This window comes from Terriglobales bacterium (genome assembly GCA_035561515.1).
Taxonomy (GTDB): domain Bacteria; phylum Acidobacteriota; class Terriglobia; order Terriglobales; family Acidobacteriaceae; genus DATMXP01.
In genome coordinates this window covers 1-57,671 of the sequence record DATMXP010000040.1, presented here as the reverse complement: position 1 = coordinate 57,671, position 57,671 = coordinate 1, and the positions used below count along the sequence as shown (strand labels likewise).

The 57,671-nt window shown below is 57.1% G+C and carries 54 protein-coding genes and 1 riboswitch (1 of these 55 running past the window's edge); of the genes, 36 read left to right on the top strand and 18 right to left on the bottom strand.

Annotated features, from left to right (window positions below; all coding sequences use genetic code 11):
• Positions 1 to 790, bottom strand: the 5' portion of a protein-coding gene (locus VN577_17805; protein ID HWR16686.1) for an alpha/beta hydrolase. The gene continues 212 nt to the left of window position 1, outside the view; the window shows 790 of its 1,002 coding nt (coding positions 1-790); its start codon is at positions 788 to 790; its stop codon lies off the left edge, out of view.
• Between the two features lie 252 nt (positions 791 to 1,042).
• Here VN577_17805 and VN577_17800 point away from each other — a divergent pair, with 252 nt between their 5' ends.
• The 12 genes from VN577_17800 to VN577_17745 all read left to right on the top strand — a co-directional run bounded on the left by VN577_17800 (position 1,043) and on the right by VN577_17745 (position 16,220).
• The gene (locus VN577_17800) at positions 1,043 to 2,194 is read left to right on the top strand and encodes a hypothetical protein (GenBank protein HWR16685.1); all 1,152 of its coding nucleotides are present in this window, start codon (positions 1,043 to 1,045) and stop codon (positions 2,192 to 2,194) included.
• Positions 2,195 to 2,199: 5 nt separating this feature from the next.
• The gene (locus tag VN577_17795) at positions 2,200 to 3,891 is read left to right on the top strand and encodes a DNA polymerase Y family protein (protein HWR16684.1); all 1,692 of its coding nucleotides are present in this window, start codon (positions 2,200 to 2,202) and stop codon (positions 3,889 to 3,891) included.
• On the top strand, positions 3,891 to 7,058 hold the full coding sequence (locus tag VN577_17790) for an error-prone DNA polymerase (GenBank protein HWR16683.1): 3,168 nt from the start codon (positions 3,891 to 3,893) through the stop codon (positions 7,056 to 7,058). Before VN577_17795 ends, VN577_17790 begins: the two co-directional genes overlap by 1 nt.
• Positions 7,059 to 7,258: 200 nt before the next feature.
• Positions 7,259 to 7,495, top strand: a complete 237-nt coding sequence (locus VN577_17785; GenBank protein HWR16682.1) for a DUF2934 domain-containing protein — start codon at positions 7,259 to 7,261, stop codon at positions 7,493 to 7,495.
• Positions 7,496 to 7,525: 30 nt separating this feature from the next.
• Positions 7,526 to 7,915, top strand: coding sequence for a response regulator (locus VN577_17780; GenBank protein HWR16681.1), 390 nt, complete (start codon positions 7,526 to 7,528; stop codon positions 7,913 to 7,915).
• 102 nt (positions 7,916 to 8,017) lie between these two features.
• On the top strand, positions 8,018 to 8,872 hold the full coding sequence (gene bla / locus VN577_17775; GenBank protein HWR16680.1) for a subclass B3 metallo-beta-lactamase: 855 nt from the start codon (positions 8,018 to 8,020) through the stop codon (positions 8,870 to 8,872).
• Between the two features lie 35 nt (positions 8,873 to 8,907).
• Positions 8,908 to 10,365 carry a circadian clock protein KaiC gene (gene kaiC, locus VN577_17770; GenBank protein ID HWR16679.1) on the top strand — a complete coding sequence of 486 codons (1,458 nt, stop codon included), beginning with the start codon at positions 8,908 to 8,910 and terminating at the stop codon, positions 10,363 to 10,365.
• A 2-nt stretch (positions 10,366 to 10,367) separates the two neighbouring features.
• On the top strand, positions 10,368 to 10,727 hold the full coding sequence (locus VN577_17765) for a circadian clock KaiB family protein (GenBank protein HWR16678.1): 360 nt from the start codon (positions 10,368 to 10,370) through the stop codon (positions 10,725 to 10,727).
• Between the two features lie 15 nt (positions 10,728 to 10,742).
• Complete coding sequence (locus tag VN577_17760; GenBank protein ID HWR16677.1) at positions 10,743 to 11,138, top strand: circadian clock KaiB family protein; 396 nt, start codon at positions 10,743 to 10,745, stop codon at positions 11,136 to 11,138.
• Complete coding sequence (locus VN577_17755; protein HWR16676.1) at positions 11,110 to 12,741, top strand: ATP-binding protein; 1,632 nt, start codon at positions 11,110 to 11,112, stop codon at positions 12,739 to 12,741. The genes VN577_17760 and VN577_17755 overlap by 29 nt, the downstream gene beginning before the upstream one ends.
• A gap of 132 nt (positions 12,742 to 12,873) precedes the next feature.
• Entirely contained in the window at positions 12,874 to 14,898 is a 2,025-nt protein-coding gene (locus VN577_17750; protein HWR16675.1) for an oligopeptide transporter, OPT family, read from the top strand.
• The gene (locus VN577_17745; GenBank protein ID HWR16674.1) at positions 14,874 to 16,220 is read left to right on the top strand and encodes a hypothetical protein; all 1,347 of its coding nucleotides are present in this window, start codon (positions 14,874 to 14,876) and stop codon (positions 16,218 to 16,220) included. The genes VN577_17750 and VN577_17745 overlap by 25 nt, the downstream gene beginning before the upstream one ends.
• Before the next feature lie 61 nt (positions 16,221 to 16,281).
• Here the strand turns inward: VN577_17745 and VN577_17740 are convergent, their stop codons facing one another.
• Positions 16,282 to 17,166 carry a DUF1684 domain-containing protein gene (locus tag VN577_17740; GenBank protein ID HWR16673.1) on the bottom strand — a complete coding sequence of 295 codons (885 nt, stop codon included), beginning with the start codon at positions 17,164 to 17,166 and terminating at the stop codon, positions 16,282 to 16,284.
• A gap of 115 nt (positions 17,167 to 17,281) precedes the next feature.
• On the opposite strand from VN577_17740, the gene VN577_17735 reads away from it, so the two are divergent.
• Both VN577_17735 and VN577_17730 read left to right on the top strand, forming a co-directional pair.
• On the top strand, positions 17,282 to 17,692 hold the full coding sequence (locus VN577_17735; GenBank protein ID HWR16672.1) for an SgcJ/EcaC family oxidoreductase: 411 nt from the start codon (positions 17,282 to 17,284) through the stop codon (positions 17,690 to 17,692).
• 86 nt (positions 17,693 to 17,778) lie between these two features.
• The gene (locus VN577_17730) at positions 17,779 to 18,201 is read left to right on the top strand and encodes an OsmC family protein (GenBank protein HWR16671.1); all 423 of its coding nucleotides are present in this window, start codon (positions 17,779 to 17,781) and stop codon (positions 18,199 to 18,201) included.
• 57 nt (positions 18,202 to 18,258) lie between these two features.
• Here VN577_17730 and VN577_17725 read toward each other — a convergent pair whose 3' ends face one another.
• Positions 18,259 to 18,435, bottom strand: a complete 177-nt coding sequence (locus VN577_17725; protein ID HWR16670.1) for a hypothetical protein — start codon at positions 18,433 to 18,435, stop codon at positions 18,259 to 18,261.
• A gap of 399 nt (positions 18,436 to 18,834) precedes the next feature.
• On the opposite strand from VN577_17725, the gene VN577_17720 reads away from it, so the two are divergent.
• Entirely contained in the window at positions 18,835 to 19,929 is a 1,095-nt protein-coding gene (locus VN577_17720; protein ID HWR16669.1) for a glycosyltransferase, read from the top strand.
• Positions 19,926 to 20,690, top strand: coding sequence for a sugar phosphate nucleotidyltransferase (locus VN577_17715; protein ID HWR16668.1), 765 nt, complete (start codon positions 19,926 to 19,928; stop codon positions 20,688 to 20,690). Before VN577_17720 ends, VN577_17715 begins: the two co-directional genes overlap by 4 nt.
• Here the strand turns inward: VN577_17715 and VN577_17710 are convergent, their stop codons facing one another.
• On the bottom strand, positions 20,691 to 20,975 hold the full coding sequence (locus tag VN577_17710; protein HWR16667.1) for a hypothetical protein: 285 nt from the start codon (positions 20,973 to 20,975) through the stop codon (positions 20,691 to 20,693).
• 421 nt (positions 20,976 to 21,396) lie between these two features.
• On the opposite strand from VN577_17710, the gene VN577_17705 reads away from it, so the two are divergent.
• A complete protein-coding gene (locus VN577_17705) occupies positions 21,397 to 23,229 on the top strand; it encodes an endo-1,3-alpha-glucanase family glycosylhydrolase (GenBank protein HWR16666.1) in 1,833 nt (610 codons plus the stop codon).
• Positions 23,230 to 23,278: 49 nt separating this feature from the next.
• Here VN577_17705 and VN577_17700 read toward each other — a convergent pair whose 3' ends face one another.
• Positions 23,279 to 24,844: a bifunctional UDP-sugar hydrolase/5'-nucleotidase gene (locus VN577_17700; GenBank protein HWR16665.1), complete on the bottom strand. Its 1,566-nt coding sequence runs from the start codon at positions 24,842 to 24,844 to the stop codon at positions 23,279 to 23,281.
• A 113-nt stretch (positions 24,845 to 24,957) separates the two neighbouring features.
• On the opposite strand from VN577_17700, the gene VN577_17695 reads away from it, so the two are divergent.
• A complete protein-coding gene (locus VN577_17695) occupies positions 24,958 to 25,296 on the top strand; it encodes a c-type cytochrome (protein HWR16664.1) in 339 nt (112 codons plus the stop codon).
• Positions 25,297 to 25,369: 73 nt separating this feature from the next.
• On the opposite strand, the gene VN577_17690 is transcribed toward VN577_17695, so the two are convergent.
• From VN577_17690 to VN577_17675, 4 genes are all read right to left on the bottom strand, one after another.
• On the bottom strand, positions 25,370 to 26,101 hold the full coding sequence (locus tag VN577_17690) for a hypothetical protein (GenBank protein ID HWR16663.1): 732 nt from the start codon (positions 26,099 to 26,101) through the stop codon (positions 25,370 to 25,372).
• A 180-nt stretch (positions 26,102 to 26,281) separates the two neighbouring features.
• On the bottom strand, positions 26,282 to 28,078 hold the full coding sequence (locus tag VN577_17685; GenBank protein ID HWR16662.1) for an ABC-F family ATP-binding cassette domain-containing protein: 1,797 nt from the start codon (positions 28,076 to 28,078) through the stop codon (positions 26,282 to 26,284).
• A 17-nt stretch (positions 28,079 to 28,095) separates the two neighbouring features.
• Complete coding sequence (locus VN577_17680) at positions 28,096 to 29,229, bottom strand: NAD(P)/FAD-dependent oxidoreductase (GenBank protein ID HWR16661.1); 1,134 nt, start codon at positions 29,227 to 29,229, stop codon at positions 28,096 to 28,098.
• A 103-nt stretch (positions 29,230 to 29,332) separates the two neighbouring features.
• Positions 29,333 to 29,944 (bottom strand): superoxide dismutase, encoded by a 612-nt coding sequence (locus tag VN577_17675; protein ID HWR16660.1) that lies wholly within the window; start codon positions 29,942 to 29,944, stop codon positions 29,333 to 29,335.
• Between the two features lie 462 nt (positions 29,945 to 30,406).
• On the opposite strand from VN577_17675, the gene VN577_17670 reads away from it, so the two are divergent.
• Positions 30,407 to 33,652, top strand: coding sequence for a TonB-dependent receptor (locus tag VN577_17670; protein ID HWR16659.1), 3,246 nt, complete (start codon positions 30,407 to 30,409; stop codon positions 33,650 to 33,652).
• A 124-nt stretch (positions 33,653 to 33,776) separates the two neighbouring features.
• A complete protein-coding gene (locus tag VN577_17665) occupies positions 33,777 to 34,139 on the top strand; it encodes a DUF4118 domain-containing protein (protein ID HWR16658.1) in 363 nt (120 codons plus the stop codon).
• Here VN577_17665 and VN577_17660 read toward each other — a convergent pair.
• Entirely contained in the window at positions 34,136 to 35,479 is a 1,344-nt protein-coding gene (locus VN577_17660) for an NAD(P)/FAD-dependent oxidoreductase (GenBank protein ID HWR16657.1), read from the bottom strand. The genes VN577_17665 and VN577_17660 overlap by 4 nt on opposite strands.
• Before the next feature lie 129 nt (positions 35,480 to 35,608).
• Here VN577_17660 and VN577_17655 point away from each other — a divergent pair, with 129 nt between their 5' ends.
• Together VN577_17655 and VN577_17650 are read left to right on the top strand one after the other, a co-directional pair.
• Entirely contained in the window at positions 35,609 to 36,493 is an 885-nt protein-coding gene (locus tag VN577_17655; GenBank protein HWR16656.1) for a universal stress protein, read from the top strand.
• Between the two features lie 46 nt (positions 36,494 to 36,539).
• Positions 36,540 to 38,021: a rhomboid family intramembrane serine protease gene (locus tag VN577_17650; GenBank protein ID HWR16655.1), complete on the top strand. Its 1,482-nt coding sequence runs from the start codon at positions 36,540 to 36,542 to the stop codon at positions 38,019 to 38,021.
• A 7-nt stretch (positions 38,022 to 38,028) separates the two neighbouring features.
• Here VN577_17650 and VN577_17645 read toward each other — a convergent pair whose 3' ends face one another.
• Positions 38,029 to 39,141 (bottom strand): PilZ domain-containing protein, encoded by a 1,113-nt coding sequence (locus tag VN577_17645; protein HWR16654.1) that lies wholly within the window; start codon positions 39,139 to 39,141, stop codon positions 38,029 to 38,031.
• Positions 39,142 to 39,285: 144 nt separating this feature from the next.
• A riboswitch (molybdenum cofactor riboswitch) is annotated at positions 39,286 to 39,418 on the top strand.
• 64 nt (positions 39,419 to 39,482) lie between these two features.
• Here VN577_17645 and moaA point away from each other — a divergent pair.
• Positions 39,483 to 40,508 (top strand): GTP 3',8-cyclase MoaA, encoded by a 1,026-nt coding sequence (gene moaA / locus VN577_17640; protein HWR16653.1) that lies wholly within the window; start codon positions 39,483 to 39,485, stop codon positions 40,506 to 40,508.
• A gap of 65 nt (positions 40,509 to 40,573) precedes the next feature.
• Here moaA and VN577_17635 read toward each other — a convergent pair whose 3' ends face one another.
• Positions 40,574 to 41,452 (bottom strand): alpha/beta hydrolase, encoded by an 879-nt coding sequence (locus tag VN577_17635; GenBank protein ID HWR16652.1) that lies wholly within the window; start codon positions 41,450 to 41,452, stop codon positions 40,574 to 40,576.
• A gap of 114 nt (positions 41,453 to 41,566) precedes the next feature.
• Between VN577_17635 and VN577_17630 the strand changes: the two genes are divergently transcribed.
• From VN577_17630 to VN577_17590, 9 genes are all read left to right on the top strand, one after another.
• Positions 41,567 to 42,193, top strand: coding sequence for an ABATE domain-containing protein (locus VN577_17630; GenBank protein ID HWR16651.1), 627 nt, complete (start codon positions 41,567 to 41,569; stop codon positions 42,191 to 42,193).
• A gap of 259 nt (positions 42,194 to 42,452) precedes the next feature.
• On the top strand, positions 42,453 to 43,562 hold the full coding sequence (gene nadA / locus VN577_17625) for a quinolinate synthase NadA (protein ID HWR16650.1): 1,110 nt from the start codon (positions 42,453 to 42,455) through the stop codon (positions 43,560 to 43,562).
• 3 nt (positions 43,563 to 43,565) lie between these two features.
• Entirely contained in the window at positions 43,566 to 44,012 is a 447-nt protein-coding gene (locus tag VN577_17620; GenBank protein HWR16649.1) for a DUF2203 domain-containing protein, read from the top strand.
• A gap of 151 nt (positions 44,013 to 44,163) precedes the next feature.
• Positions 44,164 to 45,348, top strand: a complete 1,185-nt coding sequence (locus tag VN577_17615; GenBank protein ID HWR16648.1) for a Re/Si-specific NAD(P)(+) transhydrogenase subunit alpha — start codon at positions 44,164 to 44,166, stop codon at positions 45,346 to 45,348.
• Between the two features lie 17 nt (positions 45,349 to 45,365).
• Positions 45,366 to 45,656, top strand: coding sequence for an NAD(P) transhydrogenase subunit alpha (locus VN577_17610; protein ID HWR16647.1), 291 nt, complete (start codon positions 45,366 to 45,368; stop codon positions 45,654 to 45,656).
• Between the two features lie 3 nt (positions 45,657 to 45,659).
• Positions 45,660 to 47,045, top strand: coding sequence for an NAD(P)(+) transhydrogenase (Re/Si-specific) subunit beta (locus VN577_17605; GenBank protein HWR16646.1), 1,386 nt, complete (start codon positions 45,660 to 45,662; stop codon positions 47,043 to 47,045).
• A gap of 256 nt (positions 47,046 to 47,301) precedes the next feature.
• Positions 47,302 to 48,693: a sigma 54-interacting transcriptional regulator gene (locus tag VN577_17600; protein HWR16645.1), complete on the top strand. Its 1,392-nt coding sequence runs from the start codon at positions 47,302 to 47,304 to the stop codon at positions 48,691 to 48,693.
• Entirely contained in the window at positions 48,648 to 49,151 is a 504-nt protein-coding gene (locus VN577_17595) for a L,D-transpeptidase family protein (GenBank protein HWR16644.1), read from the top strand. The genes VN577_17600 and VN577_17595 overlap by 46 nt, the downstream gene beginning before the upstream one ends.
• 62 nt (positions 49,152 to 49,213) lie before the next feature.
• A complete protein-coding gene (locus tag VN577_17590; GenBank protein HWR16643.1) occupies positions 49,214 to 50,101 on the top strand; it encodes a hypothetical protein in 888 nt (295 codons plus the stop codon).
• Positions 50,102 to 50,144: 43 nt separating this feature from the next.
• On the opposite strand, the gene VN577_17585 is transcribed toward VN577_17590, so the two are convergent.
• Positions 50,145 to 51,995, bottom strand: a complete 1,851-nt coding sequence (locus VN577_17585) for a hypothetical protein (protein ID HWR16642.1) — start codon at positions 51,993 to 51,995, stop codon at positions 50,145 to 50,147.
• Between the two features lie 297 nt (positions 51,996 to 52,292).
• On the opposite strand from VN577_17585, the gene VN577_17580 reads away from it, so the two are divergent.
• Together VN577_17580 and VN577_17575 are read left to right on the top strand one after the other, a co-directional pair.
• Positions 52,293 to 52,601: a hypothetical protein gene (locus VN577_17580; protein HWR16641.1), complete on the top strand. Its 309-nt coding sequence runs from the start codon at positions 52,293 to 52,295 to the stop codon at positions 52,599 to 52,601.
• Positions 52,602 to 52,703: 102 nt separating this feature from the next.
• Positions 52,704 to 53,282 (top strand): peptidylprolyl isomerase, encoded by a 579-nt coding sequence (locus tag VN577_17575; GenBank protein ID HWR16640.1) that lies wholly within the window; start codon positions 52,704 to 52,706, stop codon positions 53,280 to 53,282.
• Here VN577_17575 and VN577_17570 read toward each other — a convergent pair whose 3' ends face one another.
• From VN577_17570 to VN577_17560, 3 genes are all read right to left on the bottom strand, one after another.
• Positions 53,283 to 53,735, bottom strand: a complete 453-nt coding sequence (locus VN577_17570; protein HWR16639.1) for a GtrA family protein — start codon at positions 53,733 to 53,735, stop codon at positions 53,283 to 53,285.
• Between the two features lie 2 nt (positions 53,736 to 53,737).
• Positions 53,738 to 54,508, bottom strand: a complete 771-nt coding sequence (locus tag VN577_17565) for a CDP-alcohol phosphatidyltransferase family protein (protein ID HWR16638.1) — start codon at positions 54,506 to 54,508, stop codon at positions 53,738 to 53,740.
• Positions 54,509 to 54,657: 149 nt separating this feature from the next.
• Positions 54,658 to 55,170 carry a hypothetical protein gene (locus VN577_17560; protein HWR16637.1) on the bottom strand — a complete coding sequence of 171 codons (513 nt, stop codon included), beginning with the start codon at positions 55,168 to 55,170 and terminating at the stop codon, positions 54,658 to 54,660.
• A gap of 130 nt (positions 55,171 to 55,300) precedes the next feature.
• On the opposite strand from VN577_17560, the gene VN577_17555 reads away from it, so the two are divergent.
• Positions 55,301 to 56,674 (top strand): tryptophanase, encoded by a 1,374-nt coding sequence (locus VN577_17555; GenBank protein HWR16636.1) that lies wholly within the window; start codon positions 55,301 to 55,303, stop codon positions 56,672 to 56,674.
• A 24-nt stretch (positions 56,675 to 56,698) separates the two neighbouring features.
• On the opposite strand, the gene VN577_17550 is transcribed toward VN577_17555, so the two are convergent.
• Positions 56,699 to 56,935: a hypothetical protein gene (locus VN577_17550; protein ID HWR16635.1), complete on the bottom strand. Its 237-nt coding sequence runs from the start codon at positions 56,933 to 56,935 to the stop codon at positions 56,699 to 56,701.
• A gap of 133 nt (positions 56,936 to 57,068) precedes the next feature.
• Here VN577_17550 and VN577_17545 point away from each other — a divergent pair, with 133 nt between their 5' ends.
• Positions 57,069 to 57,374 (top strand): cytochrome c, encoded by a 306-nt coding sequence (locus tag VN577_17545; protein HWR16634.1) that lies wholly within the window; start codon positions 57,069 to 57,071, stop codon positions 57,372 to 57,374.
• A gap of 56 nt (positions 57,375 to 57,430) precedes the next feature.
• Here VN577_17545 and VN577_17540 read toward each other — a convergent pair.
• The coding region (locus VN577_17540) for a hypothetical protein (GenBank protein HWR16633.1) at positions 57,431 to 57,671 on the bottom strand (241 nt) is incomplete at its 5' end.

Here is a 57,671-nt window from a genome sequence, read left to right as displayed (position 1 = left end):
CGTGGACGGTCAGCACCGGTTGCTGCAGTTTCGCGACCGCATCGCGCGAGATCGACAGCTTTCTGATCGACCCGAAAAGGGAACCGAAGTGAGGTTCGAGCGACGTTGGCCACTCGTTCTCGAAGTCGCACTGGGACTTCAATTGCGATGCCTTCGCCTGATCGCCCACCAGTCGCACACGCAACACCGCGAATTCTTTCTCGCAAAAGTCTTTTGGATGTTGCTTGTCCCAGCCGGTCTTCTTCAGTTCCTGCAATTGATTCCAGGCCTTGCCGTCGACGACGTCATTATCTTTGCGGTTATCGTCTTCGGGAGGAAATTCCGTGTCCCACTTCATAGCAACTGGGCCCAGTTGCACGACCCGATTGACGCGCTCGGGGTGCTCCAGCGTGTACACCATCACCATCATGCCGACATACGAGTAGCCGATGAGGCTGACCTTGTCCGACTGGAAGTGCTGTCGGACGGTTTCCAGATCTTTCACGTCCTGTTGCAACGTGATGGTCGAAAGATCTTTTACGTGCGAGGAGCGTCCGCGGTCGCGCACGTCATAGAAGACGATGGTGCGTTTCTCGCCGAGAGACTTGAAGTCGTCGTACAGAAACTGATGCAGCGGCACGATGACCTCGGGTTTGCCGGAGCCGAGCTTTTGAAAATAAAGTCTGGCGCCATCGGGCGTAGTGATGAAGCCTTCCTGCGACGCGATCTTCTTGTTGGCGGCGTTGGCCGTCAGGGCCAAGGTAAGCAGCACAAAGGTGGTCAGCAGGGCGAAAGGGCGAAGGTGAGGCATACGAGTGTCCTCCGGTAAGGCGTTCAGCATCAGACGGAGGAAATCGCAAAAAGATAGCGAAAAATCAGGTATTTTCCCCATCTTGACAACCCGCCCGGGCAGGCGCAGAATCCCATTTGAAAGGCGAACAAAAAGCGAAAATAGCCCGACCCTCTGACCAGTTCCGCCCGACGGTATGCCTGCCACGCAAGGTAGTCCTTTGGCGGCAGAGGGAACTGTTTTCCTTTCCGCGCCCCTGCCCCGAGGATAACCATGAGTTCCGTTGCTACCGCTTTCGCCACTCCTTTTTCACCTGCCGTAACCCCGGGCGCCCGACTGCGGGCAGACGGCATTGTCATCCCCGGCGTGAAGCCGGCGTCGGCGCTTGAGGTGCGTCCTGCACCGGACATGGTGCCATTCGGTATTGCTTCGCTCGATGCGCTCACCGGAGGCGTGCCACGCGGCGGGCTCACGGAAATTGTCGGAGCCGCATCGTCGGGTCGGACCAGCATCACCATGTCGCTGATGGCGGAGATCACGCGCCGGCAGGAAGTCTGTGCGCTCATCGATGTGACCGACAGTTTTGATCCCGCTTCCGCTGAAGCCGCCGGTGTGGATCTGCGCCGATTGCTCTGGGTAAGGTGCGGGAAAGAGGAACACGCGGCGGCAGAAACGAAGCAGAAGTTCGCTGCGCCGTTGCCGGTCGCAAACCGCACGCCACAGGATGAAAACGCCCGAAGCGTACACCAGGCGATTACCGGCGGTTGCTTTGAAGCAGCGCGTGGGCGCAAGGAGGCGGTCACCATGAGGCAGGTTGCGCCTCCGGCGAAGAATATCTCGTGGTCCATTCATGAGAACTACGATTCGCGTCTGCGTCACGCGATGCTGAATGGCAACGGCGAACCGCGTGCCGCCTGGAACATGAGGCGTGCAGTGGCCAGGCCGAAGTTTTCGCCCGAAAAAAATCTGAAGGCCGCCCTCCAGAATGTTGCAGATGCGCGTCGCGCGCGCTGGAATCGCCTTGACCAGGCGCTGAAAGCAACGGACCTGCTGCTGCAAAGCGGCGGATTTGGGCTCATCGTCATTGACCTGGGCGACATCACGGCAGACCAGTCGCGACGTATCCCGCTGACCTCGTGGTTCCGGTTTCGACGCGTGGTGGAGAACACGCCGACCATCCTGCTGGTGATTGCCCGCGACTCGTGCGCGAAGACCTGCGCGTCGCTGGTGATGCAGTTGAGTGCGGAAGCGCGGCAAAGCGGACACCCGAAAGTCGAGTCCGTTCAGAAATCGCTGCCGCATATTTCTCTTCTCGACGGGCTTAACGTCGGCGTGGATCTGGCCCGCACGCGCCTGGAGCGAAAGCCGGTACGTTCCGCGACAGCGCACCTTCAGACGCAGACCTCGTGGAAGAAGATGGGATAGCCGAGATGTTTCTTTGCGCACACATCCCGGATTTTCCCGCCGAAGCGCTGGTGCGACTGGAACCTGACCTGCGTTATGAAGCGGTTGCCGTCGTGCAGGGTGCACCGCCGATGGTTACTGTGGTTGCAATCAATGACCGCGCGCGTGCTGCCGGCGTGGAGTCCGGTATGACGCAGATGCAGGCCGAAGAGCGCCTGCGGCTTGGTTGTGAGCACAAGCGCTGGCATATACGTCAACGCTCGCTGGACCGTGAAACTGCCGCGCAGGCAGCATTGCTGGATTGCGCGTCGTCGTTTTCGCCGCGCGTGGAAGCTACCGCGCCGGATACGGTGATCGCCGACATCTCCGGCCTCGAACAACTCTTCGGCACCGCGGCGAAGATCGCACGTGATCTTGCAAGACGGTGCTCGGATGCCGGACTCGAAGTCCATGTCGCCGCTGCAACGAATGCTGACGCCGCGCTTCATGCGGCACGCGGATACTCCGGCATCACCGTCATCCCTGAAGGCGAAGAGGCGGAACGGCTTGGTCCGTTACCGCTCGAAGTTCTGCTCGCGCCGGAGTATGGGAGAGCAATACCGAAGAACAAGCAGGCAAAACAGTCGCGCGACAACGCTCTCGCCATGCTCGACACACTCGATCGCTGGGGTGTCCGGACACTGCGTGGATTAGCCGTGCTGCCGGAGGTTGCCGTCGTGGAGCGCCTAGGACAGGCCGGATTGCAATGGCAGCGCTTCGCCTGCGGCGCAACTACCCGCGAAATCGTGCTGGCGGAAGCGCCATTGCAGTTCGAGGAAGTTTTTGAACTCGAATATGCGGTCGACCTGCTGGAACCGCTGGCGTTCATCCTGTCGCGAATGATCGAGCAACTCTGTGCGCGGTTGCAGTCGCGCGCGCTCGCGACGCACGAACTGCAACTGCGATTGCAACTCGATCCCGACGTAACGGTTGACCGTGAGGGAATACCCACGACGGAGAAGAGATGCGAGCCCTTCATGGAGCGCACCATAAAGCTTCCGGTGCCCATGCTCGACGCGAAGACGTTTCTGAAATTGCTGCAGCTCGATTTGAAGGCGAATCCTCCGGGAGCGCCGGTCCTCAAGTTGTGGTTGCGAGCGGAGCCAGTGCGTCCGAAATTCGATCAACGCGGCTTGTTTCTGCCGCTTACGCCGGAACCGCAGAAGCTTGAGATCACGCTGGCGCGTCTTGCGGGAGTTACAGGCGGGCAGGGAAATGTCGGATCCGCCGAAGTCCTGGATACACACCGTCCAGATGCGTTTCGCATGAACCGCTTTGCGCCTCCCACGCCGAGCTACGAGCAATCGAATGCCGCGGCGGAAACCAGCAGGCCAGTTTCGTCGTTGCGACGGTTTCGTCCGCCGCAACCCATCAGTGTGCAGTTGATGGAACAAAAGCCCATTGTCATAAGCCCGCCACGCGCCATTGCCGGACCGCAATCGTTGTCGAAAGCGGCGTATGGAGAAGTCGTCTGGTGTGCCGGGCCATGGCGCACCTCGGGCGAGTGGTGGAATAAGGAACCATGGGAGCGCGAAGAGTGGGATGTCGCCATCAAAAGTCAGTCCGCGGACGGTAGCAGCCGGTTGGCATCATCGATGACTGCTTCTTACGCCCTGCTCTACCGCGTTTACCGTGACTTGCTCTCCGGCACATGGTTCGTGGAGGGAGAGTACGACTGATGTACGTGGAACTCCATGCGCGCTCCGCGTTCACCTTCCTCGAAGGGGGCTCCATTCCCGAGGAACTGGTGGATATCGCCGCCAAACTCGGCATGGGTTCCATGGCTATGCTCGACCGCGACGGTGTTTACGGAGCAGCCCGCTTCCATCTCTCGGCCAAGAAGGTCGGCATGAAAGCGCATATCGGGGCCGAGATCACCGTGCGCGCGCCGCAACTCGTACACATTCCGCTGATTGTCCGCGAGCGCATTGGTTACCAGAATCTCTGCCGGCTTATCACGAAGATGAAGGCTCGCGGCCCGAAGAATTGCGATCCTGCTGTTACGGCCGCCACGCTCGAAGATCTTCGACATTATTCCGGAGGGCTCATTTGTCTCACAGGAGATGAGCGTGGTCCTTTGGCAATCGCGCTCCGCCAGGATGGATATGTCGCCGCAAAAACCATCGTCGAAGCCCTGGTCGAAATCTTCGGACACGAGAATGTTTACGTTGAACTTCAGCGACACTTCGATCGTGAGGAAGAAGCGCGTAACCAGGCAGCCATCGCTATCGCGCGAGAACTGAATCTTCCGCTGCTGGCGACCAACGGAGTCGCTTATGCAGTGCCGGAACGCCGCCAGGTGCTGGACGTCCTCACCTGTATCCGCCATCACACCACGCTCGACGAAGCCGGACGCCTGCTCTGCCATAACTCCGAGCGTCACCTGAAATCGGCGCGGGAGATGGCACAACTCTTTGCCGATCTGCCCGAAGCGATCGAGAACACCATCGCGCTTTCCTCTCGCGTTGAGTTCACGCTGAACGATCTCGGTTACGAGTTTCCAAAGTACCCGGTTCCTGAAGGGCACACCATGAATTCGTTCCTGCGCGAACTCGCGGATAAAGGAATCCAGGAACGATATGGGCATGCTTCGCTCGACCTGCGCAAACGCGCACGCCGTCAGGCTGATCGCGAACTGGCGCTGATCGAAAAGCTCAATCTCGCCGGATATTTCATCATCGTTTGGGACATCATTCGCTTCTGCCGCGAGCAGGAAGTTCTCGTGCAGGGGCGCGGTTCCGCTGCGAACAGTGTTGTCTGCTATGCACTGGGGATCACTGCTGTCGATCCAGTGAAGATGGATCTTCTGTTCGAGCGTTTCCTCTCCGAAGAACGTGGCGAGTGGCCCGACATCGATCTCGATCTTCCCAGCGGAGACCAGCGCGAGCGCGTCATCCAGTATGTCTACCAGCGTTACGGAAAGCTCGGGGCAGCGATGACGGCCAATGTCATCACCTATCGCGGACGTCTTGCCGCACGCGAGATCGGCAAGACGATGGGCTTCGACAGCGAGACGCTTGCACGCCTTGCCGCGGTTGTCGGCACGTGGGAATACAAGGGCCCGCGCGACACGCTTGAACAGCAGTTTCGTGATGCCGGCTTCGACCTTCGGCATCCGCGCCTACGCAAGTTTTTCGAACTCGCCGTTGCCGTGCAGGATCTGCCGCGCCACCTTGGTCAGCATTCCGGAGGCATGGTCATCTGCCAGGGACAACTCGATTCCGTCGTCCCGCTTGAGCCGGCAAGCATGCCCGGCCGAGTCGTCGTGCAATGGGACAAGGAAGATTGCGCGGATATGGGCATCATCAAAGTGGACCTGCTCGGCCTGGGCATGATGGCTGTGCTGGAAGACTGTCTCGATCTTATCCCGCAGCACTATGGCGAAACCGTGGATCTAGCGCAGCTTCCCGCGAATGATCCCGAAGTGTTTGCTGTCTTACAGAAGGCAGACACGGTTGGCATGTTCCAGGTGGAAAGCCGCGCGCAGATGTCATGTCTGCCGCGTCTGCATCCGGTTAACTTCTACGATATCGTCGTGCAGGTTGCGCTCATCCGCCCAGGCCCGATCGTCGGCCAGATGGTGAACCCATATATCAAGCGACGGCAGGGCAGGGAACCGGTGCAGTATGCGCATCCATCGCTCGAGCCCATTCTTGAGCGCACACTCGGGGTTCCGCTGTTTCAGGAACAGTTGATTCGCATTGCCATGGTGGCGGCCGGGTTCACTGGGGGGCAAGCGGAAGAGTTGCGCCGCGCCTTCGGGTTCAAACGGTCCGAGGCCCGCATGCGCGACATTGAAGTCGAACTTCGCGCGGGCATGGCACGCAATGGCATCAGTGGTGTCACACAGGACGAGATCATCCAGTCCATTACCTCGTTCGCGCTCTACGGTTTTCCCGAGTCTCACGCCGCCAGCTTCGCCCTGATCGCTTACGCAAGTGCTTACTTGAAGTGCCACTATCTCGCGGCGTTTACGGCAGCCATGCTCAATAATCAGCCGATGGGGTTTTACCACCCATCCACGCTCGTGAAAGACGCGCAGCGCCACGGACTGAAGCTCAAGCCCATCGACATTACGAAGTCTGAATACGAATGCACGATTGAGCACTATGACGAATCCGTCGTCCGCATCGGTCTCAACTATGTCCGTGGGCTTCGCGCTGAGACGGCCAAAGCCATCGTCGCCGAGCGTGCCCGCGGCCCGTTCGGGTCCATTGCCGACCTCACCCGTCGTGTGCCATCGCTTCGTAAAGATGAACTGGTGAAACTGGCCGACGTCGGTGCGTTGAACTCCATTGGAACCAGTGGCGATCGCAATCTCAAACTCCACCGTCGCGATGCGCTTTGGCAGGTTGAACGTGCTGTGCGCAACCCTGGCCCGCTGTTGGAAGGCATTCAGGAATTCGACCAGGCTTCTCCGCTGGAGCAGATGACCCACGAGGAGCGCCTGGTCGCAGACTTCCGTGGTACCGGATTGACCGTGGGACTGCACCCGATGGCGTATCAGCGGAACGAAATGAAGCGGCTCGGAGTGATTCCGGCAGTCGAGTTGCCGAAGATAGGCGACGGAATTCGAGTCAAAACCGCAGGCTGTGTCATCGCCCGCCAGCGCCCCGGCACGGCTCATGGATTCGTGTTCCTCAGCCTTGAAGATGAAACGGGGATATCGAATGCGATCGTCACGCCGAACCTGTTTGAGAAGAACCGGGTACTGCTGGTGAGCGAGCGTTTTTTGATGATAGAAGGGATGTTGCAGAACGTGGACAACGTGGTTTCCGTGAAGGCCGACCGTATCTCACCGCTGCAAGTGACGAGTGCGAAAACGTCTTCGCACGACTTTCACTAACACGTACCACGACGCTTACCTTAGTTCGCCTGAGAGGGAAAATTCATCATAGGATTTTCTTCTCAGTAGTATCTGCATTTTTTTGGCCGATACACCCAAAATCCACATTTAAAAGCGGTATATTTGAAACAACAGTGACTCGCGTGGAGCTTTGCTCCCGCGTCGAGTTCTTGATTCATATCTTCCAGGAGTAATTCGTAATGGCAACAGCAAAGCGTGCACGTACAACATCCTCGACCACTCGGAGCAAGAAGGTTTCGGCGTCCATTGCCGCTCCCGAAGGGCCTGTGCTCACAAAGGGCAATGGCAACGTCGAAGAAGAGATCCGTGTTCGTGCCTATCAACTCTTCGAGCAGCGTGGACGTACTCACGGATTCGATATGGAAGACTGGTTGCGCGCAGAAACGGAACTTTCTTCTCTACGCCGTTCAGCTTAAACGACGTTTGCTACTGAGACCTGGTCTTACGTGAAGTCCGAGACGACCACCAGCCAGAAAAGTCGTGTGCTCCTGATCGACGACGACCCGCTCCAGTTACGGGTTCGTGAGGCCGTGCTGCGCGACGCCGGCATCGAGATCGACGTCGCTACCACCGCCGAAAGTGCGCTTGCCTTCCTGCGGACTGAGGCTGGTTCGCGGATCGGTACCATCGTCACCGATCACATCATGCCAGGAGCGAGTGGCGCCGTTTTCGTCCGCGCGCTTCGCGAACTTAAGCCGGACGTGCCGGTCATCGTTATCAGCGGAATGGCGGAAGCCGAGGACGAGTATGAAGGACTCGGCGTGCGGTTCCGTACGAAGCCCTGTCCACCTCCGGAGTTGATTGAACTGGTCCGCCAGTCTCTTCGGGTTTCCTGAGTTCGTCCCGAAGATTATTCGACGCAGCCGATTTTTCTCTTTGCACCCGGACGACGATCCCTTAGACTGCGTTGGCTCATCGGCATATCTCCCCACCTAAGCATGAATGTTAAGTATGTTTTCGCCGTCGTCTGCCTATTCGTTTCCATGGCCGGAGCACAAACTCGGCCGGAGTGGCGTGAATGGAATCAACCGGTCGAACCGTTTCGGATTATCGGCAACATCTATTACGTCGGAGCGAGCGACATCACTTCGTTCCTGATCGCCAGCCCGAAGGGACACATCCTCCTCGATGGCGGCTTTGCTGAGACGGCGCCGCAGATTCGCGACAACATCCGCAAGCTCGGATTCAAAGTCGAAGATGTGAAGTATCTCCTGCTGACGCAGTCGCATTTCGACCACGCAGCCGGGCTTGCGGCATTGAAACGCTGGTCGGGAGCCAAGTTTGTCGCCAGCCGCGAAGACGGGGGCCAGGTCGCGCGTGGCGGCAAAGGCGATTTTCAGTGGGGCGATGAAGTTTCCTTCGAGCCGGTCACGACAGATCAGTTCATTCAGGATGGAGACACGCTGGAACTTGGCGGCAACCGCATGGTCGCCCGCATCACCCCCGGTCATACGAAGGGCTGCACGACCTGGACCACCGTCGCTGAAGAAAAGGGCAAGCGTTACAACGTCGTATTCCTTTGCAGCACTACCGCTCCCGGTTACAACCTTGTAGGCAACCGAGAGTACCCGACTATCATCGAAGATTTCCGTAAAACCTTTCAGTTGCTGCACAGTATGTCTTGCGATGTCATGCTCGGTGCGCACGGGTCCTTCTTTCAGCTGAATAAGAAACGCGAGCTACTGGCCAAATCGAAGACAAATCCTTTTGTCGATCGGCAGGAACTGAGCGCTTTCGTTCAAAAGTCAAAAGTTGAATTTGAAGCTGAAGTAAAGCGACAGCAACAGAAGTAAAGCAGCGATCGTGAGCCAAGTTGTTCGCTTAGCTTATGGCGAAGAAATCTCGTACAGCGAAATCGAAATTTTCTCTCCAGAAGATTCCGACCGGAATTCCCGGCCTGGACAACATCACGTATGGCGGGTTCCCGAAAGGGCGCACCACCCTGATCGCTGGTGGTGCCGGATCAGGAAAGACCCTGCTGGGCATGGAGTTCCTTGTCCAGGGGATCCTTCAATACGGCGAACCCGCCGTCGCCATGACGTTCGAGGAGACGGCGGAGGAACTCAGTTCCAATGTTGCGTCGCTAGGTTACGAGCTAGACGAGATGATTCGCCGGAATATGCTTTTGATCGACTACGTTCATGTCGAGCGTCGTCAGATTGAGGAAACCGGCGAGTACGATCTCGAAGGACTGTTCATCCGTTTGGACCACGCGATCAAGTCGGTCAAAGCGAAGCGGATCCTGCTCGACACAATTGAGGTTCTGTTCGCCGGGCTACGGAACGAAGGCATCGTCCGCTCCGAACTACGCCGACTGTTTCGCTGGCTTAAAGAGCGTGGCGTAACTGCCGTGATCACTGCCGAGGCTGGCGACGGGTCCACCCTGACACGTCACGGACTTGAGGAGTACGTCGCAGATTGCGTCGTCTTCCTCGATCACCGGGTCAGCGAACAAATCTCCACCCGCCGCATTCGTGTCGTGAAGTATCGCGGATCCACACACGGCACAAATGAGTACCCATTCCTGCTGAACCAGAATGGCGTGTCCGTGCTGCCGATCACGGCGTTGGAACTCAACCACGAAGCCTCCACCGACCGCGTCAGTGCCGGCGTGCCCGGACTCGATGCCATGATGGGCGGCCTGGGTTTCTTCCGCGGCAGCAGCATTCTTGTGACGGGAACCGCTGGTACAGGTAAATCGAGTATCGCAGCGAGTTTCGTGAGTGCGGCTTGCCAACGCGGCGAACGGGCCCTCTACTTCGCCTTCGAAGAATCGCCCAGCCAGATACTCCGCAACATGAGTTCCTTGAGCCTGACGCTTGATCGCTGGATCAAGAAAGGCCTTCTCAAGATCATTTCGGTTCGGCCGACGAGCATGGGCCTGGAGAATCATCTTGCGGCGATGTGCCAGGAAATCGACCGGTTCCAGCCAACTGTGGTTGCGGTCGATCCAATCACAAATCTCATTTCGGTGGGAAGTACGTCTTCGGTGAAGTCGATGCTGACTCGCCTCATCGACCTGCTGAAGAGCCGCCAGGTCACTGCTCTGTTCACGAATCTGTCGACCGGCGAGTTGGAGCAGACCAGCACGGAAATTTCGTCGCTCATGGACACCTGGATCATGGTGAAGGAGATCCAATTCGACGGCTCACGCAAACGTGTGATCTACGTTTTGAAATCGCGCGGGATGGAACATTCATCCGATATGCGTGAGTTCACCATCAGCAGCAAGGGTGTCCAGGTCCAAGGCGTCGAGGACAAACCTTTCCGCACAAGGCAGAGTTAAAGATGGTCAGCAAGAACACTACGGCAAAGAAGAAGCAAACCGGGAAGTCGAGCGAATCATCTCTCAGGGTGCCATCGAAGTGGCGACTCCGGTTGTATGTCGCCGGCAATACTCCGAATTCGATTGCTGCCTTCGCGAACCTGAAGGAAATTTGCGAAGTCCATCTTGGGGGCCGTTATCAGATCGAAATTGTTGACTTGCTTGAGAACCCAATGCTCGCGAAGGGAGACCAGATCGTCGCGATTCCAACTCTCGTCAGGAGACTACCTTTTCCTGTAAAGAAAATTATTGGAGATCTTTCGAATCGCGAACGGGTACTGGTTGGCCTCGATCTGAAGCCGGCTGCACCAACTCGGGCGTGATGTCCGAAGACTGACATGAAACGCCCTGCGGGATCCAAGAACAAAGTGATTGTCCGCGGAGCGAATCCGGATAACGTTCTCGAGAACCTCCGCGGAAAACCCGCCCCCCGATATCAATTCAGGCTGTACGTCGCAGGATCAAACCTTAATTCCATGCGTGCCATCAAATCTATTCGCGAGCTGTGTAGGTCACTTTCTCCAGCGGTTTGCGACTTGGAGATCATTGACCTGTATCAACAGCCATCGCTGGCGAAGCGCGACCATGTGGTCGCCGCTCCCGCGTTAATCAAAATTCTTCCGCTGCCGAACAGGACCTTCATTGGCGATATGTCCGATGCTGGCAAAGTTCTGGCTGGGCTTGGAATTTCGGTGAGTAGTTTGAATGCGAGAAGCAAATCCTCGGGCCAGTAAGAAGGTCCTGGAGGAAATTCAACAACTGAAGTTGAGGCTATCCGCTGCCGAAGAGGCCTTGGCAGCCGTGCGCGACGGCCACGTGGATGCGATCGTTGTCCCCGGCCCGCATGGCGCTCAGGTCTTCACGCTCGCCGGATCCGATGCTGCATATCGCGTGTTCGTCGAACGCATGAAGGAAGGGGCGGTCACCATTGGTGCCGATGGAACAGTCTTCTACTGCAATCACGCCTTTGCGGATATCGTCGACTATCCACTCGACCACGTCATCGGACGCTCTATTTACGACTTCGTTCCGAAACCCGAACGCGCCAGGTTCGACTCCGTTTATCAACATCCGCTCGACGGTCCCCCGAAGATTGAACTTCAGCTATTGAAGTCCAATGGAGACCGAGTTCCTGTTTTTGTCTCGGCCAACATATTCCAGGAAAGCTCTACCTCGGTGTGCATGGTTATCACCGATTTAACCGAGCAGAAGATGCAGGATGAGATTGTCTCCGCTGGAAGGCTCGCTCACCTCATTGTGCAACAGGCCGCCGAAGCGATTGCCGTTTGCGATAACACCGGTCGCGTGGTGCTCGCCAGTCAGGCGTTCCATAATCTCTGCGGAAAGAACACACTACTGCTCCCATTCGAAATGGTGCTGCCTCTGCAGTTCTCCGACGGAGATCAGCTCAGCGCGGAATCCTTTTCGCTCCGGTCGGTGCTCGAAGGAAAAGCCTACCGGGGCGCCGAGGTGGTCTTTCGCCAGGAGGACGGAGAACCAACACACCTGCTGATGAGTGCAGCCCGCTTAAAACTGCCGAGCGATGCGACCTCCGGGGCGGTAATCACACTCTTCGACATCGAAGAGCGCAAGAGGACGGAGGAGTATCTCCGGCGCTCCGAGCGTTTAGCTGCTACCGGGCGCCTGGCAGCGACCATCGCGCATGAAATCAATAATCCACTGGCGGCGGTCACGAACCTGCTTTATCTGTTGTCCTCGGATCCGAAACTCGATGGGTCTCTCAAGGAATATGCGCAGGTCGCCCAGGCTGAAATCTCCCGCGTTGCGCACATTACCAAGCAGACGCTGGCATTTCACCGCGATACCAACATGCCGGTGCGCGTAAACCTCAACGACATCATGGAGTCCGTCCTCTATCTGTTCTCGCAGCAACTCAGGGTAAAGAGCATCCGCGTGCACAAAGAAATGGACTTTAATGGGGACGTAATCGGCTTTCCAAACGAATTGCGACAGGTCATCTCAAATATTTTCGAGAACGCTATCGAGGCAGCACCGGAAGCCGGAAAGGTGCGCCTCCGCGTTTACACCAGCCGAGAATATATGAACTCGCACAAACCCGGTGTTCGCATTGTCGTCGCCGATGACGGCCCGGGTATCCGCCACGAGAACGCGCAGAAAATCTTCGAGCCATTCTTTACCACGAAGGGCGAGAAGGGAACCGGCCTGGGGCTGTGGGTGTGCCAGGGAATCATCCACAAGCACGGCGGCTACATCCGCATGAAGAGCAGCACGCATCCACGTCACAGCGGAACGGTCTTCTCGATCTTCCTTCCCACTCGTGGAAGCGGTGTGGGCATGCTCAGCAGCACGGCTTAATCCAACCCTTCGCAGGAATTCCGCTGAACTCACTCGGTTTATGTGTCACGCGCAGCAGGTAACTTCGTCACACGAAGCTGGGACGACCCGCGGTTAGAATGCCGCCGCAGCCTTTCCCATGCGGAGGTTCCTTTGGCTACCGAAGTCGAAACAAAATCCCTGCCCTCTAATGCCTACAAGCCGCTAGCGCAGACAGAAAAGTACGAACCACTGGTTCCCGCTGGCGCCCAGATCCCGGAACTGACCGTCCGTTCCATCGCGTGGGGTACGTTTCTTTGCGTGATCTTTGCGGTAGCCTCGGCCTATTCGGGGCTGAAGGTCGGGCAGGTGATGGAATCCGCGATCCCGATCTCAATCCTGGCGATTGGCTTGGCTCGTGTATACCGCCGCCGCTCAAGCGTGCTGGAGAACGTCATCATGACCAGCATCGGCGGCAGTGCCGGCGCCGTGGTTGCCGGGGCGATTTTCACGCTGCCAGCGCTCTACATTCTTAAGCTCGATCCTCATCCGGTTCAGACGATTTTCATTTGCCTCGCTGGAGGATGCCTCGGCGTTCTCTTCCTGATTCCGCTTCGCCGTTATTTTGTTCGCGACATGCATGGCATGCTTCCGTATCCCGAAGCGACGGCGATCACAGAGGTACTTGTCACCGGCGAGAAGGGCGGCTCGCAGGCCAAGTTGCTGTTGCAGGCCACGGCGATCTCCGGCGTTTATGACTTCTTTGTCACCACCTTCCAGGTTTGGAAGGAATTTGTTGATTTCCAGTTTGTTCCCGCGATGCGCCATCTGACCGAGCGTACGCGGATGGTTTTCAGCTTCGACGCGATTGGCTTCATCCTGGGGCTGGGCTACGTCATGGGGCTGCGCAGTTCCATGATTCTCTGCTCCGGCGGTGTGCTTTCCAATTTCGTGCTGGTACCGCTGATCTGGTTTATTGGCAGCCACGTTGGAACAGCCATTTATCCGGCGGCAATGCCAATCTCCGACATGACCGCCGCACAGATCTACCGCAACTACGTTCGCTTTATCGGCGTCGGCGCGATCGCCACGGCAGGAATCTTCGGCATCATCAAGTCGCTTCGGATCGTGGCTGGTTCGTTCGGGATTGCACTTCGGGTGTTCCGCTCCGGTGAAAAGGTTGATTCGGAACGCACTGACCGCGATCTGCCAATTATCGGTGTCTTCGCCGGAGTGATAGTTGGAGCGATTGGTGTGGCGGCTTTTCTCGGACACCTGCCCGTTTCGTGGGGCATCGTCGGGCTTGGGCTGCTATTGACTCTGCTCTTCTCTTTCTTCTTCACTTCCGTTGCCGCCAACGCCATCGCCACCACGGCACGCAATCCGGTATCCGGTATGACGATGCTCACGATCATCATTTCATCCGTCGTACTTCTCCGGTTCGGACTCTCCGGGACGACGGGCATGTTCTTCGTGATGGCCATCGCGGGCATGGTGTGTACCGCGCTTTCAATTTCGGGCCAAACGATCACCGATTTCAAAACGGGATACTGGCTCGGCTCGACGCCAGCAGCTCAGCAGAAAGTAAAGATCATTGGGGTAGCCGCTGCAGCCATTGCCGCTGGCTTGACCATCGTTATGCTCGACCGAACGTTCCAGTTCGGGGAAGCTCTTCCCGGCGACATCCGGCCGGTGTTGCCTTCGCCGCAGGCCTCGATCATGAAAGCCCTTGTGGAAGGCTTCATGAGCCAACAGCCGGTTGCGTACTTGCTGTTTGGAGTGGGAGCCTTCGTTACCCTGATCATGGAGATGCTCGGCCAACCGTCGCTCATCTTCGCGCTGGGGATGTATCTGCCGCTGGAACTGAATACACCAGCGCTTGTCGGCGGATTCCTTTCGCATTTCCTCAACAAGCGCGCTGAACAAAAGGGCGGAGAATCCGGACGCACGATCCGTGAGCGCGGCGTGATTATTGCTTCAGGCCTGATGGCAGGAGGCGCTCTCGGCGGTGTGCTCGGTGCGGCCTTGCGATTGTTCCCGTTCTATCGAGAGGACCTCGTCCATACACCGTTCTACGCAAACGAAACGATTTCGCAGTCGGTATCGGCGATTGCGTTCATTGCTCTATGCTGTTACGTGTGGTTCTGGTCGTTGCGTAAGCCAAAGGAGATCCGATGGACCAAGCAGGACGTTTCGTAGCAGACGCAGTTCTTGGTATCGATACGCTTTGGGGCGGCGACGTAATGTGCCCTTCCGGCACAGGACGCTTCATCGCCGACTCATGGTTTGCCGATGAACCTTTGCCGAACGCTTACACCACGCCTTCCGCGGCGAAGGTTCGCGAAACCGGCGGCGTAACCGCGAAGAATCTGGATGCCGCCATCATTGACGCTTACCTGCGCGACGTGGACATCCCCACTGCGATCGCGGGCGTGAAGGGTGAAGCGGAAAAAATTGGAGGACTGCGCGGAAAGTATCTCGCTGGACTTGCCGAATCCTTGAGTGCAATGTGGGATCTCGCACAGGAAATCCTCAGAAGAGGCGCTGCGGTTCCGTACGAGCGTTGCGTTATCGCTTCCACCGGAAGACCACCCGAGCCTTCACAGCCGCAATCGAAACGCGAGCGCGTGGCGGAACTGCTCGCACGCGCCGGACATAAGACTTCGGCACCTGACGAACTTCTGCAGGCGGTAGATGCATGGCGTCGCGAGCGCAATTCGCCAATGGCCAGTGTCCGTCCGCTTGGAGCGGCAGTCATTGCCCTCTTCGACCAGCTCACGGTTAAGAACCTGCTGCCGTTTATGCCGAAGGAACTGCACGCGGTTCCGCGCGCAAATATCGAATTTCTTCCAATTAAGGACGCCTGGTTCTCCGGCTCCATGAACTACGTTGGCCGAGCGCGAAACGCCGATCGTACGCCGAAGTACGAAGCGACATACGAGGTCAACGCATCCTTGACGATCTCGTATCCGGAATTCGAGCAGCTCGTCAGTCACGAAGTGGTTCCCGGGCACGTGACCACGTTTGCCTATCTACAGAACCTCTACGTGCGCGGAAAGGCCGGATTCGAAGCGAGTGTGCTTACGATGAACACTCGTTGCGCGACGCTGTCGGAAGGCATTGCGAATAACGCGATCCTGATCGCGCACGGCATCACCGAGATCGACCAACTCCCCGACGAAGACCTTCAAGTTGGCGTGCTTCTTGCGCTGCTTCAAGACGACGCAAAGAACCAATCTTCTTATCTGACCTGGGGAGAGGGCCGGAAACGTGAAGAGGTCGCGAAGGTCCTCCGCCGCGAATTCCTAGTAAGTGATGAGCGTGCTGACAAGCTCTCGGGAGCGTGGGGACAGCATCCGCTGCTTGGGCGCATGTACTTGCCGGCATATCGCGCCGGCACAGTGAAGGTTGCCGAGCTACGCCGGAAGTACAAACCCGAAGTTGTGCTGCCGGCAATCTACGGCTGCTTTGGCATGGTGGACATAGTCACGGTAGACGACGTTCTTGCCGCACATCGCTGAGTCGTTCGTTCAGCAAAAAGGCGTGCCTGAGAGCACGCCTTCTTCGTTCCTAATTTTGGGATCAATGATGTCCTGAATACTTCTCGCCGGCTTCGACCGCGACGTTCATGCGGTTCTCTTTTGGCGGTAGAGGGCAGGTCGCGTACGGTGTCCAGGCGCACGGTGGATTTTGTGCACGATTGAAATCCAGTTCAACTTTGCCGTTCTTCGGCAATTCGGAATACAGGAATCGACCCGCGCCGTAGGTGGCTTTTCCGCTCGTCTGGTCTTTGATAATAAAAAACAGTTCTTTCGCTCCTTCGTCGAGCGCCTGAAGATGCTGTCTTTGTCCGAGCAGCGTGAACTCGACGTAGCCCGGACTGTCCATTTCCGCGTCCTGCCCGATGACGGTGGGTACCATCACCTTCTTTGGCTTGTCATACGGGACGAACTTTGCTTCCACAACGTACTTCTGGCTCACCGGATAGAACTGCGCGCCTTTGAAATCCGCCAGCAGCTTGCTCTTGGAATCCTTCACGCGGATGCCGTAACGCTGGCCCCGCTGGATCAGGTAGAACCGCACGCTACCGGCAGTCTCGATGATTGTCGGCTTGCCACTCACGTCGGGCTTCATTTCGATGGTGGTGACCGGTTTGCCGTCGCTGGTGAACTTCGCTCCGGGAAGTGCTGTAAACGTTGCTTTACCGGCACGAAAGTCGATCTTCGCGGCCTGTGCCGGGACTTTGCCGGCGGGCAGCGGTACGTCGGTTTTCGGGTCGCCGCCGACGCGGTTCGTGCCTTCTCGGAGCCACGACAATCCAACCACCACAAGCCAGTTCTTCTTCAGGTGCTCGGAGTAGTCTCTGGTCCATTCGGCGTAGTCCTTCTTGTAGGCGGCAGAGTTTACTTCGGTGGCAAAGGCCGGAACGGACACGAGAAGTAATAGAAGTGCAGGTATTAAGCGCATGCGGGCTCCTGAACAGCAGCTCAGGTTAAATGGACATTCACGGGAAAGTCCATTGCTGATCAGACGCACCGATCTGGAACGGGGATACAATGTTTCCGGCTTCAAGGAGGCTCTTATGCTTTCGGTAACCGATGAAGTCGAATCTCTCATCACGCAACTGGGCGATCATTGGGCTGAAAACTGGAACGCCGGCAATCTTGAAAAGGTAGTCGACCACTACGCGGACGACGCGGTTTATCAGCCGCCGCACCATGCGACGCTGCACGGGCGTTACGAAATCCACGAGTATCTGAAGGGACCGATGAAGAAGCGGAGCATCCGCGATCTTCAATATCTAGTCACGTTCGTGAAGCACTCGGGCGATCTCGCATATGACGTTGGTGTTTACAGCATGACTATTCCGACGGTGGATGGGCACGACCGACGCGATCGCGGCAAGTACCTGACGGTGTGGCGTCGGCAACCGGATGGCGAGTGGAAGATCGTAGCGGATTGCTGGTCAAGCGATTTGCCACCGATGATCTAGGTTGCTGCGTTTGTCAGCGATGCGTGGACGGCGTAGATTAGGAATTCCGGCCGTGTGCCGGTGAACGACTGACTACCGAGGAAGCTATGCAACGTAAAGGAAGTGCCGTCTGGACAGGCGGTTTGCGGGACGGGAAGGGAACTGTTTCGACCGCAAGCGGCGTGCTTAAAGATACGCAGTATTCTTTTGCCACACGATTTGAAAATGGTATCGGGACAAATCCCGAGGAACTGATCGGCGCGGCGCATGCGGGATGCTTCTCCATGGCATTCTCGGCGCAGCTCGAGAAGGCGGGATTGAAGGCCGAGCGGATCGCGACGGAAGCAGCCGTGTCGCTCGAGAAGCAGGACGCGGGGTTCGCGATTACAGCCGTTCATCTTACGATGACGGCGAAGATCCCCGGTGCGTCGCAAGAGCAGTTCCAGAAAGCGGCCGACGAAGCCAAGGCAGGATGCCCGGTCTCGAGGGTGCTTAACGCCAAGATCACGCTGGATGCCAAACTGCAGTAATCAGGATTCCTGGTTGTAAAGGTCGGTCGCAATGGGCCGACCTTTTGTTTTTTGCCGTTACCCATTTGTGCGGGGAATGCTCGCGCTTTTGAGTTCCAGGAACCGTTTACGGAGAACTTCGATGTGGTCCTGAATTGCGGCCGTAGAGTCGTGTTGACCGCGAAGGTCCTGCAAGTGTTCGAGCTGAAGGATGCGCGTATAGAGCTCGGAAAGTTCGAAAGTACGCTCGTCCATTTAGGGGGAACCTCGCTTCTATGGCTGTCTATAGTCGGCTAACGCCGCAGTTTGCGGCTGTGACGAAGGTCACACCTTATAAGTTTGATGGCCTTTGGTAACCCCCCAGGTATTCCATATCTGAAAACAAAGAAGTTAAGGACGCACGCATCTCCACATTTGAAAACATACCAACAGTCTCAATCTTTATATTTGCCGTTAGATCAGCAACTTACGTGAAAAAGAAAGGGTTGACCCCCCCTACCTGGAGTATTCCGAAACAGAACTGAGACTCGGGAATGTCTCGGTCCTGTATCGGAAGGAACATTCCGAACCAGCAACTCTGGATTCCTTACACGGCAACGGGGTTTCGGCATTTGCCATCAGAAAGGTAAGTAGGATTCAGGTGCGGGGACTCTGTTGAAGATCACAATATTTGGACTGACGATTTCTTCGTCATGGGGAAATGGTCATGCGACGCCGTACAGGGCGATCGTGCGGGCGCTGAAGCGGCTCGGGCACGAGGTGGTGTTCTACGAGAAAGACGTGCCGTATTACGCAAAGCGCAGAGATTTTGCATCGGCCGAGTTCTGTGAGCTAGTGCTGTATTCCGGCTGGGCGTCGGTCCGGACGCGAGCGCTGGCGGATGTACGCGAGTCTGATGTGGTGGTGAATGCGAGCTATTGTCCGGACGGGAAGCAGATTTGCGATGAGGTACTGGAGACGGATGGTCCGCTGAAGGTCTTTTATGACCTGGATACGCCAGTTACGGTGGCAGCACTCGCGGCGGGAATGTGCGACTACCTCAGGTCCGATCAAATCCCGGAGATTGATCTTTATCTTTCCTTCACAGGTGGAATGACGTTGCATGAGTTGCGTACGAAGTGGCATGCGAAGAAGGCGCTGCCGCTGTATGGGTGCGTCGATCCGGAGGTTCACCGGCGGGTGGAGGTTCCGGAACAGTATCGATGCCTGATGAGCTACATGGGAACGTACGCGGCGGACCGACAGGCGAAACTAGATACCCTGTTCCTCGAGCCGGTACGGAGGCGTCCGGAGGACGTGTTTGTACTGGCGGGGTCAATGTATCCGGCGCACTGGCAGTGGCCGTCGAACCTGCGCAGATTTGAGCATGTGGGGCCGGGCGATCATCCGGCGCTGTATTCAAGTTCGCGGTTCACACTGAACCTCACGCGGGACAGCATGGCAGTAAGCGGATATTGCCCGTCGGGGCGGTTCTTCGAGGCGGCCGCGTGTGGAACTCCGATTATTTCGGATTGGTTCGAGGGCTTGGATACCTTCTTTACTCCGGGGGAGGAGATTTTCATCGCCAAGAATTCCGACGACGTGATGAGTGCGCTGGCGCTTTCAGACGATGAGGTGGCGCTGGTGGCGGCGCGAGCACGCGAGAGGACCTTGGCGGAACATACGGGTGAACGTCGAGCGCGCGAGTTGCTTTCTTATCTGGAAGCGGCGTTTGCAGGGAAAAGGGTTTCGGCGGAGGTGGGAAGGTGATCGGGATTATTCCAGCCGCGGGTGCGGGACAGAGGATTCAGCCGCTCGGCTGTTCGAAGGAACTGTTGCCGGTAGGCGCCAGGGTAGTGGACGGAGTGGAGCGACCGAAAGCGGTGACGGAATACTTGGTCGAAAGGATGATTGCGGCGGGTGCGACCGAGATATGCATGGTGATCTCGGGCGAGAAGACCGACATCATGAAGTATTTCGCCGAGCGCGAGTATGCGGCGGAGATCTTCTACGTGGTGCAGCAGAGGCCGCAGGGTCTATGCGACGCGCTGTTCCGCGCTGAACAGTTTGCCCGGAGCCACGACCACGTGCTACTGGGACTGCCAGACACCATATGGTTTCCAGAGAATGCGTATCGGGCGGCACTGGACCGAGATCGCATGGCGGATGTGAACCTGATCTGCTTTCCGGTGCTGGATCCTTCACAGTTCGATGCCGTGGTGAGCGATGAGCATGGGTACGTGGAGGAAGTGCAGGTAAAAGTGCCGGTGCCACAGTCGCACTGGATTTGGGGCGCAGTGACCACGACCGGGCAGGCGTTTCATGCGCTGAAGTTACTGTGGGAGTCGCGGCACAGAGAAGACGAGTACCTCGGGCACTTGCTGAATGCATTCATTGATGCGGGGAACGTGGTGCGAGCGATGCACATTGGGGAAACCTACATGGATGTGGGCACACTGCAGGGATATCACCATGCGCAGGATTTCCTGAGAGGAATCAGGAAATCGATAGAACCGAAAAGAGTTGCGTGATTATGTGCTTCCGCCGGCCTGCATCTGGGCAGTCTGGGCACGAAGGTGCTCGCGGATGTCGCGATTGATACGGGCGGCGTCACGGGAAGCCTTGTCGATAAGTTCCAGCCACTTCTTGCCATTGTCATCCATCTCCGCCTGAGCAAGAAGGTATGTGGCTTGCATGATGGTCTCGATGGAATTGCTGAGGTCATGGGCCAGGGTTCTGAGCTGAGCGTTTATTTCTGCGGGCGACTTTTCAGCGGGACTCTTTTCGGTAGCCATGACGTGTTTGGATGAAGGCATCGGAGGCTTCCCCCCTAGTGTAATCCGAGTCTATGAAACCTGAAACCGTGCTAGATACACCAAGTCCCGGATGTACTTGGGTTGGACGCACGAGCCGGCAAAAACGTTGTTCAGCAACTTAGACTCGACGGAACCAAGGTGCTTGGCCTTCCGGCGCTAATCTCGCTCGGTTCTCCAATTAATCCAGAATATCTCCTTTGTTATTAGAAGGTTGCCGCAGCTCGACTACACAGCTCATCCCGAAAAATCTGAAATAGCCTAAGGCGAATCTGCTAACCCAGCTACGGACTTTAATCAGTACTAAGTAATACCTGGACAGACCAGAATCAGAGCACGTTTTGTGTTCGTGAGTGTGGTCTGTCCGGCGACGGCGAATCCGCACCGCGAGCGTAACCCAGAAACACGGGAACGGGAGATACGCGTGCGAAAGACCGGAGTCTTCACCGTAGTAGCTTTTGTCCTTTTTAGTTCAGCTTTCGGATTTGCCCAAAGAGCGGTGATCCCAACCACGACGATGGCCATGGAGACTGGCAACAACACAAGTACGGCAGACTCATTCCAGGGGCAGTCAAACGGAAATGCGACGGCAGGCAACGTCAGCAAGGTAGATATCCGCACTCTTCTTTATCCGGGAAGCACTACAGCCATCTACGCCCACTTTATGCCGTGGTTTGGGAAAGCGAATCATGCAGACGTAGGTTATTCGACGGCTAACCCCAACCAGGCAGCCAAGACTGTAGATGACATGATGAGCCGGGGCATTCAGGGCGTGATTGTCGACTGGTACGGGCGCAACCGTACCCATGAAGACCAGAGCACGATCGCGATCTTCCAGGAGGCCCAGAAGCGCGGGTTCAAGTTCGCGATCATGGAAGACGCGGGAGCTTTGAAAGCCGACAACAAAACGGGCGAACTGATCGCGGACCTCATTTACGCGAACCAGAAGTTCCAGCAATCGTCGAATTACATGCGCATCAACGGTAGGCCGGTCGTGTTCTTCTTTGGCGTGGAGGCCCTCCCGATCGACTGGGATGCCGTTCGCAATCAGGTGCCCGGCAACCCGCTGTTCGTCTTCCAGAATTCCGTGATGTTCGCAAAATCTTATGCGGACGGCGCGTTCAGTTGGGTGGGGTCCTTCGGGAACGCAAACGACTGGGGACAGGCGTACCTTTCGAATTTCTATAAGACAGCGAAGAACTCCCCGAAGCGAGCCGTCGGGTCGGTGAAGAAAGGTTTCGACGACCGGCTTGCCGGTTGGGGCCAGAACCGAGTCATCAATCAGCGGTGCGGTACTACCTGGCTGGAGACATTCGCTGAAGTGAACCGAAACTTTCACGCGGGACAACAACTGGAAACGTTGCAGATCGTGACCTGGAACGACTACGAAGAAGGAACCGCGATTGAGATGGGAATCGACAATTGTGTTTCGGTGAGCGGGTCGGCATCCGGCGATACGCTTTCGTGGAACATCAGCGGCGACCAGAAGACGATCCATCACTTTACGGTCTTCATTTCACAAGACGGGAAGAACCTGATGTCGCTGGGTGCTTTTTCCAGCGACACACGCTCGGTGGACATGCGGAAATTCGACATGGCGAGTGGCGCGTACACGGTGTACGTGAAAGCGGTAGGGAAGCCATCGATGCTGAACAAGATGTCGGGGCCGATTGGATACACGTCGAAGGCGGCGACGGCAGTTTTACCACCCGCTGAGCCTGGCGTGCCTTCGGGTGCGGCCGACCTGGCAATGTCGCTGACGCAGACGTCAATGGAAGTGTCGCGAGGAAGCAGTGCGAGTACGACGGTGGTGATGAAACCCTCAGGAGATTTCAGATCGAAGGTCAAGCTGAATTGCGGCAATTTGCCTGCGGGCGTGAACTGCTCGTTCGAGGCAAGTGAGATCGTACCGGGAAAGAGCACCATCTCGACGAAGCTGACGATAAAGGCCAATGGGGATCACCTCGCGACGGCGGGCAAAAGCATCGGTACGTTCGCCATCTGGATGCCGGGCCTTGCCGTCTGCATGGTGATGGCGTCCGATAGACGACGCGGAAAGAGGTTGCTGGTTGCGCTTGGGCTCGCGACCATCCTTCTTTTTGCTATGGGAATGACCGGTTGTGGCGGTGCGGCGAAGTTTGCTTCCGATGAGGCCCTTGCGAGCGCTCCCAGCCAGCCCGGAACATACACGGTCAATGTGGTAGCGCAATCAGGTTCGTGGCAGAAATCAACCTCGGCAACAATAACGATCCGCTAAAGCTAGCGGCGGAACTCTGGGCCCGGCATGAAGCCGGGCCTTTATCTTTCTACGGAGTAACCGGGGGTTCGGTGGGGATTGCGACAAGTCTTCCTGACTGGGGTTGCAAGTGCACACCGGGATGGCGGACGTAGTCGATTACCGCGTCGACGAGGTTCTGGCCGGTGTCGTTGAGATCGGCGCCGTCGAGGAAGGTGGAGTAGCGGTCACCGCCGGCGGAGATGAAGCTGTTGGTGGCGACGAGGTAGGTTTTGGAGTCGTCGAGAGGCGTGTCGCCGACTGTAACGGTAACAACGCGCTGAGATTCGGAGCGCTTGGGGTCGTAGGTAACGCGCAAGTTGGCAACCTGCATCATGCCGACTTTCAGAGTGAGCGATTGCTCGAGAATCTGCCGGATCTGCTTGCCAGTGAGCTTGATGGTAGTGACGGTGTTGATGAAAGGCAGTACGGAGATGAGATCGTAACGAGTTACGGTGCCGGCCTTCAGGTCGGCGCGAATGCCGCCTGCATTCTCGAACGCGATGTCGGCGCCGGTCTTCCAGAGCATGGCGTCAGCGATGAGGTTCCCGAGATTCGATTCGCCGTTGTAGTTGCGGATCAATGCGGCGGGAAGGGTGCCGATGACTTCACGACCGATCTGGTCGGCTTCCTTCACCCAACGAGTCACAACCTTGTCGACCTGCTCAGGAACGGGGAAAACGCCGGGCAGGATGCGGACGAGGCTCCCCTGATGAGTGGAGATCCTGTTCGCGGAATCGAGGCTGAGTTGGAGGACGCCGATGGTGGTTCCACGTCCGTACGTCTGCACGATGATGGTGCCGTTTTTCGGGCTTACCCAGGGGACTTCGATGCCACGATGAGCGTGTCCCCCGATGATTACGTCGATGCCAGGCACCGCAGCGGCGAGGGCCTTATCGGCTTCGAAGCCTTTCTGCACTTCAGGATGAGCTTCAGCGTCAGACTGCATGGATCCGTTCTCGCCTTCGTGCGCCAGAACGATGACGAGGTCGGCCTGCTTGCGAAGCTTCGGAACAAGTTCGCGGAGAATTGGAACTGGATCGCGAGCTTCGAGCGTCTTCCAGATTGCCGGTCCGGTGGAAGGAATGGCATCGAGTCCGAACACGCCGGTTACCGCGATCCGAATGCCGTTGCGTTGGATGATGGCGTAAGGCTTGGCAAAATGTTTGCCGCTGTCGCGATAAAAGAGGTTGGCGGAGAGTACGGGGAACGATTCCTGCTGCGCGTATGCGACCGCGCGGTCAACGCCGTAGTCGAACTCGTGGTTGCCAAAAGTGCCGGCGTCGTAGCCGAGCGTCTTCCAGATGTCGATGAGAGCTTGTCCTCGGCTAATGGAAGAGATCGCCTGTCCGGTGTAGACGTCACCGGCGTCGAAAAAGAAAGCGTTGGGCAAGGTCCTGCGGAGCATGGCCGCCCAGGCTGCGAAGTCGCGGACGCCACCGATCATCGGTTGATCGACCAACCAGGTGGCGCGGGTCGGTTCGATGGCGGCGTGGAAATCGTTGCTATAGAGAAGGGTGACTTTACGCTGGTCCGCCGCAAGTGCAGAAAGCGAGATAAGGAGTAATAAAACAATGCGGCGGGTTTTGCGGAGCATGCGGGAAAACGTATAGAAGCGCGGCAGGGCATGTCAATGACGGGGGCCGCATTGTGACGTATGACCGTGACAACTCGTGAACCGGACCGGAAACTCGTCTTCGAGGCTAAGAGTTGAAAAAGAAAGTCATCCTGTTGGTTTGCGCAGGCGTAGCGGTGTTGGCGGTATTGGTGGGACAGCAGTTTTCGCCAGAACGTCGTGGCGAACGCGTGTTTGTTGAGCGCGGCTGTACGGGGTGCCACTTCAGCGGCGCAGGACCGACGCTGACCCACGTGGTGTCGAAGCACGATCCGAAGATGCTGGAGCGGTTCATCCTGGATCCGCCGGCGTTTTACCGCGAGCGCGACATGAGACCGTTGAACGCGGGATACATGCTCATGCCAAAGGTGAAGGTCTCGGAGCAGGATGTGCGGCTGATCCTCGCTTACCTGCGGGACATTCATGGAGAATAAGAAAGGCGGCCCAGATTCGAGCCGCCTTCCTCAATGACGCACTGTTTCTGCGCCTTCTAACGTCGTTCCATGCTTAGTAACGGCTACCCCGATATTGGTAGTACGCCTGTTCGTAGCCTTGGACGTAAGCCTGCCGATAAGCGTTCTGGAAGTCCTGCTTGTTCATTCCGCTCTGGCTCATCCCGTGATCGGCTTCCTTATAACCCTTCCACTCGGTCGGCCGATAGCGCTGGCCATTCTGAGCGTCGAGTCGGCCGGTGTACTGGCCGTCCTGGAAACCCATCTGGGAGCCGTAGTTGTTGTAGCCGTAACGTCCGTTGCCGTAAGAGCCGTTGCCCCAGGGACCGTTTGCGTAAGGACCGTTGCTGTTCCCGTAGTCGCCACGACGATGACGTCCCCAACGACCGTTATCGTTGTCGCGGTCATGATCGCGATCACGGTCACGATCTCCCCAGCGACCATTGTTGTCGCGAGTGCCCCAGCGGCCGTTGCCGTTGCCGCCGCGATTGTTCGTGTATGAGCCTCGGTACCCGTCGTTGTAACCATCGCGATAGGCCTGGGCGTCGTAGTCGTGCTTCCAGTTCAGGGAGCGACGCTGCGGTCCGTTCTGGCGATCGGAGATGCCGTCGTTGTAGCCCTGCTGGTAAGCCTGCCGCTCAGAATCGCGGCTGTAGTTGCCGGAGTTGTCGTTTTGGTAAACGCCGCGATCGTTCTGCGGATACCACTGGGCCGAGGCGGCGGGGACTGCCACTAATCCCGCAAGCCCGAAAGCCGCTGCCATCACTAACTTGTTCGTTGCCTTCATCCTTGGACTCCCCCGCTTCACCACCCTTTGATATCCGGTTCAGGTGAGCGTCATCTTCTCTAACTTTTACGAAGTGGCTAGTAATTGGAACACGCTGGCGGATGACTAGTTGCGTCGCGTCTAAGGCTGTAAAAATGCGGGTTCGGGCAACTTTTCGGGCGGGTAAGAATTGCCCGAAAGCTAACCTTTTTTCTCTTCCAGTTCGGTCCAACGGGCGATGAGGTTGTCGACGGCGAGTTGGGCCTCGTCGAGTTCCGCTTGCGCGGTGATCAGGCGAGCAGCATCGGTCTGAATGGCGGGATCCTCGAAAGCAGCGCGCTTTTGAGCGAGGAGAGCTTCGGCTTCCGCGATGCGCTGCTCGATGGTGGAGTACTCGCGAGCTTCGAGATACGAGAGTTTCTTCTTCGCGGGACCAGCAGTTTCGGGTGTCGGCTCCTTCGCTTTGCGTGGAGTCTTTGCTTCGCGGGACTCGCGGATCCATTGTTCCCACTGCTGGTAGTCGGCGAAGTGTCCAGTACCACCTTGACCGTCAAGGCCGATCACGGTGGTGGACACGCGGTCGAGCAGATATCGGTCGTGCGTAACAAGGACGAGAGCGCCGCGAAATTCGAGCAGGCTTTCTTCCAGAATTTCAAGGGTAGGAATGTCGAGATCGTTCGTGGGCTCGTCGAGAAGGAGCACGTCAGCGCGCTGAAGCATCAGCTTGGCGATCAAGACACGGGCGCGTTCGCCGCCGGAGAGACGTCCGACCGGCTGGTTCAACTGCTCGCTCGTGAAAAGGAATCGCGACGCCCAGGACGCGACGTGAATGACACGGTCCTGGTAAACGACAGAGTCGCTATCCGGGGCGAGGGACCGGCGGAGAGTAAGGTCGGGATCAAGTTGGCGTGTCTGGTCGAAATAGACGATCTGCAACGCTGGCGCTTTTTTGATGGTGCCGGAACTTGGGGAGAGCTCCCCGTTGAGCAAGCGGAGGAGAGTTGTTTTACCGCTGCCGTTCGGACCCACAAGGCCGACGCGAGTTCCCGCGGTGATGACGAAATCCAGGTTGCGGAAGAGAGGGCGATCGCCAATTTCGTAGGACACGCCTTCAAGTTCGATCAGCCGTTTGGTCTTACGCTCGGTGGCGCTGAAGTCGATGTCGGCGGTGGCAGTGCGAGTGCGCGCATTGAGATCGGCAAGTTCGGTGATGAGTTCGTTTGCCTTATCAATGCGCGCTTTCGACTTGGTAGTGCGTGCCTTCGGCCCGCGACGCAGCCACTCAATCTCACGGTGAACGCGATTTTCGAGCGCTTCCTGATGGCGTGCCTGTGCGTGCAGGAATTCTTCCTTGCGGGTAAGGAACTCGCTGTAGTTGCCGGCGACACGAAGGAGACCGTCGGGATAGGCCCGATTAAGTTCCGCCATCTGTGTGGCGACGTTCTCGAGGAAGTAGCGGTCGTGGCTGACAATCACAGAGGCGAACTGAGCCTGCTGCAAGAGTTCTTCAAGCCACTCGATCCCGGCGAGGTCGAGATGGTTCGTGGGCTCGTCGAGAAGGAGAATGTCGGGCGACTGGACGAGCGCTTCGGCGATCGCGAGACGCTTACGCCATCCGCCGGAGAGGGAGCTGGCATCGACATCGAAGTTGTCGAAGTCGGCGCGGCCAAGCGTTTCGGCAGTGCGGCTCTCCCATTCAGATTCGGGAACGCTGGCCTCCTGCAAGGCGCGGCGCATCACGGAACGTGGGGTGAGTCCGGAGGCGAAATCGGATTCCTGAGCGAGATAGCTCATTCGCGTACGCTTGCGGACGGCGACGTCGCCGGAATCGGGCGAGACGGATCCGGCAAGAATCTTCATCAACGTGGATTTTCCGGAGCCGTTGGGGCCGATGAGACCAATGCGGTCACCTTCGGAGACGGTGAAGGAGACGTCGCGGAAGAGCGTGGTGGCGCCAAAGGCTTTGGAGATTCCCTGAGCGTTGATGATGGGCGGCATCAGTTCGAGGATATCAATTAGATCGCCTGTCCGGCGCTAAAGCCGGAAGCCCAGGCCCACTGGAAGTTGAATCCACCGAGGTGCCCGGTGACGTCGACGACCTCGCCGATGAAGTAAAGGCCGGGTACTTTGCGCGATTCCATGGTCCTGGCGGAGAGTTCGTCGGTGTTCACGCCACCAGCCGTGACTTCGGCCTTGGCGTACCCTTCGGTGCCCTCGGGGACAATGGTCCAGTGGTGAAGATGGCGCTCGAAGTCGTCGAGCGCGGGATTGGTGAATTTGGCGGGTGGGTGGTTGTCCACGAATCGATCGGCGAAGCGATGCGGAAGGTCGGAGCGGAGGACTGACTTGAGTGAAGTCAGATCACGCTTTGCGGACTTGAGCCCGTCGGAGATACGACGGCTTGGCAGAAGGTCGATCGTAATCGGCTGCGATTCCTTCCAATATGAGGAGACCTGGAGCATAGCGGGGCCGCTCAGTCCGCGGTGGGTGATGAGGAGCTTTTCGCGAAACTGCTGGTGGTCAGCGGAGGCGATGACTTCGGTGGCGACTCCGGCGAGGTCGCACCAGAGCTTGCGATCGGTGGCATTGAGGACAAACGGCACAAGCGCGGGGCGAGTGGGGACGATCTTAAGATCGAACTGCCGAGCGACATCGTAGCCGAACGAGGTGGCACCGATTTTCGGGATGGAAAGCCCACCGGTTGCGATGACGAGTGCGGGCGCGCGGAATTCCCGGGAGTCGGTACGGATGACGTAGAGGCTGGGCCGCGTTATTTCGACGATCTTCTGCTTCGGGATGATCTGCACGTGAGCACGGCGACACTCTTCCTCCAGCATGGTGAGGATGTCGTGCGCGGACTGGTCGCAAAACAGTTGTCCGAGCGTCTTCTCGTGAAAGGGAACCCGATGACGCTTGACGAGATCGATGAAATCCGACGGTGTGTAGCGCGCGAGGGCTGACTTCGCGAAATGCGGGTTGTTGGACAGGAAGTTTTCTGGGCGACAGTGGATGTTAGTGAAGTTGCAGCGCCCGCCGCCGGAGATGAGGATCTTCTTGCCGATGCGGTCAGCGTGGTCGAGGACGGCGACGCGACGTCCTCGCTGGCCGGCTTCGATGGCGCACATGAGTCCGGCGGCGCCTGCGCCGATGATGATGGCGTCGAAGAGTTGAGGATCGTTTGCGATGAATTGATTTTATTCGAAGCAATAAAGAAGGCGGGCGCACGGCCCGCCTCGCGAGGTCCCGATCGGATTACCGGGAAGCTTGCTCCAGTCGCTTGTTGATCTCGTCCCAATTGACGACGTTCCACCACGCCTTGAGGTACTCGGCGCGACGGTTCTGATACTTGAGATAGTAGGCGTGCTCCCAGACATCGTTGCCCATGATGGGGAAGTTGCCGTCGGAGAGGGGATTGTCCTGGTTTGCGGTGCTGGTGATTTCGAACTTGCCCGCGCTGGTGCGAACCAGCCATGCCCATCCGCTGCCGAAGCGCTTCACGCCGGCGTCATTGAATTTTTCCTGGAAGGCTGCGAGCCCACCGAGGCCTTTGATCACGTCGGCAATTTTGCCGGTAGGTTCACCGCCGCCATTGGGCTTCATGATGGCCCAGAACATGGTGTGGTTGTAGTGGCCACCGCCGTTGTTGCGAACCGCAGTGCGGACGGCTTCCGGAACCGAATTTAGGTTCTTCAGGATGTCGTCTACGGATTTCTTCTGCCAGTCGGCATGATCTTTCAACGCGTTGTTCAGGTTATCTACGTACGCCTGGTGATGCTTGTCGTGATGCAGATGCATGGTCTGCTCGTCGATGTAGGGTTCCAGAGCGTTGTAGGCATAAGGCAGAGGTGGTACTTCAAAAGCCATTCGTTTTCTTTCCTCCGAGTAAGGCTTGTGTCCTTAACCGCTTGTCAACTAGTGAAAGAGATGCGTTGGCGTGGATCGCGATGCGAAAAAACGAGAGACGATCCATGCCAGTCCCACTTTGGAACTGATGGTACAACGCGACGAAGGTGATGTGTAGGGCGGGAGGAATTAGCACCACTGCTTGTGCAGAAGGTAAGGTATTTGTCTGTGACGGCGGTCATAAAAGTAAATAGTTGATGAAAATCCAGTAACTCCCGTTGGCTTTGAAAATCAGCTGTGTTCTAATTCAGGTGCCCTGTTTCCCATGACTAACAGCGATATTTTCCCGGAGATAGCAAACCGGTGATGACGCTTGAGGTCCGCTGAGCGCCGAGTCGCGCCAGATCACTTGTCGGCAAATTAAGGATCCAGGTCTGCGGAAATGGGAAAGTTCTGCATTTGCGAGGTCACCGGGAGCGCTTCATGTTCTCTACAGTTCAGAAACAAATTGCGACGCGAACAGGCGGTTTTCTCCTGCTTGCCTGTTTTCTAATTCTCAGTACATCGGGATTGTTTGCACAGACCGCTGGTTTTGGCAGCATCTCGGGCGTGGTACAAGATTCCACCGGCGCTGTGGTAGGCGCCGCGAAAGTGGTAGTTGAAAATTCATCCAAAGGTATCCGCCGCGAGATGGAAACGACGGATGCAGGCGTGTTCAACGCGGGTAACCTGGTTCCCGCGGACGGATACACCATCAAGATCAGCAAGCAGGGATTCGCGGATTACGTTGCGAAGGACGTGACCCTGCAAGTCGGACAGAACATAAACCTGATGCCGACGTTGAAGATTGGCAGCGCGGGAACCGAGATATCGGTTACCGGCGAAGCTCCAGTGGTTGATACGGCGAAATCGAGCGTATCGACGGTTGTGGGCAGCCGCCAAATTCTCGAGCTTCCCATTAACGGCCGCCGCGTTGACGCATTTGTGGCATTGACGCCCGGTGTTTCAAACGACGGCAACTTCGGTCTGCTCTCATTCCGCGGAAACCCCGGCGGAAATACATTCCTTACCGACGGTATCGACACGACGAACGCGTACTACGGCGAGAACGCCGGCCGTACGCGCACCTATAACATTTCGCAGGACGCGGTACAGGAATTCCAGGTAGTCAGCGCGAACTATGCGGCGGAATTCGGCAAGGCCGCGGGTGGCGTAGTGAATACCGTGACCCGCTCGGGAAGCAATAGCTTCCATGGCAGTGCGTACGAGTTCTACCGCAACCGCACGCTGCACGCGACGGACTACACGACCAAGACCAGTTCGACCGGTCTGTATCCAAACGGAATTAACCCTCCGGAATGGCGTCACCAGGCCGGCCTGAGCGTCGGCGGCCCCATCGTGAAGGACAAGCTGTTCTTCTTCTTCAACGGCGAATTGTTCCGCCGCAATGCTCCGCTGGTTTCTTCGAACATCGGTGCAGGCTCCGGGAACAACGTTTTTGACGGCGCAGGAAATGTCAAGACTGCACAGCGGTGCGTCCCAGGTGGAACGGTGACGTTGCCGAGTGGCGTGTCAGTGCCAGGTCCCACTCAGGCGCAGTGTGATGCGGCGACGTCTTACGCCACGAGCCGCGTGGTTCCGCAGTTGGTTCCGCGCACCATGGACAACAACATGTTGTTCGCCAAGGTTGACTGGCACCCGACAGACAAGGATTCCATCAGCTTCAGTGGCAATTACCTGGACTTCCGTTCCCCGAACGGCATTCAGACCCAGCTTTCACTGACGAACGGAAACGGAATCGGCAACAACGCCGACACGAACGTCTTCGATCGCACCGGGCGCGCGAGTTGGACTCGCATTGTGACTCCGAACTCAATCAATGAATTCCGGTTCGGAATTTTCAAGGATCGGCAGTATGACCCGGCATCGGCGAGCCTGTTGCCGACGTTCGGTTCTGCGGGACCCTCGCCGGCTGCATTGACGGTGAACGGTGTTTCGAACCTGGGCTACGCAACGAACTATCCGCGCCTGAACCCCAGCGAACTCCGGGTGCAGTTTGCGGACAACTACTCGTGGACGGTCAACAAGCACACGCTTAAGTTTGGTGTTGATATCTCGCACCTGACGGATTACGTTGACGCGCTCTATGGGCAGTTTCCTTCGTACACTTACAACTCATTGACCCACCTGGCGCTGGACATCAACGGCGGAACGACGGTCGGTAACCAGGCATACTCGGCATACTCGCAGACGACCGGAAACCGGGTGATTGACTTCGGGATGTGGGAAACGTCGTTCTATGCCCAGGATGACTGGCGCATTACTCCGAAGTTGACGTTGAGCCCTGGTATCCGCGTTGAGCACACGGGTATTCCGCAACCGGAAACCTGCAATCCGAGGTTCCCGAAGACTTGCAGAATTCCCGAGAACAGCAACACGAACTTCGCACCGCGTTTAGGCTTTGCCTACGCGCTGGATGAGAAGACGGCACTCCGCGGCGGTTACGGCTTGTTCAACAACCGGTACATCACGTCCACAATCCAGAACCTGTTCGTGACGAACGGCGCGTACCAGTACTCGTACTCGTACTCCGGTACGAGCATCAATCCGACGACACTGGCGTGCTTGCCATCGTTCCCGACAGCAAACCCGGAGACTTGGCAACCGAGTGGAAGCTGCGCCCGGAACCTGAGCCCCGGAATTTTGTGGGCTGGTGACGACTACCGTCCATCGTATTCGCAGCAGGCAAACATCGCGTTGGAGCACGAACTTGTAAAGAACGTCAGCATTTCGATGTCTTACGTTTGGAGCCGTTCGCTGCACCTTCCGGTCAGCTACGACACCAACGTGCTGGCGCCGACGACGAGCAGGACTTATCAGATCCTGAGCAACAGCAGCACCTCCAGCGCAGTTGCAAGTACCTACACGATCCCTGTCTACACCTCATTCAACCCGGTTTATACCTTTAACGGCTCGCAGTACACCGGCCGCGTGAGCGAGTTGGAGTCCTCTGCCAACAGCTACTACAACGCCATGCTGACGAACGTGAAGTTCCGTCGCTGGAACTGGTTCCAGGGTGATGTGTCCTACACCTGGGGTCACACCATCGACTGGGGCGTGGGTTTTGCTCCGACTTTCGGAAGCACTACGCCGTCTTCGTTCTACAACCGGGACTACCGCGCGGATAAGGCGTCGAGCACGCTGGACCGCCGTCACAACCTGGTCTTCAACTACGTTTTCGCCCCGAAGTTCATGTCGGGCGACAGCGCAGTTGCCAAGTACCTGGTGAATGGCTGGCAGCTTTCGGGTGTGACGCTGTTTGCTTCGTCGCAGCCGCAGGTTCCAACCATCAGCGGCAGCACGCCGGGACTGCTGACCACGTTCAGCATCAACGGACTTGGTGGCAGCAGCCGTGTACCGTTTGTTTCGGCTGACTCGCTGAACATCGGCCCCGTGTACCGCACGGATGCTCGTATCACGAAGACCTTCCCGATCACCGAGCGCGTGAACGTAATGATGGGCTTCGAAGCGTTCAACGTGTTCAACACGCTGATCACGAGCGGCCGCGACACGGCGATGTACGCGGTTTCACGCCCGACTACGGGACCGAACGCTGGCCTGTATGTGCTGGCACCGCGTCCATCGTTTGGCGCGATTTCGACGACCCAGATCACGCCGGACGGAACTACCGCCCGCCGTGCACAGGCGTTGATCCGCATCAACTTCTAACCTGTAATCTGATTTAGCTAAGTGCCGGACACCGAAAGGTGTCCGGTTTTTTTGCGGAAGATTTCCGTTTTGTAACATCAGAGTTGCACCTTAGCTCCGGATTTCGCATCTAAACTTAAACGCGATGAAAGCCTATCGTTCTCTGCGGTCGAACCTGACTACGCTGATCGGCATTGTGATCTGTGCCTGGGGCGCAGTGATGCTTTGCCTCTTCTTCCGTGTTCAACACACGAAGGCGATGTTGCCGATGCTGCCGATAGCATTCCTCGTCCTGGTGATCCTGGTGGCGATGCGATGTGGAATTTCGGCGGGCGTACTGGGATCGATTGTCTCGGCGCTGATCTTCGCTGTCTTTTTATATCAACCATTGGGAAGCGTGGAGGTCGCCGACAAAGCTGCCCGGTCCACCCTCGGGTGGATGGTACTTGGCGGATTAACGCTGTCGTACTTGCTGGGACAAAAGTCCGGGACGCAGCACCACGGCTAGTCTGCGGCCGTCTCCTGCTGATGCTGCTCTTCCACACTGGGTAAATCTGCTGCTGCTTTTTTCTGCTGCTCTGCCCATCCCGGCAGCCGTGTGGAGCCAGTTATCAGTCGGGCTGAACGTTGATAGGTGAAGTAAGCCCATCCCCATTCGATCAGCACCAGTAATCGATTCCGGAATCCCACCAAATACATGAGGTGGACGAACAGCCACATCAGCCAGGCGATAAAGCCGGAGAAATGCAGGCGGCCGAGATCGGCCACGGCGGCACCGCGCCCGATGGTCGCCATAGTGCCCTTGTCGTGGTAGCGGAAATTCTCGCGCGGCTTGTTGTCGAGATCGCGGCCGATATTGCGCGCCACATGTCGGCCCTGCTGCATGGCAACCGGAGCGAGTCCCGGCAAGGGGAATTTCTCGCCTTCGGGCGTGAAGTTCGCGAGATCACCAATCACGAATACTTCCGGATGTTCGGGGACGCTAAGGTCCTGATTGACGATGACGCGGCCTGGTTTATCGAGCGGTACGCCGAGAGCTTTTCCCAATGGAGACGCGGCCACGCCCGCGGCCCACAGCGTGACAGTCGAAGGAAAAATCTTGTCGCCGACATTTACGTGACCCGGTTGGATGTCGCTGACAACGGCTCCGGCCATAACTTCGACGCCGAGATGTCGCAATTGTTTCTCGGCACTGGCCGACAGGTCTTCTGGGTAATGCGGCAGGATGCGGTTGTTGCCTTCGATGAGAAGGATGCGAGTGTCGCGAGGATTGATCCAGTCGAAGTCGGACGCGATGGTGTTACGCGCAATCTCAGCAAGTGTTCCGGCGAGTTCAACACCAGTGGGTCCGCCACCAACGATGACGAAGTGTACAGGCTCGGCGTGTCCGGTCATGGCCGCCTTGCGTTCCGCGAGTTCAAAGGCGAGCAGCACGCGACGACGGATTTCGGTGGCATCTTCAATGCTTTTCAGGCCGGGCGCGAGTTCCGCCCACTCCGGATGTGCGAAGTAAGAGTGCGTTGCGCCGGTGGCGACGACGAGGTAGTCGTACGTGACAGGCGCGCCATCGCGGATGTGCACCTGTTTCGCCTCGAGATCAAAACCGACGACTTCGCCCAGAAGAACGCGAAGGCGCTTGCAATTTTTCAGAATTCCACGGATGGGAGCAGCAATCTCGCCGGGAGACAGTCCGGCCGTTGCGACCTGGTACAGAAGTGGCTGAAAGGTATGGTGGTTCTTGCGGTCGATGACAGTGATGTTGACAGGAAGTTTCGCGAGCTTTACAGCCGCGTTCAATCCGCCAAAACCGCCTCCGATGATGACGACCTCAGGAATCCTGCTTGCCATCCAAATAGCCCCCTCACTCTCACCTTTAGGATGAGATGGAGTAACCCGACGGTTCGTTATTTGTGACCCCCGCCCTTGAGGACATCCAGATGCGGTGTTATGTTCGTAAGCCGTCCAAATCGGCCCTCTATGCCAACCAACGATCCTGCTGCTCCTTCGGTCATAACAAGCATCGTCATCGCCACTGATTTTTCACCCGCATCCGATGCCGCGGTCGCGTACTCGCTCGGAATCGCGCGACGCAATCACGCGAAGGTACTTCTGCTGCATGTGGTCAGCGACACGTTCTTTACTGATGAGACAGAACAAAGAGCGATCGATGACGCATGGCGTGAAGGGCACCGGCGGATGACCGAGCATTTCATCTCGGGACGGCTGGATGGGATTGAGGCGAAGCTACTCGTTGAAAAAGGAAGTATCGTTTCGGTGCTGGAGCGATTGGTAGAGGAGCGCAAGGCGGATCTGCTGGCTGTCGGCACGCGCGGCCGAAGCCGTATTGGCAAGCTGTTCCTGGGTTCGACCGCGGAATCAATCTTTCGCAATGCGCGGTGTCCGGTGCTGACGGTGGGACCGCGTATGTCGCTGGAGGTGTCTCGTCCCGAAGGTCCGGCGCGGATCCTGTTTTGCACAGGGTTCAGCAAACATTCGCTCCAGGCCGGTGAGTTGGCCGTTCGTTTCGCTGAAGTCCAAAGGGCGGAGATCATTCTGCTGCACGTTGGTCCGGAAGAAGAGGCCAGCAACCAGGAGTACATGCAGAGCGCGATGGCAAAGCTTCAGTCAGTCGTTCCTGCGGGCGTAAAACTGGATACGCCGCCGAAGACGATGGTTCAGTTCGGAACAGCGTCGGAGAAGATCGTGGCTGCAGCTACAGAGTTGCAGGTGCAACTGATCGTGCTGGGAGTGCGGCAACCGGAGGCATTCGTTCGGCGCCTGCTATGGGCCACTGCGTACGATGTCGTTAGTAATGCGCCCTGTCCGGTCCTGACGGTTCGCAGTAGTCATGCGGAAGACTAGGTGTGCTAGCATCCGAAAAGAGACTTCCTACAAGGATTCGAACTGATTGCCCCAATGTTCACAGTGTGGCCGTGAACTGACTTCCACCACAACGGAGTCGATTTGCGAAAGCTGCCGGCAGCGGGATTTTGCCGTTCACGCGGAACAATCGGCTGAGCAGGAACCACAACAACGGTTCGTAATCACCAACATACTACTGGGGATCAATATCGGGGTCTTCGCCCTGATGGTGCTGCGAGGTGTGCCTGTATGGACGCCCAATGCCGACCAGGTGGTCCACTGGGGCGCGAATTTCGGCCCACTGACGCTAGGCACCCAGCCGTGGCGTCTGCTGACGAACGTATTTCTGCATCTCGGCATCGTTCACCTGATCACAAATATGTGGGCGTTGCTGGTGCTGGGCCGGTTGGCGGAAGCACTTTACCGGCGCAAGAGTTTCCTGTTCGTCTACCTGGCGTCGGGAATTGCGGGTAGCCTCGCTTCGACATTCTGGAATCCGATTGGCGTAAGCGCCGGAGCCTCGGGAGCGCTCTTCGGATTGGCGGGAGCGTTGATTGCAACGCTGATCGCCGGAAAGTTGCCACTGCCGAAGAAGGCGGTGCGTCCGGTACTGCTGACCTTGCTGTTCTGGGCGGCCCTCGATCTGGCGTACGGATTCTGGAAAACCGGTGTCGATAACGCGGCGCATGTCGGCGGCCTCATTGCGGGTGCGGCACTGGGTTATGCGCTGGGACATCACCTCGGTCCGGGGCCGAAGGAACATCTGGCACGGCAGAAGGTCTATTCGGCAATGGTGCTGGTGCTGGCTCTATTTGGCTTCATCACGCTGCAGCACAACGGGTATGTTGTCGGTGCTGAAAGAGCGCGCGTCTTGATGACGGCAAACAAAAATGATGAAGCTATCGCCGTGTTGAGACCTGTGATCGAGAAGGCGCCGAAAGAGATTTTTCCGCGGATGTTGATGGCGGACCTGCTGATACGCAAGTCGCAGTTCGAAGGCGCTGAATCGGAGTTGAAATCTGCGCTTCAGGTTGGGCCGAAGAACGGCCAGGTTTGGGCGAAGCTGGCGGAAGTCCAAATGAAGCAGCAACGATGGGAAGACGCAGCGGCTTCCTTCAAGCGAGCAGCCGAACTGACCAAGGACAACGGTTATTTCTGGTACAACAGCGGAGTCGCGTATCGGCAGAGTGACCGTCACGAAGACGCTGTGAAGATGTTCCAAACGGCGGTCTCGAAAAACCCGTACCTCGTGGACGCGTGGTTTGCGATGGGCATCTCACTGCTGAACCTGAAGAAGAATCCTGAAGGAATACAGGCCTTGCAAAAGGCGGTGCAGTTACGTCCCAATGACGCTGAAATCCATCTGTGGCTGGGAAATGCATTACTGGCGTCGGGAAAAGAGCAGGAGGCGCAAGGAGAATTCTTGCGGGCCTTCCAAATCCGCGCAGCGCAGCAACGGGCCATTCAACAGCAGCAGCAAATGATGAGGCAGCGGCAGCAGGGCGCCAGTCCTGGCCGGAAGCAGTAGCGTTTCCTTATTCGACAGGCAGATCGAGAACGCAGGAGCGCAGAACCTCGCGTGCGGTGTCCGAGAGTGCGACGAACTCGAAGCCGTAACGACGGCCCTCGTTGTAGCGCAATTCGGCATGAACCACGATGCTGTCCGACGTTTCCGGCAGCCCCACCGACAACAGCACGTTACGATCACTTTCAATATCGTCGTCGAGGTCGGCGGCAAGACCGTATTCACTCAGGTTGCAGCACTTTCCGCTGACGGTGATGGGACGCGAATTCGCGAACGCCAGAACCTTTACAGGCGCGAGAAGCTGACCGCGTAGCGTAGCGCGTAAACGGTTGTCTTCCACCGGTTCGACGACTTCTACCTCGAGATCCGTGGGGTTATCGTTGTCTGGAACCGGTGCTGCTTCTGGAGCCGGAGCAGGTGGTGGCGGCGGTGGCGCAGGCGGTTCATCAGGCACGATCGAACGCGCGACGACCCACTCAAGCAACGCGGTCTTCATGGAATCCGTCATCAAGTCGAAACGAAGTCCGGTGCGGCCGGTCGGGTGATACCAGGTTACTGAACACTTTGCTTCCACGGAGGTGGTTGTATCGGGCAGTGTGAACTTGACCTGGACGTTTTGTCCGCGTTTGAGCCGCGCCGTGGATTCGATCATGGCTCCACCCTGGGTCAGGTCGCGCAGGGTGGCCTGCCGCACCGTGCCAGTATCGAGCTTGAGGATCACCTCAGCGAAAGCGGGGTGACGGAACTGCGAGCGCTGCTCGCGCATCATGAGGCCATGCGCCGCCTTGAGCGTGCGCTTTACCTTTTCGACGGCAATCGGTCGTTGCAGCACGAAGTGGGCGCCAAGATCGAAAGCGACACTCACTTTGACGGCGGTGTCGCTGAGCGCAAACACGATGGAACGCTGGTTGTGCTTCGATTTCCGAACCGATTTCAGGAGAGATGCCCCTTCTGGTTCTGCACACTCGCTGAAGAACGCGTCGTACTTGCGGCTCCACAGCCGCTTCTGGGCCTGCGCGAAATCCGTTACATGTTCGGATTGAATGTCGAACTCGGACAATAACAGCTTCAGAATCCGAACAGTGCGGTCATCATGGCTGAAGATAAGGGAAGAAAGACCCATGGCGTCCTTGTCACAACAGAATAGTGCACCGGATTTTGTGACGATAGCGACTAATTGGGTACTTCGGACACGCCAACTTACGGCAGCATCTCGCGATTCTGGGACGAAAGGGGAAACTTTTACTTTCCGGCGGAATCCACTACAGTATTGAAGAGTTTCCGATCGCTGCGGCCTAAAGCAACGCCATGGGCGCAGTGACGGTGCCGGAGATCCGGCCGAGGGTGCGAAGGGAAACCTTCCCGCCTCCCGTTTGGAAAGGAAACGCTGGCCTTTCGCGTCGGTTTTCTTTGTAGCGACCGCGCCTCGTGTCTTTTCCGCGCAGTTTCGTTCGACATACTGGTATGAGCATTGTTGAAATCCCGCGCGTGGAAACGTCCCGCCTCATCGACAAGTACGGGCGCCTGATCACCGATCTGCGCATCGCCATTACAGACAGGTGCAATTACCGGTGTGTGTATTGCCGGACTGGGAATGATGGAGCGCAATTTCCGGAGCTGCCGTTTTCGGAGTACCTGCGCATGGCGCGACTGTTCGTCCGTCAGGGGATCGAGAAGATCCGACTGACTGGCGGCGAACCGTTGTTACGGAACGGGATCATTGAATTTGTGCGAGAACTCAGCCGGTTGAGAACGATTGACGGCAGGGAACTCGACATTGCCATTACCACGAATGGGCATCTGCTGGCGGAAATGGCGAAGCCGCTGAAAGATGCGGGACTGCGGCGGGTGACGGTCAGTATGGATGCGGTCGACCCGGCGAAATTCGCGCGCATCACGCGAGTGGAACGAGGTTACGAAAACGTGGTGGCAGGTATCCGCGAAGCCAAGCGCATCGGCCTTGAACCGGTGAAGGTGAATTGCGTGTTGCTGCGCGGCTTCAATGAAGACCAGATCGTTGAGTTCGGCAAGTTCGCGCGGGAAGAGGGAGTCGTCGTCCGGTTCATCGAGTTCATGCCGCTCGAAGAGGACAGAGTGTGGTCGCCGGAGGTGGTGGTCACGCTGGATGAGATTGTACGGGCGATGGCGGAGAAGTTCGTGCCTTTGGTAGAGATCGAGCGCGGTCGCAGTGAGACGGCGAGACGCTATCGTTTTGCCGATGGCCTGGGAGAGATAGGCATTGTAGCGCCAGTGTCCTTGCCGTTTTGCGGGCATTGCAGTCGGGTGAGACTGACGAGCGATGGCAAGATCCGGACGTGTTTGTTTTCAGTGATCGAGCACGATCTGTATCAGCGCATGCGGCGGGGAGATGATGACGAGCAACTCTCGGAATACATCCGCGGAGTTGTGATGCAAAAGGAAGCGCGACATCATATCGGAGAGCCAGACTTTGTGCCGGCGTCGAGGACGATGGTACACATCGGGGGATAGATCCGAGGCGTTAAAAAAGAAGTCCAGGAGCTATGTGCTCCTGGATTTTCTGTTGACGGTTGACTTTATGCGGCAGTGGAAACCTTCTGGGACAACTTCCTTCCGAGGAAATCAAGGATTTTCCCACTGATCTCGCGGTGATGGGTTTCAAGCGCGAAGTGGCCGGTGTCGAAAAAGCTTATTTCGGCATCAGGCACGTCCCGAAGAAACGCTTCCGCACCCGGCGGAATAAAGAGCGGATCGTTCTTTCCCCATACCGCCAGAACTGGCGGACGTTTCGTCCGGAAGTATTCCTGGAACGCAGGGTACAAAGCAACGTTGCTTGCGTAATCAAGGAATAAGTCGAGTTGGATGTCGTCCTGGCCGGGACGGTCGAGTAAAGCCGCGTCCAGAGCGTAGCTTTCAGGAGCAATCAAGCTCTCATCCTTAACACCGAATACGTATTGGAATTTCACACCTTCGAAATGGAGGAAGTCCTTCAGCGCCGCGCGATTTTCGGGCGTCGGATCGCTCCAGTACTTCTGGATGGGATTCCACGCATCGCTTAGACCTTCAAGGTAGGCGTTCCCGTTTTGCGTGATGATAGCCGTGATTCGCTCGGGATGAGCCAGGGCGAGGCGCAGGCCGACGGGAGCACCATAGTCAAAGACGTAGATCGCAAACTGCTTAAGCGCAACCGTCTGCGTAAACGCGTCGATCTCTTTCGTAAGATTGGCGAAGTTATATTGGAAGTTGACGCGCTCGGGAGCATCGGAAAAGCCGAAGCCAGGAAGATCAGGCGCAATGACGTGGTACTTTTCCGCAAGAGCCGGAATCAGATTGCGGTACATGTGAGAAGAGCTGGGAAAGCCGTGGAGCAGGAGGATGTTAGGGGCGTCCTTCGGACCGGCTTCGCGGTAGAAGATCTTGCGGTTATTCACATTCGCGAACTGATAGCGGATCATGGTTCTCCTTTTGCGACGCACACGAGAGTTTAGGAAAGCGCGTCACTTCTGGAGTAGATTGCACTAACCTGTAAAAAGATACATTATCGGTTATAATAATTTTGGGATCGAGTTATGGCGAAAATGCAGAACGAAGCTTCCGAGCAACGCGATGGGTTTTTCTTTCTCGGAAACCATCTTGCTTTGGATTTCCTGAATACCAAGCCGGTGTTGGATGAAGTAGCTACGGAGCTTCTGCCGGATTTGGCTTCGATCCTCCGCTGGTTTGTGTCTGCGGGACTGCTAACGCAGAACGAAGCAAACTCTTTGCTGAAAGAGTGTGACGGGAGCGCCTCCGCGAAAGCTGCGGTACAAACGATTCGTGATTTTCGGGAGAAACTGCGGAAGGTGGTAGCCGGATGGGAGACGGGGGAGCGCATTCCTCGTCGATTCCTGGAGGAACTGAATTCGCACATGGTGGATTATCCGCTACTTCACAGGGTTGCCATAGAACGCGAGCGATCAGACCTCGAGATCTGGTTCAGGCCCAGCAGACCCGAGTCACTCATCGGACCGCTTGCTTATGAGGCCGCGAAACTACTCACCCAAGAGGATTCAGCGAAGGTTCGGCAGTGCGGCGGATGTGTGCTGCATTTTCTGGACATCAGCAAGAAAGGCACGCGTCATTGGTGCAGCATGAGATTCTGCGGGAATCGCAATAAGGCAGCGGCGTTTGCGGCGAGGCAGCGGGCGGCGCGGTGATTGAGGTAACTTGCCCGCTGCTGTCGAAACAGTGCACAATAACAATTGCGAGTTTCTCGCGGAGGTCGAAACATTGCGTCCTGTCGCGAGTTTACGCATCAGTTAAGTAGTAGAAGTAAGAGCTAACTACGGGCTTCAACAACCCCGTAGGTCGGTCCTGAGGAATCACGAGGGAATGTGGACCTACTGGAGCCAGTGGATGCTTTCAACAACCCCGTCCGGCGGCATGAATCCGCAGGACTGAAAGCGAGACGTAAAATTGGGAACAGTTACTACCACAGCTTGTACGCTGGACAATTATCTTATCCTTCCTGACCACACGATGGATGAGCGGATTCGCGCTGCGAAGGAGCAACTTGGGCGCGACGTCGTTATCCTGGGCCACCATTATCAGCGCGATGAAGTGATTCGCTTTGCCGACTTCACCGGAGATTCCTACAAACTTGCGCAGCAAGCTGCGAAAGCTGATGGGCGATACATCGTCTTCTGCGGCGTGCATTTCATGGCGGAGTCCGCGGATGTGCTGGCGCGTCCGGGGCAGGCTACTCTGCTGCCCGACCTGAACGCCGGATGCTCCATGGCTGACATGGCCGAGATTACCCAGGTTGAGGATGCGTGGGAGCAATTTGTTCGGCTGGGCCTGACGAGCGACGACGGCCAAGGTATTACGCCGATCACCTACATGAACTCGACGGCGGCTATCAAGGCATTCTGCGGCGAACGCGGGGGGCTGGTGTGCACCAGCAGTAACGCGAATGGCGCTTTCCGTTGGGGCTTCTCGAAGAACGAAAAGTTGTTCTTCCTCCCCGATCAGCACCTGGGGCGGAATACCGGATACGCGCTGGGAATCCCGCTGGATGAGATGGTGGTGTGGGATCCGTTCCAGTTGCAAGGAGGCGTGACGGCGGACCGCCTGCGCAAGGCCAAGGTGATTCTCTGGAAGGGACATTGCTCGGTACATCAGCGGTTCCTGCCGGAGCACGTGGATAAAGTCCGTGCTAAATATCCCGGTATTCAGGTGATTGTTCACCCGGAGTGCAGGCTCGAGGTGTGCCAGAAGGCCGATGCCATCGGCTCGACCGAAAGGCTGATTAAGATCGTCAACGATGCGCCGGCGGGGACTCAATTCGCGGTGGGCACGGAAATTCACCTGGTGAATCGACTGGCGAAATCAACTGCGGATAAAATGGTAATCACGTTGGATGATGCGGGGTGCTTGTGCACGACCATGTTCCGAATCTCGCCCCAGCACCTATGCTGGGCGCTGGAGAATCTGGTCGAAGGTAATGTCGTAAACCAGATCAAAGTTCGGGACAATGTGAAGCACTGGGCGCGAGTGGCCCTGGACCGGATGTTGGAGATTCAATAAACGATGGCAAATCGGACGTTTACGCTGAAGGAAGCCCAGGAACTACTGCCCGTGCTGGAGAGCCTTATCCGTCGAGCGGCGGAAGGCAAGCGCAGGATGGAAGAAATCGATGCAGAGTTCCAGAGCGTGAATGCGCGCGTGATGATGCACGGCGGCGTCCTGCTGGACATTGTCCCCCTGGCGAAATTACGGGCTGAGCGTGACAAACTGGCGCAGAACATGTCGGACGCACTGGCGGAGATCACGGCAACGGGGGTGCAAGTGAAGGACTTGGACATCGGCCTGCTGGATTTCCCGTGCGTGGTGGACGGACGCGTGGTATTGCTGTGCTGGAAACTGGGCGAGGAAACGATCACGCATTGGCACGGCGTAGACGAGGGATTTGCCGGACGCAAGCCGATCGACGACAAGATCGCAAATGCTGGCCGCAGTCGCCGGAAATTGCAGTAACTCCACGTAGAAAAGGAAACAAGAGCCTGGCCGAGCGCCGGGCTTTTTTGTGCTCGCCGGATGCATAAGCTAGAATGTGGCGCTCTCCGAAGTTGGGGTTTGAACGCTCATCATCACCGTAAGGAGTGTCTCCGGTGAATAGGGGTGGTTCGTGATAATCGGTGTCCCGAAGGAACTTTTTCCCGGCGAGCGCCGGGTTGCACTTGTACCCATGGTGATACCCAACCTGAAGAAGATCGGGTTGGATGCGGTCATTGAGTCCGGAGCAGGACTGGAGAGCGGTTACAGCGACTCCGATTATTCGGAGAAGGGAGCCACGATCGTTCCGGACCGCGCTGCCGTATTTGCGCAGGCTGATATTGTCGTGCAGGTTCTCTGCTACGGCTCCAACGACCGCAACGGCGAACTTGACCTTCCGCTGATGAAGCGTGGGCAGGTGGTGATCGGCTTCCTGCGACCGCTGGGATCTCTCGACATATTGAACAAGATGAAGGCCACCGGGGTGACCACGTTTTCCGTTGAGCTGATGCCACGTATCACGAGGGCACAGTCGATGGACGCGCTGTCATCGATGGCTACCATCTGCGGTTACAAAGCGGTACTGATGGCCGCCGACACCGTCCCGAGATTGTTTCCGATGCTGACGACTGCCGCAGGTACGATTACGCCAGCGCGCGTGCTGATCATCGGAGCGGGCGTGGCCGGTCTGCAGGCGATTGCGACCGCGCGACGACTGGGTGCGGTGGTATCAGCGTATGACTTGCGTCCCGTGGTGAAGGAGCAAGTGCACTCGCTGGGCGGACGCTTTGTGGAACTTCCGCTCGAGGTGAAGGACGCCCAGGATGCCGGCGGATATGCGAAGGCACAGGACGAGGCGTTCTACGCGAAACAGCGCGAGTTGCTCGGAAACGTGGTGGCCGAGAGCGATGTGGTGATCACGACGGCTGTTGTGCCAGGGAAGAAAGCTCCGGTGCTCGTGACGAAAGAAATGGTGGCGCGCATGGCGCGAGGCTCGGTGATTGTGGACCTCGCGGCGGAACGAGGCGGTAACTGCGAACTGACGAAATCGGAAGAGGTGATCGTTACGGACAACGGAGTCGAGATCATCGGCACGATCAACGTGGCTTCCGCAGTTCCTTATCATGCAAGCCAGATGTACGCGCGCAACCTGACGACCTTTCTCACACACCTGGTGAAAGAAGGGAAACTCCAGTTGAACTTACGGGACGAGATTACCCGTGAGACGCTGCTGACCCATAACGGGGAGATCGTGAACGAGAGGGTGCGGCAGTTCTTTTCGCTGCCGGCGCTGGCCCCGGCTGGAACACAGGGATAACGATCTACTGAGGACTTATGTCTGAGATTACTAACCTCCTGTTCGTCTTTATGCTGGCGGGATTCATTGGCTTCGAGGTGATCCGCCGCGTATCGCCGCTGCTGCATACACCGCTAATGTCGATCACGAATGCGTTGGACGCTATTGCGGTGGTGGGTGCGATCGTACTGGCTGGAAATGCAGAAAGTCGACTCGCACAAATTCTGGGAACCATCGCCATTGTTGCGGCGACAGCCAATATCGTGGGCGGATTCATCATCACCGACCGAATGCTCAAGATGTTCAAACTCAGCCGTACGCAGAAATAAGACATGGAACTGAATACGACCGTCATTCAGATTACGTACCTGGTTGCGTCGGCATTATTCATTCTGTCGCTGAAGTGGATGAGTTCGCCCGCTACGGCGAGACGCGGCCTGTTTGCAGGCGAAATCGGCATGGTGCTGGCAATCGGGGGCACGCTGTTGCACCATGGCCTAACCTACCGGTGGATAGCAATCGGCCTGGTACTGGGCACCATCATCGGCGTGCCACTAGGGAAGGTTGCGATGACCGCGGTTCCGCAGCGAACCGCATTGAGTCACGCGTTCGGGGCGTTATGCGTGACACTGGTTGGCACCGCTCACTACTATCTCGAGTCCTCGCACCTTTCAAAGTTCACCATGTCCGTCCTGGCGGCCGAGGTAATCCTGGGCTCGCTGACGTTTACAGGCAGTTTGATGGCCGCAGGCAAGTTGCAGGAGGTGCTGCCGCAAAGGCCGATCACCTATAGAGGACAGAACTTCGTCAACCTCGGGCTATTGGGCATTTCGATCGTCATTGCTGTCCTGTTGGTGATGGACCCGAGCAAGATGAGCCTGTTTCCGCTGCTGATCGCGATTCCGCTGGTGTTCGGGGTGATGATGATCATTCCGATCGGTGGCGCGGACATGCCAACGGTGATCTCGCTGTTGAACTCCTATGCTGGACTATCGGCTGCAGCGATGGGCTTCGTCTTGGACAGTAAACTTCTGATCGTCGCCGGAGCACTGGATGGGTCTTCGGGCTTCATTCTTTCGGTGATCATGTCGAAGGCGATGAACCGCTCGTTTACAAATGTGCTATTCGGGGCCTTCGGCCAGGTTCAGGCGGGTACGGCAGCAGCAACGGAAGAGCGTACCGTTCGTAGTGCAACGGCGGAAGAGGCTGCTGGAATCCTTGCGGCCGCGAACAAGGTTGTTGTGGTTCCGGGATACGGAATGGCGGTGGCGCAGGCGCAGCACAAAGTTCGGGAGATGTACGACATCCTGACGAAGAGGGGAGTCGACGTCAGCTTCGCAATTCATCCTGTGGCTGGAAGAATGCCGGGACACATGAATGTGCTGCTGGCCGAAGCCGACATTCCTTACGACAAGCTGAAAGAGATGGATGACGCGAACGGTGATTTCGCGCAGACGGATGTGGCGCTGGTTATCGGTGCAAACGATGTGACAAATCCGGCAGCGCGGACTGACCAGAGCAGCCCGATCTATGGCATGCCAATCCTGGATGTGGACAAGGCGCGCACAGTGATGGTGATCAAGCGAAGCATGAGTCCCGGGTTCGCCGGAATCGACAATCCGCTCTACTACAACGACAAGACGCTGATGCTTTTCGGCGATGCGAAAGGTTTTGTCGGCGACATCGTCAGGGAGCTTTCAGGCGGTCACGGGCATTAACGGGGGTGGTGGCGTCGGGCGTCAGGATTGAGACAAATTGCGTCACGGCTAAGAACTATTCAGTTTCGAACTGATGAGATGGGGACTTTCAGAAGTCCCCATTTCTGTTTTAAGTCTCGTCGTTTCAGAGGTTTATCCCAGTGTTCCCCCCGGTTCCATGGTGCGCCACACTTGTCCTTGACTGGCTGCCAACGTGCATTACCCATCTGGGATTTTCAAATTTTGTCTCGAAAAGAGACGAGGTCGAGGAACGTTCGTGGGTAGTTCTGCGCCAGCACAGTATCAAGTTCATGGATTCGAGGCGGTGGTTGCCAGCGAGTCCATGCGCAAGATCATGCAGATGGTGGAACGGGTGGCTCGCGCGAACGCCTCTGTTCTAATCAGCGGCGAGACTGGCTGCGGGAAAGAGTTTATTGCGCGGGCTCTGCACCACCATTCGTTGCGATGCGCCAAGCCCTGGGTAGACGTGAACTGTGCCGCGCTGCCGGAACACCTGGTGGAAAGCGAACTGTTCGGCTACGAGAAGGGAGCTTTCTCTGGCGCGGATTCCATGAAGCAGGGCTTGTTTGAGCTTGCTCATGGCGGAACGCTCTTCCTGGATGAAATCGGGGAACTCGAGCCAAAGGTTCAGGTCAAGCTACTTCGAGTGTTGGACAACGTTCCCTATTACCGCCTGGGCGGGAACAAAAAGGTAAGCGTTGACGTGAGGGTGATCGCGGCGACAAACCAGGATCTGGAGATCGCCGTAAAGGCGGGACGGTTCCGCGGCGATTTGTATCACCGACTCTGCCAGGTGCAGTTGCGAATTCCTCCCTTACGCGAGCGTCCGGACGATATCAACGCGCTGGCGCAATTCTTTCTCAACCAGCACGCCCCGGGATGCAAGTTTTCCGAGGAGGCGATGGAAGCACTGCGGCGACATCCGTGGATGGGGAATGTCCGTGAATTGCGGAATGCCGTGATCCAGATTTCCATGGTTGCCGACGGAAACGTGATCGAGGCAGCAGCTCTGCCCCCGGAAATCCTTCAGTCACAAGGTGCTGCTGAACCGAAAAGAAAGAGCATGGGAGCGGGGCCGAATGTAACGGCCGCTTCGGAAGTGGCCGATCTGGCCGAACTTGAGAAGCACACCATCCTCAATACGCTCGCGAGTACCGGCGGGCATCAGGGAATCGCCGCGGAGAAATTGGGGATATCACGCCGGACCCTTAGCCGCAAACTGAAGCAGTACCAGACGGAATCGACGAAGGGCGGGAGCGATGACGGCCTCGGGTTCCTGAACCGCGAACAGCAACAATACTTCCGGGCGTCAGTTGAAATTCCGGTGACGATTACTTCGAGCGGCGGCGACGAAACGGAAGTCGTAACAGTCAACATCTCTTCTGGTGGCATGTGCGTAACCGGAATTCAGAATCCGCTCCAGTGCGCCGGTAACATCAAGGTAGGCTTTACGTTGCCGGACGGCGATCTCACGGTCGAAACAAAGGCGGTGGTAGCCTGGGCAGACGCGGAGAAGAAGGCCGGATTGATGTTCCTTGATTTCCCGGCGGACGCGCAGATCAAACTGAACCGCTGGCTGCACAACCGGCTACAAGAGGAAGGATGGACCTTTGCCACGAGTCGCGGAGTTGGCGCTTATGTTTCCTGATTGCGATCCTCTTCGCAACTCAATCGCCAGCACAAACTGCTGACCGTATCCTCATCAAGAAATCTGAACGCAGGATGTTTCTGTACAGCGCCGGGAAGGTCATCAAGACGTACCGGATCGCGTTGGGTGGGAGTCCAATCGGCAAGAAGACGCGGCAGGGAGACCATCGCACACCTGAGGGGATCTACAAGATTGATAGCAAGAACTCGCGTAGCCGATTCCACCTGGCATTGCATGTTTCGTATCCGAATGCAGCCGACCGGGAACACGCGAGGAAGTTGCGGGTGAGTCCGGGCGGGGACATCATGATCCATGGGCTTCCCGACGCGTATGCGTACCTGGGAGCGCTTCACCGGCAGAGGGACTGGACAGACGGGTGTATTGCGGTCACGAATGCCGAGATTGAGGAGATCTGGAAACTGGTGCCGGTTGGTACCGAAGTGGGAATCCTGCCTTAGTTACAACAAGTTGCCGGAACAGCACCTACGGAAACAGCCGCATCAAACGTTTCCAGAGGTGGATGATGCGAAAGACATTGATTGCGTTCCTGGTTGCTTCGTGCAGCCTTTGCTTCGGCGACACCCTCGTCCTAAAGAATGGCAGCAGGCATGAGGGCACCCTTCAGACAGCAACTTCCCGTACAGTTACATTCAAAGAAGGTACCAAAATCCATCGTTATCTACGGTCGGACATTGAATTCATCGAGTTCGGTGAGTCAACGAGCGCCAGCACTTCGCCTGAGGCTGGGACTTCCTCCAGCACTGGAACTTCGACCTTCGGCTCCGACTCAACGACGAGCTCGAATGCGACCACTTCGTCGCGCACGTCACTTGGGTCTTCTTCTGGGACCGCTTCGCGTCGCGCTGCCATCGGACAGAGCGCCACATTGCCGGCAGGAACCGAACTGCTGGTCATGACGAATGAGAATATCGATTCGGCGACTGCGAACGAAGGCCAGACTTTTTCGGCTGACGTGGCTGAGAACGTAACGAACAGTGCCGGCAAGGTAGTGATTCCGAAGGGGTCGGAAGCGGAGCTAGTCCTGCGCAAAGTGCAACAGGCCGGGACGGTGACAGGTACACCCGAACTTGCATTGGATTTGCAGTCGGTAAAGGTGAACGGACGCCGCTATACGGTGAGTACCCAAGACGTTGAACAAGCGGCCAAGAATGAAGGCATCGGCAAGAACAAGCGCACGGCCACCATGGTCGGCGGTGGCGCGGTGCTTGGAACACTCATCGGCGCGATTGCCGGCGGCGGAAAGGGAGCTGCCATCGGAGCGGTGACGGGTGCGGCAGCCGGCGCCGGAGCCCAGGTGCTCACGCGCGGCAAGACGGTGAAGGTGCCCGCCGAAAGCAAGCTGCGTTTCAAACTGGATCAGGACCTGGAACTTCGTGCTTCCTATTAGCGTGTTGGGAAAGATGGCCCGGCAGTCTTGCCGGGCTTTTCTATTAGAAGGTAAAGATGGTGGAGAACTCCGTCCGCAGGGTTTTAGCGGAACTGGAGGGCACTCCGCCATAAAGCGGGTAGACGCCGTTGTCGTTCGGAAGCGTATAGGTGCGGTACTGCGATTCTTCCAACGCCAAAGTAACGAACGGATTGAGCTTCCACTGCAAGTTTGCCGAAAGGATGTCGCTCTTCCAGCGATTTCCTGTGGCACTGCTGAATTTGCGGACGTCGCGGGCTTTTGCTTCATCAAGTGAGTAATGCAGGTAGGCTGACCATCCGGCGTGTCGGCCCGCCGGATTCGCGTGGAAAATGCGCGAAAGAGGGAAGCCGAGGTTCACGAATCCACCGGTTGTGCGAACGCCGTTCTGCGGCAGTATCGTCGGCACGCCGTTGATCATGCCGAAAGCAACCGTGTCGGAGCCGTCAATGGAAGGTGCGGTTGCGACTCCAGTTGCGTTCAGGATGCTGGCAGGCACGTTGTAGTGAGAGAACAACTCGCCAACGAAGTACCAGCGCAGGTCGGTTCCGCTGAACCATTTTCCGAGAATGGTGACGTAGCGCGTGGGCAACTGTACTTCGCCGGATACGCCCCAGCGGTCGTTGCCGACACGAGCGCCGGTCGGGAACGCGGATTTGTACGCGGCGGGAACGTCGGCGGCTTTTACGATACTTTCGCGACGTCCTTGCACCCAACTCACGATCAGTTGCGCTGGAGCGACCGCGGGAGCCTTATCGAGTTGGAATTGAGTTACGAAACGGCCGGAAAGATCAGGACGTCCTGAGTCCGTGCCTTGGCGCTCGCCGATCGAAAGCTGCACGTCAGGCGCAGACGGAGTGTTTCCGTACGCGGGCAGGACGATGGCGAACTCGGGCATAAACTTCCACTTCCGTGCACCGCCAAAATCGTGCACCCAACCGACTTTCGCGAGCGGGGCGCGCTCGTAAAGCGTTCCGAAGCCGAGTCCAAGTCCGGTGGTCTCAATCAAGTTAGGCAAGGTACTCGATCCAAATGGGGTCCAGTCTTGTCCAGCCAAGGCGTACAGCGTGTTGGTTTCATCTACGGCGTAATCGAATCGGCCCCATGCTTGCCGAATGGAAGCCTGCGACGAGCGAACCGTGGAGATGTTCCGGTTGTCGGTCTTGGTGAAGTTTCCTTCAAAGTCGAATTCAAGACGTCCCGTGAGGGTTAGCTTCTTCGAGACGTCCGGCCATTCAAAGTTCGAGCCGATACGCAGAAAGCGTGCCTTGACACGGAATTCGGGTGACTTGTCGGGGCCGGTGTCGCCGAAGACAAAGAAGTTGATCGGCATGTCGTCGCCGCGTGGCGATGACGTGTCGTAGATGACGCTCGCCTTGATCATGCCGTACGGCTTCACCTTCACGGGCCCAAGCTTCAAGTCGGGGACGAGGCCGTCTTTCTTGGGTGGATCGACAGGTAGCACGCGTAGTGGTGCGACAGCGGCGATTACCGCGGGCTTGTCTGGCGGCTTCGGTGCTGTCGGTACGACGCTTGCTTGAACCGGTGTGGCCTGTGCGGTGGTCTGTGTCGGAGAAGAACTCGGCGTCGCAACTGGGCTGATTGCCGCCAGTTCGGTTTGGGTGATCACGCCCTTTTGAGCGAGTAAAGCCAGCAACGGCGTGAGTTGCTGGTTGCCAGGCTTTGCACGAAGGGCAGCGACTTCGGTGGCCGATAACACGCCCTTGCTGACCATGAGGTTCAGCAAGGACTCAAGCGCAGGCGCATCGCCGGCGATCGCGGGAGCGGCTGCGGGATTGGCAGAATCGGTGGCGGACAGCAGCGGAGTGACAAGTCCGAATATCAGCAGAATGGTCAGGAACAGTGGCCGGTTCAAATTAGACCTCCGGCAAAGGAGTGTGTATGCCTGCAAAAGGCGCAGTGGTGCGGAAAATCGGGCCTCAGGTCTTGTCCCAGCCCCATCGCAGGGTGAGGCATTGTGGAGGTACTCCAAACAACCGCTCAGTGACGCCAATCACAGGCCAAAGTTCAGGACATCACGCAAAAGAACATCGGTAGAATTTACCGAGGACTTTAAATGCCGCAGCGGTAGCGGCTTACGTCGGTAACTTGCCGCAGATTCACCCGCAAATTAGTTTCGTTGAGCGGAATAGAAAATGAACCGGGGTGGATCATGTCAAGCCGTCCGTTGTATTTGAATGACCTGATTACGGACCTTCGTAGGGTCGAGAAGTGGCTGAGTAGCTCACTCGGTGTCTCAATCGAACACCCGGACGATCGGAACACTCCGAATCCCTTTTCGCCACACGATGACATGGCGGACCTGAAGTGCGCCATTGATCGCATCCGCCCACTGCTCTGGGTTTACCTGAACCGCCAGAGCGAGACCCGGAACCTGAAATTGAAGAACAAGTCGGCGGGAGTGCGGACGCTTATGGATGAGGCACTCAGTATCAGCGATCGCTATGTGAGCAAGGATTAGGTGCCAGCATTTGACAGTCGCGTCCGATCGAGGGCGAGTCATACGCAAAAAAGAAGTGATGAGTTGGAAAGCGCCTAAAGCCCTCAATGCTAAGATGCGGCCATGCTGCGCTGCCTGCTCCTGCTGAGCCTTACCCTTCCACTGTTAGCGACCGACAAGCCCAAGCAGACGAACGTTATGCTGCGAACGCAAGTCGGCGAGATCGTGATCGAAGTGGACTCAGCTCACGCTCCCATAACCGCCGCGAACTTCCTCCGGTACGTCAAAGCAGGCTTTTACAACGGCGGGGTATTTCATCGTACGGTTACATTGCAGAACCAACCGGAAAATAGAGTGAAGATCGAGGTAGTGCAGGCGGGCGCCAACCCGTCGCGGGAGAAGGAGAGTTTTCCAGCCATCGCCTTAGAGCGCACGAACCAGACGGGATTGAAGCACCTGGATGGGACGGTTTCGATGGCGCGAATGGAGCCCGATACCGCCACGTCGGATTTCTTCATCTGCGTTGGTAGCCAGCCCGAATTGGATTTTGCCGGAAGACGGAACCCGGACGGCCAGGGCTTCGCGGCTTTCGGGAAAGTGGTGAAGGGAATGGATGTAGTCCGAAGGATTCACGCATCAGCCGCAAAAGGGCAGAGCCTTACCCCTCCTATCAAAATCCTCAGTGCTTCGATTGTGCAGTGATCAGTCGGTACCCGCCATCTCGTGGTCGGGGGCAGCCTTCCTGAAAACGAAGAAATCGCTGGCCAGGAAATTCAGAACTGAGCAGCAGCCGATGGCAATGAGGTTGGCCATCAGGTAAGGCACGTGATGCTGCCCGACCAGGTAACGCATGATGACCAGGTTTCCTACGATCGAGATCAGCCCGGTCGTGAAGTTAAACCGGAGCAACCGCCGCAGAACCTGCCCGAAGCAGACGGAGCACCGGTCTTTCCAGGTAAACCGTTCGTGCCAGGCGAAGTTATGCAACACTGCGGCCTCGACTGCCAAGGCTGTCGCCCATAGATAGTCAAGCCCGAAACCTGATTTGAGTACGGGAAGCGTACAGAGCTGTACACCCATCCCTAAGAATCCGACCATGTGGAACTTCAGCCAGCGTTTCGCAAGGTCAATCCACCCGTCGGATCGGATGACCACCTTCAAGGCAGCCTCTCCTCCCTATATAGAACCATGGTGTGCCGGATCGCAGAAACAACAAGTACTAAAAACATCCCAATGGAGGCGATCACACCCCCAAGATCGAACAGGGGGTACAGCACGCCGATGAAGTGTACATGAGGTTTGTACAAAAGCGCCACATTTCCGATTCCCAAAATGAGACGGATTTCCGTGGGGCCAAGGAAGAAATGCCCGAGGTTGAAGCGTCCCAGGCAATAGGTCGCGAGATAGGTTTCGATCGAGAGCATCAGAAATGCGACCAGCAGAATGATAGCGACCATCGGAGTCATATATCCGGAGAGCGCCAGGCCAACGCAAAGAAAAACTGCACCGAAGCTATCGATGACATGGTCAACGTAAAAACCGTAGCGTGGGCGCTGGCGATCGCGGACGCGGGCCAGGGTTCCGTCGAGGCTATCTCCAAACCAATTGATCGCGAGGAAAACAGTTGCAGCGATCAGCCACCTCGGGTTACGTGGCGCGAGGGCGTAGGACACACCGACCAGGAATTGTGCAACAAATCCGAGCAGGGTCAGATGGTCGGAATTCACCCATTGCGGCATGCGCTTGGCCAGCCAGAGCAGAACTTTCTTTTCGGTGCCGGTGACGATTGTCTTCTGTACTCGGGTTGCGTTTGTGAATTCCATCTGTTGTCTCTCGCGTTCCGAGAATTGCTCCAGCGCGGCGCCACCCATATCGCTGAACGCGACCTCGGAACTCCAGTAGTTCCTGTCTATCGCTCGACTGCTCACATTCACCTCCCGTAATCGGGGCGAATATGCGCGGCGAGCGTCTGGATTCTCAATTCACGTGGTGTAGTGCGAAAGACAATCCTTCCTCACCTCTTAACACATTCAGGATCATTAACTTGGCAAGGTAGATTATCTGGCCGCCTGCAATCTCAACTCTTCTCTTCGGCACAGGAAGTCAGCATTTCGCGGATGTGGTCGTCCAGTTTGCCGGCATCGCGAAGCTTCAGGAGGTCGTCAAGGTACTCCCAATGGGAGAAGGCTTCTTTCTTCAGGATCGCCTCATACACGCGGAGCATGCCCTCCACTCCGGCTCGAGTAACCGCGAGGTCGTCGTTGGACTGATCGGGATGTTCGTAGATAAACGCCTGTTCTGAGAACTGTGGCTGGATGAGGAGGTCCGCCGCATGCTTTTTGTTTCCTTTCCCGCGGAGCGGATTCTGAGGGTGCAGACACGGATGCCGGTGTTCTTCACGCCTGGGAGGAAGCACTGTGAACAGCATCAGGGACGTTCGGGCGTTACCGGCTTCCTTGCTCGTTGGGTCCGTCTCAAGCAGGCGTACTTTCGCTATGTAGTCACGTTCGTCCGGATTCTGTTGTGCGAGCAATGAAACGAAAGGGAGCAAAAGCGCGAGAAGAAGGGCAATGCGGGCGAGGGGAGACATAGGGCCTGCTTCGGTGTAACAGTGAGATGGTACCGTCTTTTTTCGCGGGATTTCAGTGATATGACGCCGGAGTGAAAAAGGGTTATCCGTCACATCGGACAGTACGCGGACAGTCCTACACTCTACCTCTATGCCAGTGAAGACCATTATTGAGCCCTTCCGCATTAAGTCCGTTGAGCCGATCCGTTGGACCACCCGCGAGCAGAGAATTGAGCTGCTAAAGGCGGCGCACTACAACCTCTTTCTGCTTCCAGCGGACGACGTCCTGATCGACTTGTTGACCGACTCGGGAACCGGAGCCATGTCCACGAATCAGTGGGCGGCGGTCATGCAAGGCGACGAAAGCTATGCGGGGTCGAGATCGTTCGATCACTTCCGCGGTTCGGTGCAGGAGATCTTCGGCTACCGGCATGTGATACCCACCCATCAGGGCCGGGCGGCCGAGAGGATTCTTTTCTCGGTGATGTGCAAAAAGGGTGACGTGGTGCCGAATAACACCCACTTCGACACGACCCGAGCGAATCTTGAGTTCGTCGGCGCAGAGGCAGTGGATCTGCCCACACCGGAGGCGAAGCAGCCCGGGACGCATCACCCCTTCAAAGGGAACATGGATGTGGCCGCACTGGAGGAGTTAATCGCCAAGGTGGGACGGCAGCGGATTCCACTGGTGATGCTGACAATCACAAACAACTCCGGCGGCGGACAGCCAGTTTCGATGGCCAACGCGAAAGCCGTGGCAGAGGTCTGCCGCAAACACCAGATCCCGCTCTATTTCGACGCATGCCGTTTTGCGGAAAACTCTTACTTCATTAAGCTGCGCGAAAAAGGTTATAGCGATCGCACGCCCAAGCAGATTGCGCAGGAGATGTTCGCCCTAGGCGACGGGTGCACGATGTCGGCCAAAAAAGACGGAATGGGAAACATCGGCGGGTTCCTCTGCACCAATAATGATGTGCTCGCGGCACAGGAGAAGAACCTTCTGATTTTGACGGAAGGGTATCCGACGTACGGAGGCTTGGCCGGGCGCGATCTGGAGGCAATTGCGGTTGGTTTGCAGGAAGCCTTGGAAGAGGACTATCTACGGTATCGCATTACGTCGACCGGATATCTCGGCGATCACATCAGCCAGCATGGAGTCCCAATCGTTCAACCGCCGGGCGGACACGCGGTCTATATTGACGCGCGCAATTTCCTTCCGCACGTTCCGCTGGACCAGTTTCCCGGCGTAGCGCTGGCGAATGAACTCTACATCGAGGGTGGCATCCGGTCCGTGGAGATCGGGCGATTGATGTTTGGCGAAGCTGCGAAGTGGGACCTGGTCAGGCTCGCGATCCCGCGCAGGGTGTATACGCAAAGTCACATCGATTACGTGATCGAAGTGATCCTGGAGGTTTGGAAGAATCGCGAGAAGGTCCAGGGATTGAAGATCACCAGCGAGGCCCCGTTCCTGCGCCACTTCACAGCCGCGCTGGAACCGGTAAGCGCCGTCGCGGCTCGCGTGTAGAACGCAAGAAGTCCGGAGAGTTACCTAGGCAGCACGTTCGTTCTCATTTACGTCCGTGCGGTCGATATCTTTTCCATTCACCGACACGATGGGCTTTGTGCGCGGCTTCTGGGGTTCGTGCTCATCTCCTTCGGGGTTGCAAACAACGCGGTCTTCAACGCTCGTTGGCGAGTGAAGTAAGTCGTTCACCTTTTCCAGCCCCTTGCGGGCGGCATCCCTTCCCTGGATGCCGGCGCGGTTTAGAACGTCCTTAATGCCCATAATTCCCTCCGCCACATTTCGATGCAGATACAGACGTTAAGGGAAACTGCTGCTCATTGAGAATGGCGGAAGAAGGCAACCGTGGCCTAAAAAGCCGCACCAGACGTACAATTATGGGCTCAGGAGGTTCGCCGTGAAAGTTAGAACTGCGAAGTGGGGTGTGCTGACACTTTCTGCCGTCCTGTCGTTTTCGTGTCTCGGCTGGACACAAGACGATGGGCAAGCCATCTTCAAACAGAAGTGCGCTGCGTGTCATGGTCCTGCCGGTGAAGGCAAGATCGGTCCGGCCTTGAAGGGCACGAAGCTGAGCGAGGATGACGTGTTGCTGATGATCAGCAAAGGCAACGAAGCGAAGAAAGCGCCTCACAAGAAAGCTATTGCGGGTCTTTCGGATGAACAGATGAAGGCTGTCGCGCATTACGTGAAGAGCCTGAAATAGGCTAATCGGGAGGGTGATGCAGGGTCGTTGCTCTCCCGAGTTTTGAATATCCATTCTCATGCTGACTTGATACTCCGGGCGGCGTATTCTCTCTTGTTCTGGCCCAAGCAGGCCTTGTTCAACGCATGCTGCCCTTCAAACTGATTTACAGTGACGGCTACTACCTTCCCATCGGGCAACATGTATTTCCGGCGCAAAAGTACCGGTTGGTACACCAGCGCCTGATCGCCAGCGGCATTGCCGAACTGAGTGATTTTCTTGAGCCCAAACCCGCCGCTGATAAAGACATCCTTCTGG

Bases quoted from the DNA above. Each gene is read 5' to 3' on its own strand.
- VN577_17710 (HWR16667.1), bottom strand. From the start codon at position 20,975: ATGCCTTCATCCAAACACGTCATGGCTACCGAAAAGAGTCCCGCTGAA.
- VN577_17620 (HWR16649.1), top strand. From the start codon at position 43,566: ATGGCAAATCGGACGTTTACGCTGAAGGAAGCCCAGGAACTACTGCCC.
- VN577_17555 (HWR16636.1), top strand. From the start codon at position 55,301: ATGCCAGTGAAGACCATTATTGAGCCCTTCCGCATTAAGTCCGTTGAG.
- VN577_17785 (HWR16682.1), top strand. From the start codon at position 7,259: ATGGCAACAGCAAAGCGTGCACGTACAACATCCTCGACCACTCGGAGC.
- kaiC (HWR16679.1), top strand. From the start codon at position 8,908: ATGGCGAAGAAATCTCGTACAGCGAAATCGAAATTTTCTCTCCAGAAG.
- VN577_17665 (HWR16658.1), top strand. From the start codon at position 33,777: ATGAAAGCCTATCGTTCTCTGCGGTCGAACCTGACTACGCTGATCGGC.
- VN577_17740 (HWR16673.1), bottom strand. From the start codon at position 17,166: ATGCGCTTAATACCTGCACTTCTATTACTTCTCGTGTCCGTTCCGGCC.
- VN577_17675 (HWR16660.1), bottom strand. From the start codon at position 29,944: ATGGCTTTTGAAGTACCACCTCTGCCTTATGCCTACAACGCTCTGGAA.
- VN577_17795 (HWR16684.1), top strand. From the start codon at position 2,200: ATGTTTCTTTGCGCACACATCCCGGATTTTCCCGCCGAAGCGCTGGTG.
- VN577_17685 (HWR16662.1), bottom strand. From the start codon at position 28,078: ATGCCGCCCATCATCAACGCTCAGGGAATCTCCAAAGCCTTTGGCGCC.
- VN577_17645 (HWR16654.1), bottom strand. From the start codon at position 39,141: ATGGGTCTTTCTTCCCTTATCTTCAGCCATGATGACCGCACTGTTCGG.
- VN577_17660 (HWR16657.1), bottom strand. From the start codon at position 35,479: ATGGCAAGCAGGATTCCTGAGGTCGTCATCATCGGAGGCGGTTTTGGC.
- VN577_17725 (HWR16670.1), bottom strand. From the start codon at position 18,435: ATGGACGAGCGTACTTTCGAACTTTCCGAGCTCTATACGCGCATCCTT.
- VN577_17790 (HWR16683.1), top strand. From the start codon at position 3,891: ATGTACGTGGAACTCCATGCGCGCTCCGCGTTCACCTTCCTCGAAGGG.
- VN577_17700 (HWR16665.1), bottom strand. From the start codon at position 24,844: ATGCTCCGCAAAACCCGCCGCATTGTTTTATTACTCCTTATCTCGCTT.
- VN577_17755 (HWR16676.1), top strand. From the start codon at position 11,110: ATGCGAGAAGCAAATCCTCGGGCCAGTAAGAAGGTCCTGGAGGAAATT.
- bla (HWR16680.1), top strand. From the start codon at position 8,018: ATGAATGTTAAGTATGTTTTCGCCGTCGTCTGCCTATTCGTTTCCATG.
- VN577_17670 (HWR16659.1), top strand. From the start codon at position 30,407: ATGTTCTCTACAGTTCAGAAACAAATTGCGACGCGAACAGGCGGTTTT.
- VN577_17635 (HWR16652.1), bottom strand. From the start codon at position 41,452: ATGATCCGCTATCAGTTCGCGAATGTGAATAACCGCAAGATCTTCTAC.
- VN577_17550 (HWR16635.1), bottom strand. From the start codon at position 56,935: ATGGGCATTAAGGACGTTCTAAACCGCGCCGGCATCCAGGGAAGGGAT.
- VN577_17655 (HWR16656.1), top strand. From the start codon at position 35,609: ATGCCAACCAACGATCCTGCTGCTCCTTCGGTCATAACAAGCATCGTC.
- VN577_17735 (HWR16672.1), top strand. From the start codon at position 17,282: ATGCTTTCGGTAACCGATGAAGTCGAATCTCTCATCACGCAACTGGGC.
- VN577_17605 (HWR16646.1), top strand. From the start codon at position 45,660: ATGGAACTGAATACGACCGTCATTCAGATTACGTACCTGGTTGCGTCG.
- VN577_17560 (HWR16637.1), bottom strand. From the start codon at position 55,170: ATGTCTCCCCTCGCCCGCATTGCCCTTCTTCTCGCGCTTTTGCTCCCT.
- VN577_17590 (HWR16643.1), top strand. From the start codon at position 49,214: ATGATGCGAAAGACATTGATTGCGTTCCTGGTTGCTTCGTGCAGCCTT.
- VN577_17580 (HWR16641.1), top strand. From the start codon at position 52,293: ATGTCAAGCCGTCCGTTGTATTTGAATGACCTGATTACGGACCTTCGT.
- VN577_17760 (HWR16677.1), top strand. From the start codon at position 10,743: ATGAAACGCCCTGCGGGATCCAAGAACAAAGTGATTGTCCGCGGAGCG.
- VN577_17610 (HWR16647.1), top strand. From the start codon at position 45,366: ATGTCTGAGATTACTAACCTCCTGTTCGTCTTTATGCTGGCGGGATTC.
- VN577_17690 (HWR16663.1), bottom strand. From the start codon at position 26,101: ATGAAGGCAACGAACAAGTTAGTGATGGCAGCGGCTTTCGGGCTTGCG.
- VN577_17575 (HWR16640.1), top strand. From the start codon at position 52,704: ATGCTGCGCTGCCTGCTCCTGCTGAGCCTTACCCTTCCACTGTTAGCG.
- VN577_17745 (HWR16674.1), top strand. From the start codon at position 14,874: ATGGACCAAGCAGGACGTTTCGTAGCAGACGCAGTTCTTGGTATCGAT.
- VN577_17630 (HWR16651.1), top strand. From the start codon at position 41,567: ATGGCGAAAATGCAGAACGAAGCTTCCGAGCAACGCGATGGGTTTTTC.
- VN577_17765 (HWR16678.1), top strand. From the start codon at position 10,368: ATGGTCAGCAAGAACACTACGGCAAAGAAGAAGCAAACCGGGAAGTCG.
- VN577_17730 (HWR16671.1), top strand. From the start codon at position 17,779: ATGCAACGTAAAGGAAGTGCCGTCTGGACAGGCGGTTTGCGGGACGGG.
- VN577_17595 (HWR16644.1), top strand. From the start codon at position 48,648: ATGGACCTTTGCCACGAGTCGCGGAGTTGGCGCTTATGTTTCCTGATT.
- moaA (HWR16653.1), top strand. From the start codon at position 39,483: ATGAGCATTGTTGAAATCCCGCGCGTGGAAACGTCCCGCCTCATCGAC.
- VN577_17800 (HWR16685.1), top strand. From the start codon at position 1,043: ATGAGTTCCGTTGCTACCGCTTTCGCCACTCCTTTTTCACCTGCCGTA.